Raw genomic sequence first — 44,920 nt, 5'->3', positions numbered from 1 at the left:
TGATCCACAACCGCCAACTTAAAGGCCATCGTGTAATCGCGCTGCGTCCTCTTAACCCTTGATTCCATTTGACTCTCCTTCTCGACTTCGAAAAGGTGTCAACCCTGGGCAGGACGGGTCAGATCCGTGAAAAAGGCCGCCCTGGGGCGGCCTTTTTTTGTGATGCCAGGGCTCTAGAGTCCCAGCGACATCGGGTCGATGCGGCGGATCGGCTGGATGCCGCAGGCGCGCTCGGCTCGCTCGCAGAGCGCAACCAGTTCGCCCAGTGCCGCCTGGTAAATCTCCTGGAACGCATCCACCATGCCGCCCGCATCCTGCAGGTAGCGCGCCGCGTCGGTCATGCGCTCCGGGCCGGCCAGCGGGCAGCGCAACAGCAGGTAGCCGCTGACAGTGCCACCTTCCAGCACGGTCTGCGCGGCGCTGTGTCCGCTGTTGAGCAGGCGCGTGGCGTGGCCGCGGAACAGCCGCAGAGCCTCGTTCAGGTCCTTCTGGGCATCCGGATGCTCGCCGTTGGCCGCGATGGCCTGCAGTGCCAGCACCGAGCGCTGCAGTTCCGCTAGCATGGCAGCATCGCTTTCCATCTCGTGCAGGCGTTGCAGCAGCGTGCGCAGGAACTCGGCCTGCAGGTGTTCCTGGTCCATCAGGGCGCGAATGGCGCAGTCGATGCGGAAGGCATGCAGTTTCAGGTCTTCCGTCAGCCGATGGTGCGCGTCGGTGTCGCGGCGGCGCACCTGTTCCAGCAGGCGCCAGAGATCGGCCTGGGACAGGTGGTCGTAACCGCTGACCCCGAAATGCGAAGGCTTCATCGCCAGGCCCGCGGCCAGCAGCAGCGGTGCCCGGCGCCGCTCCCATTCCGCAGCCGCCACCCAGTCCTGCGTCATTTCGGGTGAGCGCCGGCGCAGGGTGTCGATGGTGCCCTGCCAGCCCAGGCCGCTGATGTTGGCATCCGCAGGCGGCATGGGCTGCAGCAGCGGCCAAGGGCGGAACTGGCCGTTGAAGTAGCGCTCCAGCGTCTCCCGCTGCATCTCGCGTGCGGCGCGCATGGCCGGCGTCAGCCCGGTCTGCGCGGAGGCCGTGATGGCGGGCGCCGCAAGGCCCTCGCGTTCGTACCAGTCGCGGCTCAGTTTCAGGCCGTACAGCTCGCACTGTTCCAGCAGCAGGCGTGCCGGCAGGGACGAGGCGTAGACCGGAGGTAACTGTAGTTGCTGCACGCGGGCGATCCGCTCGCTCCAGGAGGGGCGGCCGGGCGAGAGTTCGTGATGCTCGCCGTCCAGTTCGGCATCGATGGCGGCCAGGTTCGCGGTATCCATGGAGCGGAACTGTGCGGCGATGGCTTCGAACAGGTCTTCCGGCATTTGCTGCCCGGGATTGGCCGACCGCGAGGCGGCCAGCGCGCGGACCTCGTCGGCCGCCTGCTCGACGGCGCGCTGGTTGCGCAGCATCAGCGGGAACAGACGGCTGCCCACCAGCATGGCGGTGCGCCGGTCGGCCTCATGGCTGGCGACGCGCAGCGCCCTGGCGCCCAGCAGCAGGCTCAGGCGGTACAGCCCGGCCATCAAGAGGCGGCCGACACCCAGGCTCAGCAGGAGCATCCGGCCGAGGGTGCGCCCCGCGCCCGAGTCCGTGCGCTCCTGGCGGCGTGCCAGGGCTTCATCCCAGAGATCCGCATCATAGGCGCGCTGCTGCAGCCAGCGCTGCACCTCGATGACGCGCAGCAGCCCCGGGCCGCCGGCCTGCAGGGCGAGTTGCTGTGCGATCAGGCCAACCATCTCGCGCGCATTGAGGCTGGCCAGCAACGACAGGCCGATGCGCAACCGGATCCGGCCTCCCGGCATGGGCTTGATGCCGACGCTGGCCTCGCCGTCGACGATGACCTCGCCGGGCGCCTGTACGCCCAGAGCGGTGCAGAGGCCGGCAAGGGCGCGAAAGAATTCTGGCTCCTGCGCGGGACTCAGCGTCAGCCGGCCGGGCAACGGCTTGCGGGGAGCTAACAGCGGCCAGAGCAGCAGGCCTATCAACGTCAGGCCGCCCAGGCCCGGCACCAGCAGAGAGTAGAGGGAGTCGAAGATAGCGCGGTCGTCCAGCGACAGCACACTGCGCAGCAGGGCCAGGGCCTAGACCGCCACCGCCAGGGTGACGACAAGCACGTAGGCGCTGCGGACGCCGGACACCAGCAGGCCGCCACGCTGGATCTGGCGCTCGCGGTCCAGGTCCAGGCGGTTGGGGGGAGCCTGGGAGGCCAGGGCTTCCAGTGCGGCCAGTGGCGTGGCCGACGAGGCGGAGTACGCAGGCGCGGCAGCCGGAGAACGGGGGGGCTCGGGCGCGGCAGGGGCTTCGGCGTGCTCGACCAGTCCCACGGGAGGCACTCCGGTCATGGGCTCGACCAGCGCCTCCATGCCGCAGGCGCGGAAGGCGCTGGCCACCTTGGCGGCAAACTTCACTTCCAGCGATTGCCTGACGATCAGGGGGCCCACCAGCAGTTGCACGGCCTGCTCGTCGTTCAGGCCGAACTGTTCACGCAGGCGCAGCAGCAGGTCGGCGTCGGTGACGGGACTCAGGCGACGGCCGGTGAGGGCGACCTGGAAGCTGCCTGCGGGGACCGCCTGAGTCATGAACCCTCCCTGGTTCGATGTGAACACTTCTTCAATGGAATCAACCGCCGCAACAGCTTGCCAGTGTAGAGCCGAAGGTGACGCAGCGCGACCAAAATCGACATTTTCTGTAGGTTTTTCTCATTCCGAGCAATCTTCGCGCCGGAGTGCGGGAAGTGGTCTCCGAACGCTTGTGCACCGCCATGTTTCGCATCTGCGTGGATGTTTCTGTTGCATTGCAATAAAGAGGGGCGTTCTGTATCCTTCCGCGGCTTTTTTCAACCCTACAAAAGACGAGGCTCGAATGAGTGCAGTGAAAGGCGTGGAGGTCCTCGGCCAGATGTCCCCGGCCGCCAGGAAAATCCTCACGCCGGACGCGCTCAAGTTCGTTGCCAAACTGGTCCGCAAGCACGCGGCCCGCCGCGAAGTGCTGATGGCCTATCGCGACGTGCGCCAGGCCGCGATCGACGTGGGCAAGCTCAAGCTTGGGTTCCTCAAGGAAACCAAGAAGATTCGCGACGGCAAGTGGAAGATTGCCGGCATCCCGGCCGATCTGCAGGACCGCCGTGTCGAGATCACCGGTCCGGTGGACCGGAAGATGATCATCAATGCCCTGAATTCGGGCGCCAAGTGCTTCATGGCGGATTTCGAGGACTCGGCCAGCCCGACCTGGGATCTGATGATCGAGGGCCAGGTGAACCTGTACGACGCCGTGCGTCGCAAGATCGCCTTCACTTCGCCCGAGGGCAAGCAATACAAGCTCAACAAGGATATCGCCACGCTGATCGTGCGTCCGCGCGGCTGGCATCTGCTGGAAAAGCACATCCTGATCGACGGCGAGCCGGCCCCGGGCGGCATCGTCGACTTCGCGCTTTATTTCTTCCATAACGCCAAGGAACTGCTGAAGCGCGGCTCCGGCCCGTACTTCTATCTGCCGAAGATGCAGTCGCATCTGGAAGCCCGCTTGTGGAACAGCATCTTCAAGGATGCCCAGGCCGAGTTGAAGATTCCGCTGAAGACCATCAAGGCCACCGTCCTGGTCGAGACCATCTGGGCCTCGTTCGAGATGGAAGAGATCCTGTATGAACTGCGCGACCACATCGTTGCCCTGAACTGCGGCCGCTGGGACTACATCTTCAGCTTCATCAAGACCTACCGCGCCCACGCTGATCGCATCATCCCGGATCGCCTGGGCGTGACGATGGACAAGCACTTCCTGGACAGCTACTCCAAGCTGCTGTGCCAGATCACGCACAAGCGCGGCGCCCAGGCCATGGGTGGCATGGCGGCTTTCATCCCGACCAAGGATGCGGCCAAGAACGAGGAAGTGTTCGCCAAGGTCCGCGCCGACAAGCTGCGTGAAGTGAACAACGGCCACGACGGCACCTGGGTGGCGCACCCGGGCCTGGTGCAGGTCGCGATGGACGTGTTCAACGAGCACATGCCGCAGCCGAACCAGATCGACAAGAAGTTCGCCGAGCGCAAGATCAAGGCCGACGATCTGCTGAAGCTGCCGGAGGGCCAGATCACCGAGGCCGGCCTGCGCAACAACATCAACGTCGGCATCCAGTACACCGAGGCCTGGATCAGGGGCAACGGCTGCGTGCCGCTGCACAACCTGATGGAAGACGCTGCCACTGCGGAGATTTCCCGCGTGCAGGTCTGGCAGTGGCTGAAGTACAACGCCAAGATGGCCGACGGCCGCAACGTGACCCGTGAGCTGGTGCTGGGCATGATCGACGAGGAACTGGCCGGCCTGCGCCAGTCCTTCGGCGACGAGCGTTACTACAAGGGCCGTTTCGCCGAGGCCGCTGGCATGTTCGCGCGTATGAGCACCGCCAGCCAGTGCGGCGACTTTCTGACGCTGCCGGCCTATGAGTACCTGAACTGAGGCGGCCGCGAGGCCACCCCGTGGATTTTTTCTTCATCATTGGTTTTTCACCGAGAGGACAGTTGCAATGACGACGCGTGACGAGCAGATCAAGGCCCTTGAGCAGGACTGGGCGACCAACCCCCGCTGGAAGCTGGTGAAGCGTGGTTACTCCGCCGCCGACGTCGTCCGCCTGCGCGGCAGCGTTGCCATTGACCACACCCTGGCCAAGCGCGGCGCCGAGAAGCTGTGGAAGCTGATCAACGGCGAAGCCAAGAAGGGCTACGTCAATGCCTTCGGCGCGATCACCGCCGGCCAGGCGATGCAGCAGGCCAAGGCCGGCCTGGAAGCCGTGTACCTGTCCGGCTGGCAGGTTGCCGCCGACGGCAACACCTCCGAAACCATGTACCCGGACCAGTCGCTGTACGCGTACGACTCCGTGCCGACCATGGTTCGCCGCATCAACAACACCTTCACCCGCGCCGACGAAATCCAGTGGAGCCGCGGCATCGGCCCCGGCGACAAGGGCTTCATCGACTACTTCCTGCCGATCGTTGCTGACGCGGAAGCCGGTTTCGGCGGCGTGCTGAACGCCTTCGAGCTGATGAAGAACATGATCGTCTCCGGCGCCGCCGGCGTGCACTTCGAAGACCAGCTGGCCGCTGCCAAGAAGTGCGGCCATATGGGTGGCAAGGTGCTCGTCCCGACGCAGGAAGCCGTCGAGAAGCTGATCGCTGCCCGCTTCGCCGCCGACGTGCTGGGCGTGCCGACCATCGTGCTGGCCCGTACGGACGCCGAGGCTGCCAATCTGATCACCTCCGACTACCACCCGAACGACAAGCCGTTCCTCACCGGCGAGCGCACGCAGGAAGGCTTCTTCCGCGTGAAGAACGGCCTGGAGCAGGCCATCAGCCGTGGCGTCGCCTACGCGCCGTACGCGGACCTGGTCTGGTGCGAGACCGGCGTGCCGGATATCGGCTTCGCCCGCGAGTTCGCGCAGGCCGTGCACAAGGAGTGCCCGGGCAAGCTGCTGAGCTACAACTGCTCGCCGTCGTTCAACTGGAAGAAGAACCTTAACGACAGCCAGATCGCCAAGTTCCAGCAGGACCTGTCGGACCTGGGCTACAAGTACCAGTTCATCACGCTGGCCGGCATCCACATCAACTGGTACAACACGTTCCAGTTCGCCCAGGCCTACGCCAAGGGCGAGGGCATGAAGCACTACGTGAACATGGTGCAGGAGCCGGAATTCGCCGCTCGCGAGCAGGGCTACACCTTCGTGTCGCACCAGCAGGAAGTCGGCACCGGCTACTTCGATGACGTCACCACCGTGATCCAGGGCGGCTCGTCCTCCGTGAAGGCCCTCACCGGCTCGACGGAAGAAGAGCAGTTCCACTAAGTAGCACCGCTGCAAACGAAAAGGGCCGCGAAAGCGGCCCTTTTTTTGTTCTTCCGGTCTTCCTTGTCATGCCGGCTTTCGCCGCCATGACGGAATTGGGGCTTCGCTGATTAGCTTGCCGTCTGCTCCAGCCACCAGGTCTCTTCGACGAACGACAAACCGTTGGTCTCCATGCGTTGCCCGGGTTGAAGGCTCTCCGCACTCAGTGCAAGACGCAATCCCGCCGCCGCATCGAAGTAGCCCAGACCATTCACCGGCTCACCCGCCGCCGCGTCGCGTACCCGCAGTCCTCGCATCAGCGAGAAATCGATGCCCAGGCCGCGCTGCTTGAGCCAGGCCTCCTTCTGCGTCCACATGCGGTAGAACGCCGCCAGTTGCTGCTCGGGCGGCAGCGTCGCCAACAAGGCCTGTTCCTCCGCGCTGCAGGACTGCCGCGCCAGCGGCGCGACCCTGCGCGGCCGGGTGACGGTTTCCAGGTCGATGCCCACGGGCAGGGTGGAGATGACGCAGGCCATCCAGTCGCCGCTGTGCGAGAGGCCGACGTGCAGAGCCGGATCGGGCCCGCGCACGAGGCGCGGCGGCGTGTGTGCAATGGCGCCCAATTCCCAGTCGGCGGGAATGCCCCCGCGCTGCTCGATCAGCAGGCGGCGCGCCATCCAGCGCGCGGCGATGAACTGCTCGCGCCGCGCCGTGGCCTTGAACGTACCGACCCGCTCGCGCTCCTCGGCGCCGAGGAAATCCAGCCCCGCGGCCTCTGCCACGGCCCAGGTGGGCGCGTAGCGGGCCAGTCGCAGGGCAAGGATCATCGCGGGCGCCGCCTCAGGCGGATCTGAGCGAGTCGAACAGCGCCAGGTATTCCTGGGTGATGCGATGGCCGCGGTCGAAGTGGATCAGCGGCTTGTGCTGCTCGTGCGATTCCTTGACCTTGATCGAGGTGCCGATGGCGCAGTCCAGCACCGGCTTGCCTTCGGCCTTCAGTTCCTCGACCAGGCGCGCCGGCAGGCGGGAGCGCGACTGGAACTGGTTGACGATGATGCCTTCGATCTCCAGGTCCTCGTTGTGGTCGGCGCGGATTTCCTGGATGTTGTCCAGCAGCGTGTAGAGCGCCTGACGCGCGAACTCGTCGCAGTCAAACGGGATCAGCACGCGGTCGGCGGCGATTAGCGCGGAGCGGGAGTAGAAGTTGAGCGCCGGCGGCGTGTCGATGAAGACCGCGTCATAGCCCTTGAGCTTCTTCAGCGCGTCGCGCAGCTTGTAGATCTTCTGCTTGGACTCGAGCTTGATCGCCAGTTCGTCCAGGCGCGGAGAGGCGGCGATGACGTCGAGGTTGTCGAAGGCGGTGCCGCTGGCATAGCTGACGAAGGCCGGCGGCGTCAGCGAGAACGACAGCGAGGCCTCGAAGAAATCCGCGATCGTGCGGTCCGGCTGCAGCGGCGCACTGCCGGTGAGGTACTGCGTGGCGTTGCCCTGGGTGTCGAGATCGATCACCAGGGTGCGCAGGCCGCGGCTGGCGGCGATGGCGGCGAGGTTGCAGACGATCGTGGTCTTGCCCACGCCGCCTTTCTGGTTGAAGACAACACGCTTGATCATGGCTCTGTTCGGCTCTGGAGAGGGAGTGTCGCGGCGTTCAGTTTAAGGGATCGCGAGGAGCAAAAGCCGCGCCACAGGGCTTTTCATGCACCGTCTGGAGGCAGGAATGGCCGCTTTCTCCCGGCACCCTTCTTGCTGAACCCATAACGTCAAGGCCGGCGCACGATCGGGCTTGCAGCGGCGTGCGCCGGCTCCTCCACTTGATTCCAACAGGGGCCTGGGCAATGAGCGAGCAGAAGGGTGGCGTCACCTACCAGTCGGTAGATAGCAGTTACTTCGAGAAACGCGGCCTGCGGCGCTATGCCGGCGTGGCATCGCTGTGGGCGTTGGGCGTTGGCGCGGTGATCTCCGGCCACTTCTCCGGCTGGAACTTCGGCCTCGGGGCGGCAGGCTGGGGCGGCATGCTGATCGCGACGATCCTGATCGCGATCATGTACCTGGGCCTGACCTTCTCGATAGCGGAGATGAGTCCGGCGCTGCCGCATACCGGTGCAGCCTACTCCTTCTCGCGCGCCACGATGGGACCCTGGGGCGGGTTCATCACCGGGCTCTGCGAGAACGTGGAGTACGTCATCACGCCGGCCGTGGTGGTGTTCTTTATCAGTTCCTATCTCGGCTCGATCTTCGGCACACCGGAAGCCTTCCAGCCGGTGTACTGGATCGCCTGCTACATCTTCTTCGTGGGGCTCAACGTGATCGGCGTGGAGCTGTCCTTCAAGGTGACGCTGGCGGTGACGGTGGCAGCCCTGGCCTGCCTGGTAGCTTTCTGGATCAGTGCCATCCCCAACATGGACTTCTCGCGCTGGGCGCTGAACATCGGCGTGGGGCTCGACGGCAAGCCGGTGGAGCTGCCGGAAGGTGGCGGTAGCTGGCTGCCGTTCGGGTTCATGGGAGCCCTGGCGGCGATGCCTTTCGCGGTCTGGCTGTTCCTGGCGATCGAGCAGTTGCCGCTGGCGGCGGAAGAGTCGGTGGACCCGAAGCGCGACATGCCCAAGGGCATCATCCTTGGCATGTGCACGCTAATCGTGTCGGCCTTCATGATCCTGCTGCTTAACTCATCGGTGGCCAACGGTGCCTTTGCGCTGTCCACTTCCGGTGAGCCGCTGCTGGATGGTTTCAAGGCGATCTACGGCGACGGCATCGCCAAGCTGCTGGCGCTGGTGGCGGTGATCGGCCTGATCGCGAGCTTCCACACCATCATCTATGCCCAGGGCCGGCAGATCTATTCGCTGTCGCGCGCCGGCTACTTCCCCAGGCCGCTGTCGATCACCCATGGCACCCGCAAGACGCCGTATGCTGCGATGATCGCCGGTGCCACGGTTGCGCTGCTGGTGATGCTGTCGATCTGGTATGGCGCGGACAACAGCGCCACGCTGATCGGTGGCACCTTGCTGAACATGGCGGTGTTCGGCGCCATGATCTCCTACATCATGCAGGCCAGTTCCTTCATCCTGCTGCGCCGCAAGTTCCCGGATATCGTGCGGCCCTACAAGAGCCCCTTCGGCATTCCCGGTGCGGCGCTGACCATCGGCCTGGCGCTGGTGACGATCTGGTTCCAGCTGGCCGACCCGGTCTACCGTGCCGGCGTGATCGGCGTGGCGATCTGGTTCGCGGTGGGCATCGCCTACTTCGCGGTGATCGGCCGGCACAAGCTGGTGCTGTCGCCGGAAGAGGAGTTCGCGATGTCAGGCGGCACTACGGAATACAAATCGTTGTGACCGGCACCGGCGAACCGGGGAAGTCCGGTTCGCCGAACCCCCTAGGGGAAGCATTTTGCAAGGCACAGGGCTAGAGTAGGCACCGTAAGAATAGCGGGTAGCGGCCGTCGAATGCCGCCCCGGACTGTGGGAGCCTAGGGGCCATGGGGGAAAGTATCGATCAACGCGGAGGCGAGGCGTCTGCATGGGCGCCTCGTTGGCGATTTGCCGGGGTAGATTTCGACACGCACAGCGGCGAGCTTCGCGTCAAGGGCGAACTGGTGACGCTGGAGCGCAAGCCGCGGGAGATGCTGCGCGTTTTCCTCAAGCGTCCGGGTGAATTGCTGACGAAGTCGGATTTGCTGGATGCCGTGTGGTCCGGCCGGATCGTGACGGACGGAGCCCTTACCAATTGTATTGCTAAGCTGCGCAGCGCCATCGATGATCCCGAAGGCGAACTACTGCAGACGGTACACGGCTACGGCTACCGGCTGGCCTGCGCCGTGCAGATGCTGCCTCAGGAAAAGAGCACCCCGCTGCCCGACGACGAACCATCGGCGCAGCGGCCGCCCGGTTGGCAACTGGAACGCCTGCTATCGCGCGGTCCGGATATCGAGATATGGGAGGCTTGGGAACCGCAGGTCGAGGAAGCGGGAAAGCTGAGGAGGCTCAAGCTCGCGCGTAGCGGGCGGGGCGTGGATCTGCTGCGAAGGGAGGTGACGGTCAGCCGTTATCTGTACGAACGCCTCGGAACGGCAACTCCCCTCCCCGTGGTTATTGAGGAACATCTCGAAGCCGCACCCTTCCACATTGTCCTGCAGGGTCATGCTGACGTCGGGTTGCGGGAAGCCTTCGCACAGTTCGCGTGCGGGGATATCGCGCCCATGGACGGAGTCCTGCGGCTGGTCGAGGCAGTGGCTTGCCTCCATTCATACGGAGTCGTTCACGGCGCACTCAGTCCCGACAGCTTCATGCTGGCACGCGACCCGGTGTCGGGGCTGCGGATTGGTTTCGCCGAACTGGGGGCCGCGGAAGCGCGCAGCGGCGAGCCGGCTGCAGAGACGGCTCACGTGCTGGAGCCGTCTCCCTATCGGGCGCCGGAATTGCTGGCCGGTGCCGCGCCCAGCCTGCAATCCGACACCTATGCTCTAGGCGTACTGGCTTACCAGGTCCTGGCCGGCGATATGGCGCACCCGATGGGGCCGGGCTGGGAAGCCAGGGTCGGCGACGTGCTGCTCTGCCAAGATATCGCCGCCGCTTCGCAGTTGGATCCGGCGCAGCGGCTCAGCGATGCAGGTGAGCTGCTGCGACGCTTGCGCAACCTCGAGATTCGGCGTGCCCGGCAGCAAGAGGAAGACCAGCGACGGCAGCGACTTGCACTGGCCGAACGTGCACTGCAACTGGCGCGGGCGCGCCGCGGCCCTCTGCTCGCCCTGGCCGCCGTCTTGGTGATGGGCCTGGTAGTCACGAGCTGGCTGGCCTGGAGCTTGCGGCAAGCCGTGGCACAGGAGCGGCGCAGTGCGACCGTCGCCGCGGCGGTCACCGAATTCTTGACGAAGGATTTGCTGGCGCCCGCCAACGGATCTCCCGGCCATGCCGCCGACGTGACCATCGGCACGCTGCTGGATCGGGCCGCCGAGTCCCTCGATGCCCGCTTCGCCGGTCAACCCCTGATGCATGCTTCGCTGCAGCGGGTGTTGGGTACCTCCTATGCTGCGCTGATCCAGCAAGAGAAGGCCGTGCCCCTCTTGTTGTCGGCCGAAGCCGCGCTGGCCGAGCAGTTGGGCCCCGCGGCCGTGGAAACAGAAGCGACCCGGCTGGCCCTGCAAGAGCTGCTGGTGAACCTGCCGCTGACCCCTTCACGTATGGAGGGCATGGAGGCGGTGGCGCAGCGCCAGTACGATGCAGAGGCAGCGGCGGGGCATCCACACCCGGAGGTGGGTTTCATCGCCCGCGTCGCTCTGGATAGCATCAGGTGCTGGCGGAGGACGGGCATCATCCGTGGGGGCAACTGCGGCGGCGCCATCGATTCGGTCCTAGAGGACGCGAGGAAGAGGCTTGGGCCAGGTCATCCCCTGGTCCTGCGGATCAGCCATTCCAGGGCCTCGTTGGTGGGCGTCGCCGGAAATCCCGACGAGGCACTGACGGAGTTCGAGCGGGTGCTCGATGGCCTGGAACGCATCCATGGGCATGGCAGTCCGAAACTGACGCTGCTGTTCCTGCAGATGAGCAAGGGCCTGGAATACGGTGGCGAACCCGCCAGGGTGATTCCCCTGCTGCAGCGGGCGATCCTCAACTTCTCGTCGAGTTTCGGCGATAGCCATCCGTACCTGTGGAATGCGCGACGCGCTTTGGGTGTGGCCTATACCAATGCCGGGCGACACACCGATGCCATCGCCCTGCAACGGCAGCAGTTGGACACGGTCACCGCCCGTTATGGCCACCACAGCCGCGAGCGCCTGACCGCACTGCGTTTCCTGGCTCAGGCTGAGGTCGCGGGTGGGGACGCCGAAGCCGCACTGCTGCGAATCCAGGAGGGGCTTGCGCTTGAACGCCAGGTGGAGGCGGATCCCTACGATCGCTACGAACTGCAGAACCTGCAGGCCCTCATCCTGGCGGGGCGTCACCAATGGAGCCAGGCGGAGGAGGTGCTTCGCCAACTGGTGCGCGCCGTCAGCGTGGAGGCTCCGGGTGCGGATGTCCCGTTAGGGCGCTACGAGCTGCATCGGGCCCGGATGCTGCTTGCCCTGCAGCGGCCGGGGGAGGCGCGGATAGCCTCCCGACAGGCATTGGAGCATCTACGGCGTGTACTTCCACCCGGCGCGCCACTCGTGATCGAGGCGCAGCGCGTTTCGCGCGCTGCTGGTGGCGGCATCTGATTTCATTGGATTTTCCGCTTGGTCGATGGACGCCGTTGGAAAACCGTTGGAATTTCATGAACCGGACGTGAAGACTGTCTGAGGTTCCCCTCGCTAGGTTCTGGCCACTACTGGCAAAGACCAAAAAGGGGACGTCATGAAGGGGCCAAACAAGAGTCTGCAATGCTTGTTGGGGGTGGTGGCGCTAGGGTTGGGGCTCGCCAGCGGGGCCGCCGCGCTTCCCGCAACGGCAGCAGAAGCAGGAGCGATCAAGAACCTGCTGGGTGCTCCGAAAATGCTGCTGAAGGATCTTCTGCCCCGGGCGATGAACGGCGAGGCTGGGTTCCTGGCACTCAACCAAGCCGACCGCGAGGTCGTTGCGAAGCGTGCGGGCATGCCGGCCGACAAGCTGCTGGAACTGCTCCGCAAGGACCGGACGCTGTGGCTTGATCGTCGTGGACATCTGTTCTACGTCGAGCCGCAGATGTCCGAAAGTGCCGGAACTACGGCGGCAGAATCGGCGGGGGAGCTGCTGGCGCCGCTGGCGGATACCTTCAAGCTGCACAGCAAGCGGCAAAGCACCAGCGGCCGCAGCCGCGTGATCTACCTCGACTTCAACGGCTACAACCTTCCGGCTGGCACGGCCTGGAACGACGGTAACGCGGCTACCGCGGTGCCTTACGACACCGACGGAAACCCGGCTACCTTCAGTGACACCGAGCGCGCCTGGATTCAGCGTGTCTGGCAGGGCGTGGCAGAGACCTACTCCGCTTTCGACGTCGATGTCACCACCGAGGAGCCGCCGCAGGCGGATATCACGCGCGACAACGCCGCCGACGATCGCTACGGTACTCGGGCTGTTTTCACGAGCCCCATCAACAATCCCGTTGCACAGAAAACGCAGGGCCGCAGCATTGCCTCCGTCGGGGCCTTCGACGCCTACGATGCCAATACCGCGATTGACCCCGAACCACACGGCTATTACCAGCCCGCCTGGGTCTTCGTTTCGCCGCCGCGCCCCAGCGACGGCTGGCCCGGACCGAGCAGCGCCTCCATCGCTGGTACGGCGAGCCACGAGGTAGGCCACAACCTGGGCCTGCGGCATGACGGCGATACCAACAATGCCTATTACGCCGGTCACGGCAGCGGCGCGACGTCCTGGTCGCCGATCATGGGAAGTGGCTTCGCCAGCGTGGTTCAATGGAGCATGGGCGGCTACCCCGGTTTCAGCAATCCCGGCCAGGCCAACCCGGACGACTACGCGACGATGGCCGCCAACGGCGTGACAGTGCGCGCGGACGACTTCGGCAACAGCCGAGGTACTGCTGCGCCCTTGGTGGCAACGCTCGGGGCCGGCGGGCTCTTCCAGATCAAGCAGCGCGGCATTATCGAAACCCCGGGCGATGTCGATTTCTTCGAGTTCGCTGCCGGAGCTGGAAGGCTGACGCTGAGGGTCGATCCTGCCGAGGTAACGCCGATGATGGACATCGTCGCCAGCCTCTATAACAGCAGCGGAGCCCTGGTGGCGGAGCACAACGATCCCGTTGGCACCAGTGCCAGCCTCTCGGTCGAACTGCAGCGTGGAACCTACTACCTTGCGATCGATGGGGTAGGTGACCTGGATCCGGCGCCCGGCTATTCGGACTACGGCAGCATTGGGCAATACCGCATTTCCGGCAGCTACTCCGATGCCGACAACTCGCCACCGATCGCCATCATTCGCGCCAGCAAGACCGAGGGCAACGCCGCCTTGTCGGTGCAATTCTCGGCAGAAGGTTCGCGCGACCCCGAAGGCACGGCGCTGACCTATCTCTGGGATTTCGGCGACGGCACAGCCAAGGATAGCCGTTATGCGCCCCTGCACAGCTTTGCCGCCCGCGGGCTCTACAACGTCACGCTGACGGTCAAGGACGGCAGCGGCTTGCCGGCCTCGACGACCTTGCCGATCCGTGTCTATGCCGCCAGCGGGCCGGACAGCGTGCCAGATCCGCTGTCCTTCAACTCGATCATCAACAGCGACTTTGGCATCCTGTTCTCCTCGAATGTCGTGACCCCCGTTGGTTACGATGCGCCGGCCAGCGTGGCCGTGTCGGGGCCAGAGGCGGAGTTCTCCATCAATGGCGGAGCCTTCCAGAGTGCGCCCGGAACCATCCTTCCGGGTCAGACGCTGCAGGTTCGCCATCGCACATCCTGGGATGGCGAGACCTGGACCGAGACAACGGTGACAGTGGGGGGAGTTGCATCCCGTTATCGGAACCGTACTGCGGTGGCGGACATCACGCCGGATGCATTCAACTTCACGGACGTCACCAACGTGCGCTGGAACGACCAGATCACGGCGGGGCCGGTAACCATCAAGGGCATGAACAACCGTGCGCCCATTTCGGTGTCCGGTGGGGAATATCGTGTCGACGATGGTCCCTGGAGCAGTGCAGCAGGCTTCATCGACCGCAGCACGCACCAGGTCTGGGTCCGGCACAAGTCCGCCAATGCCGCCAGCAGGGTCACCACCACCACGCTGAGGATCGGTACCGTAAGCGACGACTTTTCCTCCACCACGGCCATGGCGCTGGGCACGCTGACGGACGGCCAGCCCAACCAGTTCAGCTTCGTCGACAAGACCAACGTCGCCAAATCGACCTTGATCGAGTCCGCAGGAGTCACGCCGGAAGGTTACGTCAGCGCTGCGACCATCTCGATCGTAGGAGGCGAGTATCGCATCGTCACGCTGGGTGGATTGACGAACAATCTGGTGGCCGGGCAATGGAAGAGCACGCCCGGGACACTGTTGGCGGGCCAGCAGGTCTTCGTCCGCCACACCTCATCGTCCAAGCCGGGCACGGCTACGCACACCGTGCTAACCATCGGCGGTGTTACCGACACCTTCACGACGACGACTGCGCCGTAGCGATTCCTGCCTGCCAGCAGTTCATTGCCCGGGTTCGCCCGGGCTTTTCTTCTCCCGCAACGAAGAAGGGGTGCCTCGGCACCCCTTCTTCGTTGCGGCTGCGCCATCAGCTCCTTGCCATCTGGCGCAGCATGTAGTTGAGTACGCCGCCGTGCTCGTAGTACTCCCACTCCTTGGGCGTGTTGATGCGCACGCGGGCCTTGAAGCTCACGGTCTTGCCGTCGGCCTTGCGGGCGGTCACGTCGACGCTGGTGGCGCCGTGCTTGAGTCCGTCGATATCGAAGACTTCGGTGCCGTCCAGTCCCAGGGCGGCGGTGCTCTGGCCGTCGACGAAGTTCAGCGGCAGCACGCCCATGCCGACGAGGTTGGCACGGTGGATGCGCTCGAAGGATTCGGAGATCACCGCCTTGACGCCCAGCAGGATGGTGCCTTTGGCGGCCCAGTCGCGCGAGGAGCCGGTGCCGTACTCCTTGCCGGCCAGCACGACCTGGGCCGTGCCGTCGGCGATGTGCTTCATGGCCACGTCGTAGATCGGCTCGACGGGACCGATGACGCCGTCCTTGCCGATGTACTTCGACACGCCGCCTTCCACGCCCGGCGTCATCTGGTTCTTGATGCGGGTATTGGCGAAGGTGCCGCGCATCATGATCTCGTGGTTGCCTCGGCGCGAACCGAAGCTGTTGAAGTCGGCCTTCTTCACGCCGTGGGCTTCCAGGTACTTGCCCGCGGGGCCGTCCTTCTTGATGTCACCGGCCGGTGAGATGTGGTCGGTGGTGATGGAGTCGCCGAGCACGGCCAGCGCACGCGCGCCACGGATCGACGGGATGCCCGGCGGGGTCATGGTCATGCCGGTGAAGTACGGCGGATTCTGAACGTAGGTGCTCTTCGAGTCCCAGGGGTAGGTCTCCGAGCGTGCAACCTTGATGCCCTGCCAGCGGGCATCGCCCTTGAGCACGTCGGCATAGCTGGCCTTGAACAGCTCGCTGGTCACGGCCTGGGCGACGGTGGCCTGGATCTCGGCGTTGGAGGGCCAGATGTCCTTGAGGAAGACGTCCTTGCCGTCCTTGCCCTTGCCCAGCGGCTCGGTGGTGAGATCGACGTCGGTGTTGCCGACGATGGCATAGGCCACCACCAGCGGCGGCGAGGCCAGGTAGTTCATGCGCACGTCCTGGTGGACGCGGCCTTCGAAGTTGCGGTTGCCCGAAAGCACCGCCGATACGCTCAGCGTGTTCTCCTGGATCGCCTTGCCGAGCGGCTCGTTGAGCGGGCCGGAGTTGCCGATGCAGGTGGTGCAGCCGTAGGCGGAGACGTAGAAACCCAGGTGCTCCAGGTCCTCGATCAGTCCGGCCTTCTCCAAGTACTTGGTGACGGCCAGCGAGCCGGGCGCCAGCGAGGTCTTGACCCAGGGTTTGGACGTGAGCCCCAGTGCGCGGGCCTTGCGGGCCAGCAGACCCGCCCCGATCAGCACGTTGGGATTGGAGGTGTTGGTGCAGGAGGTGATGGCGGCGATCATCACCGCGCCGTCCTGCAGCTCGAAGGTCTTGCCCTGGTCGGTGACCGTGGCAGGCCCCTTGGAGGGACGCAGCTTCTGCTCGGCCTCGAAGGCCTTGCGGTAGTTGGCCTTGACGTCGGACAGCAGCACGCGGTCCTGCGGGCGCTTGGGGCCGGCGAGGCTGGGCTTGATGCTGCCCAGGTCCAGGTGCAGCACCTCGGTGTACTCGGCTTCGGGCGCGTCCGGCGTCCACCACATGCCCTGCGCCTGGGCATAGGCCTTCACCACGGCGATGCGCTCCTCGCTACGGCCCGTGAGGCGCAGGTAGCTGAGGGTCTCTTCGTCGATCGGGAAGATGCCGCAGGTGGCGCCGTACTCCGGCGCCATGTTGCCGATGGTGTTGCGGTCCGAGGCCGACAGGTTGGCCAGGCCCGGGCCGAAGAACTCGACGAACTTCTCGACCACGCCGCGCTTGCGCAGCATCTCGGTGACGGTGAGCACCAGGTCCGTGGCGGTGGAGCCCTCGGCCAGCTTGCCGGTGACGCGCACGCCGATGACGTCGGGGATCAGCATGGAGGACGGCTGGCCAAGCATGGCGGCCTCGGCCTCGATGCCGCCGACGCCCCAGCCCAGCACGCCGATGCCGTTCACCATGGTGGTGTGGCTGTCGGTGCCGAAGCAGCTGTCGGGGTAGAGCAGGCCGGCGTCGTTCTCGAACACCACTCGTGCCAGGTATTCGATGTTGACCTGGTGGACGATACCTGTGTCGGGCGGCACCGCCTTGAAGTTCTTCAACGCCTCCTGGCCCCAGCGCAGGAAGGTGTAGCGTTCCTCGTTGCGCTGGAATTCCACCTTGGCGTTGAGGTCCAGGGCGTCGCGGGAGCCGTAGTGGTCGATCATGACGGAGTGGTCGATGACCAGCTCCACCGGACACAGCGGGTTGACCTTGGTGGCGTCGCCGCCGAGCTTCTTGATGGCGTCGCGCATGGCGGCGAGATCGACCACGCAGGGCACGCCGGTGAAGTCCTGCAGGACCACGCGAGCCGGGGTGAAGTTGATGTCCTTGGCGGGCAGGTTCTTGAAGTCGGCGCCGGCCAGGGCCTCGACGTCGGCCTTGGTGGTGTTAAGGCCGTCCTCGTGGCGCAGCAGATTTTCCAGCAGCACCTTGATGGAGTAGGGTAGCCGGGCCAGGTTGAACCGCGGTTCCAGCGCCTTGAGGTTGTAGTACGAGTAGGTCCTGGAACCTACCTGCAGGCTGGCCTTGCTGTTGAAGCTGTCCGTCATGGTGCGTTTCCCGGTTTGGCTGCCCGCCAATTCGAGGCAGCGGTGGCTGAGGGGGAGGCTGGTAGGACCTCGCCAGCCCCGGCCGGTTCCCGCCAGGGCAAGCTGCACGAGGGTAGCAAAAAGCCGGCCGTCCTACTGCCCACCCGCAGGCAGGCCGGGTTGGGAGACAGGCAACAAAAAAGCCCGCCGGGGTGTCGGCGGGCTTTTGGTGACAACAGCAGTCCCGGGCTTTACGCCGTGACCGCCTTCGCGGTCTCCGCATACTCCTCGATCTGGTCGAAGTTCATGTACTTGTAGATCTTGTCCGCGTTCTTGGCGATGACGCCGGTCTCCGCCAGGTACTCCTCGCGCGTCGGCAGGCGGCCGAGCTTGGAGGCGATGGCCGCCAGTTCCGCCGAGCCGAGGAACACGTTGGTGTTCTTGCCCAGGCGGTTGGGGAAGTTGCGGGTGGAGGTGGAGATCGCCGTGGCGCCTTCCTTCATCTGCGCCTGGTTGCCCATGCACAGCGAGCAGCCCGGCATCTCGGTGCGCGCACCGGCGGTGCCGAAGGTGTTGTAGATGCCTTCCTTGGTCAGCTCGGCGGCGTCCATCTTGGTCGGCGGGGCGACCCACAGGCGGACCGGGATGTCCTTCTTGCCTTCCAGCAGCTTGCCGGCGGCGCGGAAGTGGCCGATGTTGGTCATGCACGAGCCGATGAAGGCCTCGTCGATCTTGGTGCCAGCCACCTCGGACAGGAACTTGGCGTCATCCGGGTCGTTCGGGCAGCAGACGATCGGCTCCTTGATGTCGGCGAGATCGATCTCGATCACAGCGGCGTACTCGGCGTCCTTGTCGGCTTCCAGCAGCTGCGGGTTGGCCAGCCAGGCTTCCATCGACTTGATGCGGCGCTCCAGCGTGCGCGCGTCCTTGTAGCCGTCGGCGATCATGTTTTTCATGAGCACGATGTTCGAGGTCATGTACTCGATCATCGGTTCCTTGTTGAGCTTGATCGTGCAGCCAGCGGCGGAGCGCTCGGCCGAGGCGTCGGACAGCTCGAAGGCCTGTTCGACCTTGAGGTTCGGCAGGCCCTCGATCTCCAGCACGCGGCCCGAGAAGATGTTCTTCTTGCCGGCCTTGGCCACAGTCAGCAGACCGGCCTTGATGGCGTACAGCGGGATGGCGTGCACCAAGTCGCGCAGCGTCACGCCCGGCTGCATCTCACCCTTGAAGCGCACCAGCACGGATTCCGGCATGTCCAGCGGCATCACGCCGGTGGCGGCCGCGAAGGCCACCAGGCCGGAGCCGGCCGGGAAGGAGACGCCGATCGGGAAGCGGGTGTGCGAGTCGCCGCCGGTGCCGACGGTGTCCGGCAGCAGCAGGCGGTTGAGCCAGGAGTGGATCACGCCGTCGCCCGGACGCAGGGCGACGCCGCCACGGTTGGAGATGAACGCGGGCAGCTCGCGGTGCGTCTTGACGTCGACCGGCTTCGGGTAGGCGGCGGTGTGGCAGAAGGACTGCATCACCAGGTCGGCGGAGAAGCCGAGGCAGGCGAGATCCTTGAGCTCGTCGCGGGTCATCGGGCCGGTGGTGTCCTGCGAGCCGACCGTGGTCATCTTCGGTTCGCAGTAGGTGCCGGGGCGCATGCCCTGGCCTTCCGGAAGACCGCAGGCGCGGCCGACCATCTTCTGCACCAGGGTGTAGCCCTTGCCGGTGTCCTTCGGGGTCTGCGGCAGTCGGAACAGCGTCGACGCGGGCAGGCCGAGCAACTCACGGGCCTTGCCGGTCAGCGAGCGGCCGATGATCAGGTTGATGCGGCCGCCGGCGCGCACTTCGTCGAGCAGCACCTGGCTCTTGAGCTCGAAGTTGGCAGCAACGGCGCCGTTCTTCTCGATCTTGCCCTCGTAGGGGAAGATGTCGATGACGTCACCCATCTCGAACTTGGAGACGTCGACTTCGATCGGCAGCGAGCCGGAGTCTTCCTGGGTGTTGAAGAAGATCGGGGCGATCTTGCCGCCGAGCGTGACGCCGCCGAAGCGCTTGTTCGGGACGAAGGGGATGTCCTCGCCCGTGGCCCAGATCACGCTGTTGGTGGCGGACTTGCGCGAGGAGCCGGTGCCGACGACGTCGCCGACGTAGGCAACGATGTGGCCCTTCTTCTTCAGGTCTTCGATGAACTGGATGGGGCCGCGCTTGCCGTCTTCTTCCGGCTTGAAGGCCGCGTCGGAGCGGGTCATCTTCAGCATGGCGAGGTAGTGCAGCGGGATGTCCGGACGGCTCCAGGCATCCGGAGCGGGGGACAGGTCATCGGTGTTGGTTTCGCCGGGCACCTTGAACACGGTGACGGTGATCTTCTTGGCGACTTCAGGGCGGTTGGTGAACCACTCGGCGTCGGCCCAGGACTGGATCACGGCCTTGGCGTTGGCGTTGCCGTTCTTGGCCAGCTCGGCCACGTCGTGGAAGAAGTCGAACATCAGCAGCGTTTTCTTCAGCGCCTCGGCGGCCACGGCGCCGACTTCGGCATCCGGCAGCAGGTCGATCAGCGGCTTGACGTTGTAGCCGCCGACCATGGTGCCGAGCAGCTCGGTGGCCTTGGCGCGCGAGATCAAGCCGCATTTCACCTCACCATCGGCGACCGCGGTCAGGAACGAGGCCTTGACCTTGGCGGCGTCGTCAACGCCCGGCGGGACGCGATGGGTCAGCAGGTCGAGCAGGAAGGCCTCTTCGCCCGCCGGCGGGTTCTTGATCAGTTCGATCACTTCGGCGGTCTGCTGGGCAGACAGCGACAGCGGCGGAATGCCGAGGGCGGCGCGCTCGGCAGCGTGTTGGCGATAGGCTTGCAGCATGGTGTTTGGCAGTCCGATGTTGAGAAGGCGGAGGGCTACGAGCGCCGCGCGGGCCGCGATCCTGGGAGCAGAAGCTATCGGTCTGGCGCAGTGCGCCGAGCATTATATCAGCGGAGGCTGCTCCGCGGACCGCCCTGACAGGGTCAAAACATCCTGTCCGCGAGGATTTTCAGCCAACTCCGGGGTCGCCGCCCCCGGAACCCGGGATCAGGGGCTCCGCAGACTGGATTTCCCCTCCGCCCAGACATTCCGCACCATCGTAGAGCACCAGGAACTGGCCGCTGACGGCGGCGCGCTGCGGCTGCTCGAAAACGACGCGGAGCCCGCCATCCGGCAACGCTTCGACGCCGCAGGCCTGCAGCTCCTGGCGATGCCGGATGCGCGCCTGCAGGTGCTGCGGCAGCGGGTCGGGGCGCCGAATCCAATGGAAGGGTCCGGTGTCGACCCGGCGTGACATCAGCAGCGGGTGCCGCGAGTCCTGGGCCACGATCAGGGCGTTGCGACCCGGGTCCTTGGCGACCACGTACCAGGGCGCGTCGCGGGCGCCCTTGCGACCGCCGATCATCAGGCCCTTGCGCTGGCCCGGCGTATAGAACATCAGGCCCTGGTGCCGGCCGACGATGGCCCCGGCCTCGTCCAGCATGGGGCCGGGATTGGGTTTCAGGTAATTGGACAGGAACTCCTGGAATTCGCGCTCGCCGATGAAGCAGATGCCGGTGGAGTCCTTCTTGCGGTGCACCGGCAGCCCGGCCCGGCGCGCGATCTCGCGCACCTCAGGCTTAGTCAGCCCGCCGACCGGGAACAGCACGCGCTCCAGGTGCTCGCGGGCTACCGCAGCCAGGAAGTAGGTCTGGTCCTTGTCCTCGGTAACCGAGCGCAGCAGCCGTGGGCCGCCGTCGCCGTGTTCGATGCGCGCGTAATGGCCGGTGGCGATCCAGTCGGCACCCAGGCGCAGGGCGTACTCGCGGAAGGGCTGGAACTTGACCTCGCGGTTGCACAGTACGTCGGGGTTCGGGGTCTTGCCAGCCTCGTAGTCGGCCAGGAAGCGGGCAAAAACACGATCGCGGTATTCCTTCGAGAAATCCACGCGGTGCAGGGGGATGTCCAGCTCCTCGCAGACCGCGCGAGCGTCCTGATAGTCCTGCGCGCTGGTGCAGTAGCCCTCTTCGTCCTCGGTCCAGTTGACCATGAACAGACCGCTGACGCGGTAACCCTGTTCCTTCAGCAGGTATGCGGAGACGGAGGAATCGACGCCTCCGGAGAGGCCGACGACGACATGCTGCTGGCCGGCCACCGCAGGCTCAGTCGAGATGCGCGAGCATCGACAGGGGGAAGCGCTGTCCGGCCAGGTAGTCGTCGACACAGCGCAGGACCATCGGGCTGCGGTGCAGGGCGACGGAGGCCGCGATCTCGTCGCGGGTCAGCCACACGGCACGCTCGATGCCCTCGTCCAGCTGGTGATTCGGGCGCTCGCGCAGGGCCTTGGCGATGAAGGCGATGCGCAGGAAGCCGTAGCCGAGGTCGACCGGGTCATGGTGATAGAGACCCAGTACGTGGGTCGGCTCGACGTCCCAGGCGCTTTCTTCCAGCGTCTCGCGGATGGCGCCCTGGACCAGGGTTTCACCCTGCTCCCAATGACCGGCCGGTTGGTTCATGCGCATCTCGCCGGCGATGCGTTCCTCCACCAGCAGGAAGCGACCGTCCCGCTCGACCACGCAGGCGACGACGACGTGCGGCGTCCAGCTCATTACGGCGCGGCCTCGGGCGGCGGCGCGCCAGGCAGCAGGCCCTGGCGCTTGAGCGTATGGAAGCCCTGAGCATCCGGCGGGCCCATCTGCATCAGCAGGTTGGGCAGCATCGGCGGTGCGCCGGGCTTGGCGCGGGCACGCAGGTTCAGCTCGTAGTTCTGGTCCGGTGCCAGGCGGGCCTCGCCGCTGAGCTCCAGCGGGCCGGAAACGGAGGAGAGCTGGGCGACGATGCTGCCGTCCTCGGTGGTGATCTCGGCGCGGAAGTCGCCCAGCGGTGTCGGCTGACCCAGCGCCCAGGCCAGGCCCTGCAGGTCCACGGTGGCCTCGGCCTGCTGCAGGCGGCCTTTGGCCATGCGCAACTCGCGGATATCAAGGCCGAGCTGGCCATCCAGCGGAATGAAGGGGAAGCCGGCGGCAGCGGCCAGGGGGCGCAGGCCGCCATTGGCACGCAGGCCGGCCAGCCGCAGGGTACCCAGGGGAGAGACCGAGACCTTGCCATCCAGCAGCACCGGGTCGCGGGTGGACTGCAGGGCCAGGCCGAGGCGGCCCAGCAGGAGCTGGGACGGCTGCAGCTGCCAGCGCAGGTCGGACACCAGGGTATTGCCGTTGCGCACGACGCCGGCCACCCGGCCGTCGATCAGGCGGCCCTCCAGGCCGAACAGCTCCACCGGCAGCGGCCGATCCTTGGGCTTGAGCCAGGCATAGACGCTGGCGGCGGGCGCCTGTACCACCAGGGCGACGACCAGGAAGCCCAGGCCGAGCAACAGGAGGCTGCGGATCTTCATCAACGTACCAAGGAGAGTTGCGCGCTGACCACGCCGGGAGCCGACTGCTTCTCGATCTCCGCCGTCTGGGCGTGGATGCCGTAGCGCAGTTCCAGTTCCTGCAGCCAGCGCAGCAGGTTGTCGAAGGACACGTCCTCGACCCAGACCTTGACCTCGCGGTCACCCTCGGGCTGGATGCGGGTGGGCTGCTTGCCCAGCGTGTTGCGGGCACCCTGATCGACCACGCCCAGGATCGAGGACGTGCGGTCCACCGGCCTGCTGCGACCGGCGCTGGCCTGCGACAGTGCAGCCAGTTCCTCGATGCGTCCGGCCACCTGGCGAGCGGAAACCAGCGCTTCCTCGCGCTGTTTCTGCGCCTTGACCAGCGGCTGCCAGATGCCGCCGTACAGCACGGCGAACCCGACGACGACGGCGCACAGCAGGACCATCCAGCGCTCGCGCGGGGCGAGCTGGGCGAGCCACTCCTTGAGGCGTGCGATGTTGGCGTTCATGGGCCAGGGCTCAGCTTGATGCGGATCTGCGCGCCTTCGGAGCCGGAGTTCGCGGATTGCACGTCCAGGCTGGCGCCTCGCGGCTGGGCGAACCAGGCGCGCAGGACTTCCAGCGGCTGCAAGCTGCTGCCGCTGAGTGCGGCATAGACCGCGCCGTCGCGGTACTGCACGCCCTGCAGCGTCAGGCCGGGGGCGGCCGCCAGGGCGTCCGCCAGCACCTGCATCAGCGGCAGCAGGCCGCCGCCACCCTTGCCACCCTTGAGCGCGGCGAACTGCTGTTCGACCTGCGCGGGCAGGTCGACGATGCGGGTCTCCGCCGGGAACAGCTGCTGGTAGCGCTGCACGTTGGCGTCTTCCTGCTGCTGCAACTGCTTGCGCAGCTGCCAGCCGGACAGGCCGTGCAGGACGGCGGCTGCGATGATCCATAGCGCCAGCAGGGCCGCGGTGATCTTCCAGGGTTGCCACAGGCGCAGCAGGTCCTCACGCTGCGAGTAGCGGCCCTGCAGCAGGTCGATGCCGTTCTCGGGGCGCTGGCTCTGGAGCAGGGCCTCCAGGGGGGAGATGAAGCCGGGCAGCAGTTCCACCGGCCAGGCCAGGCGGGTGAAGTCTGGCGAGGCATCGCGCGGCACGATGATGCGCAGCGTGGCCTTCTTGTCCGGATCGGCGAGCTGGAGCATCAGTTCCAGGTCATCGGGGCTGCAGGCGAAGGCGGAGAAGGCGGCATTGCGCACCAGCACCTGGTCGTTCTCGGCCAGGGCGCTCCAGCGCTCCTGGTCGGCCGGCGCCAGGCACAGGGCGTCGGGCAGCATCAGGTCCGGGATCAGGCCGCGCTCGGTGAAGGGGCGCAGCCATTCGTCCATCTTGGCGCGGGCCACCACGGCCACCGGCCAGCGGCCGTCCTTCTGGCGCGGGCCGAGGGCGAAGTGCAGGGTGTCGACGTCCTCGGCGAGCTGGTCTTCCAGCGCGTAGGGGGCGGCCTGCAACACCTTGGTGGCCTGGCGGGCCGGCACGTCGACTGCGGCCAGGCGTACATCCGCGGCGGGCACCAGGACCACAACGCGGTGGCCGGCGGCCTTCAGCAGGATCGTTTCCAGCGGCGCATGCTGCACCGGGAACGAGGCCACGGCCTGCGGCGACGCGATGCAATAGGCCGTGTCGGTGCCAGGATCGGTGGCACGCAGGCGGATGTAGAGCGTATTGCGCAAGTTGGCCTGGAGTGAGTGCTTTATTCGGTATCGATGCTGCGCGCGTACACGTACGGCGCGGCGCCCTGCGAGGGCCGATAGTAGAAACTATACAGGGCCAGCCGGCCGCTGCCTACGAAGATCTCGGCCCGCAGCATGAAGTAGCTGCTGTTGACCGCCAGCATCGCCGTGGGCGCGTCGCCGGCCCCGAAAATCGCATTGGCGCCGGAGGTCAGGTCGCCGATGTTCTCGATCGGATCCTTGATCCGGTCCTCCAGGAATTTCTTGTGCAGCGGCCCTGGCTCCTTGGCCAGGGCGAACAGCACGGCTTCCGGCGCCGTGTTGACGTTGATCGGGGTGCCGACCTGGGGCAGGGCGGTGACGTAAGGGCGCAGCCGGGCGTAGAGCTCGCGTGTCATCCCCTTGACCGCCAGCAGCTCGGTGGGACTCTCCATCAGGCGGTTGGGGACGCGGTAGGGCGGGTTGTAGCCCAGATATTCCGTGTCCTCGCCGCCGTCGAAGCCGGTGGGGTTGCTGTCGGCGTCGATCCAGTCGCGGATCGCGGAGGCCAGGCCCTGGGCCTGGAAGCTGTCGACCTCCAGCAGGCGCAGCAGGCGCAGGAACACCTGCTGCTGCTGCTCGAAGGCCAGCTTGTCCGGTACCGCGAGATTATTGAGGTTGAAGCGCCCCTGCAGGTCCGTCATCTGGCCGCGGGCGGCGCCCTCGTCGATCGGCAAGTAGTCCACCGGCTTGGCCCAGATATCGCCGAGACCGTCGTACTGGTTGTCCTGGATGTCGCGCTCAAGGATCGTCAGCAGCCAGGATTCGATGCCGTCGGCGTACCACCAGGCGCGCTCGGAGTCCTGCAGGTTGGCGGCGCGGTGCACCGCGATGTTGGCGGACGTCAGGATAGCGGTCGCCGCCACCGTGGCCAGCGCCACGACCAGGATCGCGGTGATCAGGGCGACGCCACGCTGCCGCTTCACTGGGTCAGCTCCCTGTCGCCGGGTGAAGGCGCGTTATTGGTGTCGGTCCCGGGAGAGGTGTCCGGATTGGTGTTGGGGTTCGGGTTGCCGCCGGGACCTGGCACCTGGGTGACCGCGACCTTCTTCACGCCCAGGCGGAACAGGAACCGCAGCTTGCCCCAGCCCTCGCTGTCGAGCTCGATCTCCACGGCCAGCGGGATCGGCGCGTTGGCGGCGGTGACGGTGCTGCTGCTGGTCGGCGGCCAGTCCTCGTGCCACTCGCGCTTGTCGTCCAGGAAGCGCCAGCGCAGTTCGCGCACATCGTCGAACAGCACCAGCTCCACCGGCTTGGAGTCCTGCGCCAGGTCGAGCACGCGCCAGCTTTCGCGCTTGAACTTCTTGCCGTCCAGGCGATAGCTGACCCGTTCAAGGCCCGGGCGCGGCAGCAGCAGGGGATTGCGCCAGCCACCGCGGGTGAATTCGACCCGGGCGTCGCGGCTCACGTAGATGGCCGGCTGCAGATCGCCGTAGGCGTCACGGGCCGGGCGGTTGCGCACCTGTTGGAAGTCGTCGCGCAAGCGGATGTAGGCTTTCTGCACCGCGGCGGTCTTCTCCATCGCCGCCTCGACGCCGGCGCGGGTCTGCAGCACCGTGTCCAGGCCGCCATAAGCCATCAGCGCGAATACCGCGAAGATCGCGATGACGACCAGCAGTTCCAGCAGCGTGAATCCGCGCGCCGTTCTCACTGGCGCCCCGTATCGGCGAGGAAGGCGGCGAGGCTGGCGGCGGCGTCCTTGTTGCGGGCCTTGGCCGGACGCACGCTGATGTCGGCGCGGCGTAGGCGAGCGTCGGGCGTGGCCTTGATCTCCACTTCCCATTTCCATTTCGCACCGGCCATCTCGACCTCGCCGTCGGACTTGCCGATGTCCGGCCAGGCGAGTTGTACCGACAGCTCGGTAAGACGGTTATGTGCCACCCACAGGGCCACGGTCTTCTCGCGCAGCCGCCCGGCGTTGTCGGCGTAGCGCGCCATGCCGGAGAGGATGGCGCCCATGGCGATCGCCAGCACGGCGACCGCGACCAGCATTTCCAGTAGCGTGAAGCCGGACGAGCGCTTCATTTGCGCTTTCCTTCGCCGGCTTCGAAGGTGAACTTGCCCAGGGCGTCGGACTCGATGGTGTAGCGCGTGGCGCTGCCGTCGGCGCCCACCACCAGGTGGAAGGCGGTGACCTCGCCGCTGGGCAGCAGCAGGATTTGCGGCTTGGGCTCGGACTCCTCGTCGTCGCCTTCCTTGTCCTGGGCCGGCGGCACCACCCGATCCTCCACACGCAACTGCAGGCCCAGCGGCGCGGCGAAGGGCTGGACGCGGAACGGGCCTCCGCCCTGGTAGGGCTCCCACTTGCCGTCCTGTCCCATTCCCAGGAATTCGTAGCGATCCGGCAGGTAGCGGAAGCCAATCAGCACGCCCTTGATCTCGGCTTCTTCCAGCGCAAAGCGCAGGGTGCGATCCAGGCGCCGTGCCTCGAACTCGATGCGGTCATCCACCGAGCGCCCGCCGAATGGCAGCGTGATGAAGCTGAGCATCACGCCGATGATGACGATCACCACCAGCAGTTCGAGCAGCGTGAAGCCCCGCAGCGCGGCAGGGGCGGCCGGACGGAATGCGGGGCTGCGGCGCAAGGCGGCGCCGTCGCTTACTTGGACGCGTCCCAGTTGCCGATGTCGGCGGCCGAGCCTTCGCCACCCGGGCGGTTGTCCGCGCCCAGCGAGAAGATGTCGAACTCCGCGTTCTTGGTACCCGGGGAGAGGTACTGGTAGGTGTTGCCCCAGGGGTCCTTCGGCAGCGACTTGATGTAGCCGCCGGTCTTGTAGTTGCGCGGCTCCGGCTCGCCCGAGGGCTTGGCTACCAGGGCTTCCAGGCCCTGCTGCGTGCTGGGGTAGTAGAAGTTGTCGAGCTTGTACATGCTCAGCGCCGACTCGAGCGCGCGGATGTCCTGCTTCGCCTTGACGATGCGAGCCTCGTCGGGCTTGTCCATGATGTTGGGCACGACGAAGGCGGCGAGAATGCCGAGAATGACGACCACCACCATGATTTCGATCAGGGTGAAGCCGCCCTGGCGGCGCGCGGCGGAAGCTTTGTACATGGGGATCGGAAGATGTCTGGAACAGGCCTGGATCGGCCGCAAAAAATGATAGCAGACTCGCTCATGCGTTCCCGTGACCGATGGGGTGTGCCGGCGGCGGTGGCGCTGCTGTGCCTGGCCCTGGCCCTGGCAGGTGAGCCGGCCGGGCAGGCCCTGTCCTATCAGCGCGATGCCGTGTCGGCGGGCCAGTGGTGGCGGCTGCTGAGCGCCAATTTCCTGCACCTGGGCTGGTATCACCTGGCCCTGAACCTGGCGGGCCTGTGGACCCTGATGCTGCTGTGCCCGGAGCCGGTCCCGGCCTGGGACTGGCTGTTGCGCATGCTGGTGCTGGGCCTTGGGGTCACGGTCGGAATCTACCTCTGGGCGCCGCATTGGCACAGCTATGTCGGCTTCTCCGGCGTGCTCCATGGCCTGTTCCTGCTGGGCTTGCTGCCGCAGGCGCTGCGGCACGACCGCATCGCGCTGGCGGCCCTGGCCTGCCTGGCCGGCAAGCTGGCCTGGGAGGCGTTTTCCGGCGTGCCGATTTCCGATGAACAGGCACTCGGTGGTAGGGTGGCGCAGGAGGCGCACTGGTTCGGCATCATCGCCGCCCTGTGTTACGCCGCCGTCGCCGGCCTGCTCCGGCAAGGACAGAAGGCCGCGGGCTGAAGCGCCGCGGTGGTTTTCAACTCCAGAAGAGCAACTCCCCCAATCATGCAATACGCAATTGTTTTCCCGGGCCAGGGTTCCCAGGCCGTGGGCATGCTGTCGGGTCATGCCGACCCGGTCGTCGCTGAAACCTATGCCGAGGCCTCCGCCGTGCTCGGCTGGGACCTGGCCGCGCTGGTGGCCAATGGACCGGTCGAAGAGCTGAATCGTACCGAGCGCGCCCAGCCAGCCTTGCTGGCGGCCGGCATCGCCGCCTGGCGCCTGTGGCAGAAGCAGGGCCTCCCGGCCCCGACCGCGCTGGCGGGCCACAGCCTGGGCGAATACAGCGCCCTGGTGGCCGCCGGCAGCCTGGACTTTGCCGATGCGTTGAGGCTGGTGGAACTGCGTGGCCAGTTGATGCAGGCAGCCGTGCCGGCCGGCACCGGCGGCATGATGGCGATCCTGGGCCTGGAAGATGAGCAGGTGGAGGCGGTGTGCAAGGCCTATCCGGGTTCCGAGGTGCTGGAGCCGGTCAACTACAACTCGCCGGGGCAGGTGGTGGTGGCGGGAGAGAAGGCGGCCCTGGACTGGCTGGCAGCCAATGCCAAGACCCATGGTATCAAGCGCGCGCTAGCCCTGCCGGTGTCGGTGCCCTCGCACTGCTCGCTGATGCGCGATGCGGCGGAAAGGCTGGCGGAAACGCTGGCCACCGTCACGGTCCGCGCGCCCTCGATTCCCGTGTTTCACAATGTTGACGCGCAGACCCGTCAAGATGCTGCGGCGATCCGTGAAGCACTTAAAGTACAGTTGTACTGTCCGGTGCGATGGACCCAGACCATTCGGGGCCTTTCGGGCCTGGGAATCGGGGTCTTTGTCGAATGCGGTCCGGGCGAGGTCCTGGCCGGTTTGAGCAAGCGCATTGGCAAGGAGCTTGCGGCCGCTTCCTTGTCGGAGCCGGCGGGGCTGGAGAAGGCTCGTGGGCTGGTGGCCGGCGAAGCGGTGGTTTGCAGCCCGTCCGCCGCTTGATATATCATGCAAGTCATTGATCGTATTAGTAAAATAAACAGTCGTTCACGGATGAGCGGGATTTGGGAGTCAGGATCATGAAGTTGCAGGGCGAAACCGTCCTGGTCACCGGTGCCAGTCGCGGCATCGGCAAGGCCATTGCCGAACGGCTGGCGATCGAGGGTGCCAAGGTCACCGGAACCGCTACCAGTGCCGCCGGTGCCGAGGCCATCCAGGCTTGGCTGGGCCCGCTGGGCGGGCAGGGCAAGGTCCTGGACGTGCGCGATGCCGCCGCCTGCGACGCGCTGATCGCAGAGCTGGGCCCGGTGTCGGTGCTGGTCAACAATGCCGGCGTGACTCGAGACACCCTGCTGCTGCGCATGAAGAATGAAGACTGGGCGGACGTCCTCGAGACCGACCTGAGCTCGGTCTTCCGCCTGTCCCGCGCAGTGCTGCGCGGCATGATGAAGGCCCGCCATGGCCGCATCATCAGCGTCGGTTCCGTGGTGGGTACCATGGGCAATGCCGGCCAGGCCAACTATGCCGCCGCCAAGGCCGGCCTGATCGGCTTCTCCAAGTCGCTGGCCCGCGAGATTGGTTCTCGCGGCATCACGGTCAACGTGGTGGCGCCCGGATTCATCGACACCGACATGACACAGAAGCTGGGGGAAGATGCGCGCACCGCGCTGCAGAACCAGATTCCGCTCGATCGGCTCGGCAAACCGGAAGATATCGCTGCGGCGGTCGCCTTCCTTGCCTCTAAGGATGCCGGTTACATCACCGGCGAAACCCTGCACGTGAATGGTGGAATGCTGATGGCCTGATACGGGCTTTTCTGCAAAGTCAACTGCCTTTGCAGGCTTGTGTTTTTGCCGCAACGCACCACTACAATACGCCGTCTCTCAAACAAACAGATTTACCCAGGAGTGATGCATGAGCACGTTGGATGAGAAAGTAAAGAAGATCATCGCTGAGCAGCTTTCGGTCAGCGAAGATCAGATCACCCCCACCGCTTCCTTCGTCGAGGACCTGGGCGCCGACTCGCTGGACACGGTCGAGCTGGTGATGGCGCTGGAAGAAGAGTTCGAAATCGACATCCCGGACGAAGAAGCCGAGAAGATCGTCACCTTCCAGGACGTCCTGAACTACATCAAGGCCCACACCCAGCAGGGTTGATGGCGCCGGGTACACCCCAGCTTTAAAAAACCCCCAAGCAGGAATCCTCTATGAGCCGCAGACGCGTCGTCGTCACCGGCCTGGGCATTGTCTCGCCCGTCGGCAATACGATTGATAGCGCATGGGAGTCGATCCTGGCCGGAAGGTCGGGCATCGGTCCCATCGAGTACTACGACGCGTCGGCTTACACGACCCGCTTCGGGGGCATGATCAAGGACTTCCGGGCCGAGGATTTCCTCGGCCCGAAAGAAGTCCGGCGCACCGATCCCTTCATCCACTACGGCGTCGCTGCCGCCAAGCAGGCGGTGAAGGATTCCGGGCTGGAGATCACGGACGCCAACCGCGAACGCATCGGGATCTGCATCGGCTCGGGCATCGGCGGTATCGGTGCCATCGAAAGCGAATGCGGCGTACTGCACAAGTCCGGCCCCAAGCGCGTCTCGCCCTTCTTCGTTCCCTCGTCGATCATCAACATGATCTCGGGGCATGTTTCCATCGACCTTGGCATCACCGGGCCGAATCTCGCCACGGTCACCGCCTGCACTACGGCGACCCATGCGATCGGCGTCGGCGCCCGCCTGATCCAGGCCGGCGATGCCGATGTCTTCATCGTCGGTGCCGGCGAAGCCGGTTCCGCACCCGCAGGCCTGGCTGGTTTCTGCCAGGCCCGCGCACTGTCCACCCGCAACGACGATCCGACCCGTGCCAGCCGGCCCTGGGACAAGGATCGCGACGGCTTCGTGCTCGGCGACGGCGCCGGCGTGCTGGTCCTGGAGGACCTGGAACACGCCAAGGCCCGCGGCGCGAAGATTTATGCCGAGTTCATCGGCTTCGGCATGTCGGGCGACGCCTTCCACATCACCCTGCCGCCGGAAGACGGCAACGGTGCACGCCGCTGCATGCAGGCCTGCCTGCGCAATGCCGGCCTGAACCCGGAAGACGTCCAGTACGTCAACGCCCACGGCACCTCGACCCCGGCCGGCGACATCGCCGAAACGCTGGCGGTGAAGGGCGCCTTCGGCGACTACGCCTACAAGTTGGCCGTATCCTCGACCAAGTCGATGACCGGGCACCTGCTGGGCGCCGCCGGTGGCGTCGAGGCGATCTTCAGTGTGCTGGCCCTGCGTGACCAGGTCATCCCGCCGACGATCAACCTCGAGAACCCCAGCGAAGGCTGCGACCTGGACTACGTGCCGCACACTGCACGCCAGGCCAGGCTGGAGGTGGTGATGTCCAACTCCTTCGGCTTCGGCGGCACCAACGGCACGGTGGCCTTCAAGCGCTTTTCCTGAAAAGCGCCAGGGCGGGTCCTGAGGGGGTCACTCGCGATACACTGCGCGCATGAGTTTGCGCGCTGAAATTGCTGGTTCCATTGACCTTTTCGAAGTGCATCGGCAGGCGCCGGAGCGCTATCCCTTCCTGCTGCAAAGCGTTGCCGGGCATCCCCAGTCCGGCCGCTACGACATCCTCTTCGCGTTCCCTGGCCGCAGCGTTTCGGCGCAGGCCGCCGCGGGCGGGGATTTCTTCGGCGAATGGTCACGCGCCATCCGCGAGGAAGCCCTGGCGCCGGTCGCGCCGGACCTGCCATTCTGTGGGGGCTGGTTCCTGATGCTGGGCTACGAGGCGGCCTGCTTCGTCGAGCCCGTCCTGCGCCTGCCGGCTTCCCCGCACGGACTGCCGGATGCGCTGGCGGTGCGCTGCAGCGCGGCCGTCATCCATGATCGCGAGCGCGGGGTCACCACCTTGCTGGCGGAGAGCGATCCCGGGCAACTCAAGCAGTTGCGACAGGATGTGGATAACTACTTTAACAATGGTCATCAAGCCATTGATTCAAATCTAATATCGTCTGTGGAAGAAGATCCGGACGAGCGCTACCTTGCCGGTGTCCGGCAGGTCCTGGAGTACCTCAAGGCAGGGGATATCTTCCAGGCCAACCTGTCCCGCGCCTGGCGGGCACGCCTGGCATCTGGACGGAGCTACCTGGACGTCTACCAGGGCCTGCGGCGGCGCAATCCTGCTCCCTTCGCCGGCCTGGCCTGCTGGGGTGGTTGCGCGGTACTGAGCTCCTCGCCGGAGCGCCTGGTGCAGATCGACGAGGGTTGGGTGCAGACCCGCCCGATCGCCGGTACGCGGCCACGCAGTGCCTCGGCGGCGGAGGACGAGCAGCTCAAGCAGGGGTTGATCGGCAACCTCAAGGAGCGCGCTGAGCACGTCATGCTGATCGACCTAGAGCGCAACGACCTGGGCCGCGTCTGCAAGCCCGGCAGCGTCGAGGTCAGCGAGCTGATGACCATCGAAAGCTACGCCCACGTGCATCACATCGTCTCCAACGTGCGGGGCCGCCTGCGTGCGGGCATGGGCCCGGCAGAGGTGCTGCGCGCGGTGTTCCCGGGCGGCACCATCACCGGCTGCCCCAAGGTGCGGGCCATCGAGATCATCGCGGAACTGGAGGGCGTGGGCCGAGGCCCCTACACCGGCGCCATGGGCTACCTGTCGCATGGCGGGCGGCTGGATACCAATATCCTGATCCGCAGCCTGGTCTGCGAGGGCGACCGCGTCAGCTTCCGCACCGGCGCCGGCATCGTCGCCGACTCGAAGCCGGAGGCGGAGCTGGCCGAGACGCGTGCCAAGGCCCGGGGCTTGCTGCTGGCCTTGGGGGCTGAGCCATGAGCTCCCGGGTGGCAGGTCTGCATCGACTCGCGACGCTACGATCCCCGTGCGGGGCACGGGGCCCCTCCACGCTGCTCACGATGCGCCTACTGCTGGCATTCGGAGCCGAGGCGTGAGCAGCGGCCTGTATAACGGCGTCGCCTGCAGCCAGGAGCTGGCATCCTCGCGCGGCCTGCATTATGGCGACGGGGTGTTCCGTACCATGCTGCTGCACCAGGGCGCGGTGCCGGACCTGCGTCGCCAGCTCGACGTGCTGGAGCGCGATGCGGTCCGCCTGGCGCTGCTGCCGCCGCCACGCGCCGTGCTGGAGGAGGAAATCGCCTCGCTCTGCGCCGGCGAGGAATCCGGCGTGATCAAGCTGATTCTCAGCCGCCGTACCGGCGGGCGCGGCTACCGCGCCGGGAGCGACGACTGTGATCGCCTGCTGCTGCGGCTGCCGGCGCCACGATATCCCGCGGCGCATTGGGAGCAGGGCATCCGTTGTGCCCTGAGCCAGGTGCAGCTGGGTGACCAGCCGCTGCTGGCGGGGATCAAGCACCTGAACCGCCTGGAGCAGGTGCTGGCCAGCCGCCACTGGCCGCAAGATGCCGAGGAGTTATTCGTGTGCGATGCTCGGGGGCTGGTGGTCTGTGGCACCCGCAGCAACCTGTTCCGGGTGGCGGAAGGAGGCCTCTGGACCTCGGCGCTGGAGCGCTGCGGTATCCGCGGCATGATGCGCGACAAGATCCTGGAACTGGCCGAGCAACTGCAGATTCCCGTGCACTTCGACGACCCGACTCCGGACCTGCTGCGGCAGGCCGATGAAATCTTCGTCAGCAACAGCCTGGTCGGCCTGTGGCCGGTGCGGGAGTTCGATGGCGTCGCATTGGCCGCGCCTGGACCGCTGACGAGGCGGTTGGCACTAGCGCTGAATCACCCGAGAACACTCTGATGCGTACCTTCTTCACGTTGCTGCTGCTGGCGGTGCTCGGTTCCGGCCTTGTGGGCTGGGATGCCAGCCGCCTGCTTCAGGCACCACTGCCGCTGTCGCAGACCGAATCGCTGGAAGTGCCCAGCGGCAGTTCGCTGACCACGGTACTGGCCGGCCTGCGGGAGCGCGGCATCATGCAGCCGCCGCGGCTGGCGCAATACCTGCGGCTCTATGCTCGCTTCACCGGCGTCTCGGGCCGCATCAAGGCCGGTGAATACGCGCTGCAACCGGGCCTGAATCCGCTGGACCTGCTGGCGCTGATGGTGGAGGGCAAGACGCGCCTGCACGACCTGCGCCTCACCGAGGGCTGGACCTTCGCCCAGGCGGTGAAGCTGATGCGCGCGCATCCGGCGATCCGACAGACATTGCCGGAGGCCACGTCCGAGGAACTGATGGCGGCGATCGGCCGCGCCGGTGTGCACCCCGAGGGCCGCCTGTTCCCGGACACCTACCATTTTCCCAGGGGCACCACCGACATCGATTTCCTGCGGCGCGCCGCCGACGCCCTGGACAAGGCGCTGGCGCAAGAGTGGGAGGCCCGCGAGACGGACCTGCCTTACGCCACGCCGGAAGAGGCGCTGATCATGGCCTCCATCATCGAGAAGGAAACCGGAGCGGCCTTCGAGCGTCCGCAGATCGGCGGGGTATTCGTGCGCCGCATGCGCATGGGCATGCGCCTGCAGACGGATCCGACGATCATCTACGGCCTGGGCGAGGCCTTCGACGGCAACCTCCGCCGCGCGGACCTGGTCACTGACAACCCCTACAACAGCTACACCCGTGACGGGCTGCCGCCGTCGCCGATCTGCCTGCCGAGCCGGGCCGCGATCAATGCCGCGCTGCACCCGGCGCCGGGCACGTCGATCTACTTCGTGTCCAAGGGCGACGGCACGCATCAGTTCTCGGATTCGTTGCAGGATCACTCCGCTGCCGTGCGCCGCTACCAGTTGGGCCGTCCATGAGTGCAGGGCGCTTCATCACGCTGGAGGGAGGCGAGGGAGCCGGCAAGTCCACGCATGGCGTCTTCATCCGCGACTGGCTGCAGGCTCGCGGGCGCGAAGTGGTCCTGACGCGTGAGCCGGGCGGCTCGCCGCTGGCGGAGGAGATCCGCCGCGTGGTGCTGCAGCCCTGGGACGAGGGCGTGGGCGCCGAGAGCGAGGTGCTGCTGATGTTCGCGGCGCGCGCGGCCCACCTGAAGGCAACCGTGCTGCCGGCGCTGGCCGCGGGCAAGGACGTGGTCTGCGACCGCTTCATCGATTCCTCCTATGCCTACCAGGGTGCCGGCAAGGGCCTGGACGAGCGGCATCTGGCGGCGCTGGAGGCCCTGGTGCTCGGCAGCTTCCGCCCCGACCTGACCCTGGTCTTCGACCTGCCGCCGGAGCAGGGGCTGGCCCGCGCGCGCGGTCGTGGTGACGCCAACCGTTTCGAGGACGAATCCCTGGCCTACATGCGGCGCGTGCGCGAATGCTTCCTACGCCGCGCGGCGGCCGAGCCCGGGCGTTGCCGGGTGATCGACGCGGCACCGCCGCTGGAACAGGTGCGCCAGTCGCTGCGCGTTGCACTGGAGGCCCGCCTGTGAACCTGCAGACCCAACCGCTGCCCTGGCAGAAGGAACTGTGGCTGGACGTCAGCGCGCTGGTGCTGCAGAAGCGCCTGGGCCATGCGCTGCTGCTGACCGGCCCGCAGGGCGTGGGGCGCCGCACGTTCGCGCGCGCGCTGACCGCCTTCCTGCTGTGCGAGCAGCGTTCGGGATACGCCTGCGGCCAGTGCCGCAGCTGCCAGCAGTTGATGGTGGGCAACCATCCCAACGCGCTGCTGCTGAGCCGCGAGGGCCTGCACGGCCTGGCGCTGACTCCGAGCGGCCGCCATGACCAGGGCCTGGCGCACTGGGTGCCGGACAAGGACAGCAAGAAGCGCGACATTGCCGCCGATGCGGTGCGCAAGATGAGCGAGATGCTGATGCTGTCCACCCACTACGACGGTTCGCGCGTAGTGGTATTCGACCCGGCCGAGGCACTCAACGAGGCCAGCCTCAACTCGCTGCTGAAGACCATCGAGGAGCCGCCGCCGGGCACGCACCTGCTGCTGGTGTCGGAGCGTCCACAGGCACTCAAGGCGACCCTGCGCAGCCGCTGCCAGCGCCTGCGCTTCGCCATTCCGCCCGAGGCCGAGGCACTGGAATGGCTGCGCGCTCGCCAGCCCAAGGCCGACGCGGCGCTGCTTCGCGAGGCCCGCGGGGCACCGCTGCGGGCGCTGGAGCTGGACGGCTCCGACGAGCGCGCGCGGGCCCGCGACTGGTCCGAGCTGCTCGCCGGCGTGCTGCAGCTCAAGCAGGAGCCGATCGCGGCGGCCCAGCGCATCGGCAAGGATGATGCGGCGGACTTCCTGGCCTGGCTGCTGGGCTGGCTGACCGGCGCCCTGAAACAGGCCCTGGGTGGCGGCGGACTGCTGCCGCCACCGGAGCTGCACCGGCTGATCCAGGAGGCCACCGACGCCCGCCGGCGCCTGGAAGGCAATGCCAATCCGCAGATGCTGCTGGAGGCCCTGCTGGTGCTGGCTTCGCGCCAGGCCCGCGCGCAACGGCGCACCTGACGGTCAAATCAGGTAGATTGTGGGCATACGAGAATATTGAGGGGGAGTAGTGAGCACACCGGCACCACGCCCGGGCGGCGCCCAGCCCGGCATCCTGACCTTGAATATCAAGGACAAGTCGGCGCTGTACGTGGCCTACATGCCGTTCGTGAAAAACGGCGGCTTGTTCATCCCGACCAACAAGGAATACCGGCTCGGCGACGAGGTGTTCATCCTGCTGACCCTAATGGACGGTGCCGAGCGCCTGCCGGTGGCCGGCAAGGTGGTCTGGGTGACGCCGCGCGGCGCGCAGAACAAGCGCCTGCAGGGTATCGGCGTGCAGTTCAGCACGCAGGATGGCGGCACCACTCAGAAGAAAATCGAGGCGCTGCTTGCGGGTGCCCTGGGCGCGGACCGTCCGACGCACACGATGTAGCGTGGCATTGATGTGCAACGTAAAAGCCCTCCTTAACGGAGGGCTTTTACGTTGGATCCTGACTCAGGCGCTCGCAGGCGGGATGCCCTTGTCCAGCACGTAGGCGTCGTAGCCCTTCTGGGTCAGGATGAAGACCGCCACCGAACTGCGGCGGCCGGTGTCGCAGCAGACGATCCAGGTGGTCTTGGGTTCCACCAGGGTCAGCTTCATGCGCAGCATGTACAGCGGCAGGTTGAGGCTGCCGGGCAGGCTGTGGGCCTGGAACTCGCTGGGCAGACGCACGTCGAGGTACTTGGCCTGGCCGCTGGCCACCAGCTTCTGGGCTTCCAACAGGCTGATCTTGCGCGCCAGCGGCTCGTTCAGCAGCTTGCGGAAGTCATCCTTGGCCAGGCGCATCAGGCTGCCGCGGGTCAGGGCAGTGACGGTGGCATTGCGCTTGGCATCGGAGATCAGGGCTTCCTCGCCGAAGCAGGAGCCGCTTTCCAGCTCGGCCAGGCGAACGGCCTTCTGGTTGGGCTGCTCGCGGGTCACCATGCAGCGGCCGGACATGATGACGTAGAAGAAGTCGCCGTCCTCGTCCTGCTTGACCACCACTTGGCCAGGCTCGACCTTGACCTCCTGCATGCGCATGAACATGGCCTGCAGGTTGGAGGGCGGAATCATCTGGAAGGTGCGCATCTGCAGCAGCTTGGACATCCAGTCGTCGGAGTTGTCGCCGCCGGACTGGAGCTCGCCGACCTCGAAACTGCCGGTCTGGTCCCAGGTCAGCATCACGTCGAGCAGGCCGGCGTCCACGGTGAAGTACTGCACCGGGCCGTGGGCGCGCGCCGACACCTTGCGGGGAGACTGGTGGGCCACGCGGTGATGGGCGGTGGGGTCGCCGGCACGCAGGCGGGCGATGGGCTTGCCGCTGGCGTCCTCCAGGTGCAGCTCGCCGCTGACCAGGAAGATGGCGTTGGTGGCCGAGTCACCAATCTTGAACAGGTAATCCCCGGAGCGGGCCGCGGTGACGACGGCCTTCTTGGCCAGGTCCGCGCGGCTTTCTGGCCGCAGGGCATTCAGCGGCACGTAGTTCGCGAAAACGGAGGGATCGATGGCCGTGCCCGTGCTCATGGAGGTGTCAGGGTCGTCGCTTTATGGCTCGTTATGCCGCAATGCTAGCACGCGAGCCTTGCCCGACCACCTTCCCACCGGACCCCCGTCACATTGCCAGCAATGCTACGGGGGCGTGGGCGAACAGGCGCCCCGGCGTCAGCCATTCGTCCAGCGGCCGGAGGGAATCCTCCCCAAGCAGGTTCCGGGCCGGGCGCCGAAGCTCCGGCGGGATGCGGATGACGGTATCGGCCCAGTCCGCCCACCGCAGGTCGGGCTCGCGCGGGTCCGGCAGCAGCGGCAGGCTGCGAAGCGGTACGGCAACCACCACAGCCTGCTCGCTGTAGCGGCGGGCGAAGGCCAGCAGGCGTTCCGAGTGTCGCCCCTTGACTGCCAGGGGCAGGTAGTCACCCGCGGCAAACAGTTCGGGCTGCCGGCGCCTCAGGCCCATAGCGGTCTGCAGCAGGTGCTGCTTGATATGCCCGTCACGCCAGCCATGCAGCAGTGCCGGCAGCGGACGGTGCCGGGCCAGGGCGCTGGCACGTGCCTCGAAATCCACCGGGCGGCGATTGTCGGGATCGACCAGGCTGAAGTCCCACCACTCGGTGCCCTGGTACAGGTCCGGCATGCCAGGCGAGGTCACGCGCAGCAGGGTCTGGGCCAGGCCGTTGATCGCCCCCGCGGCGGCGATGTCCTGAACGAGTGAATGGAGGCTGGCGACGAAGCTGGCATCGCCGAGCAGGCGCTGCAGGAAGCCGCGGCCATTGCCCTCGTAGGCCAGGTTGGGCTCCAGCCAGCTGCTGTGCCGCTTGGCCTCGCGCAGGGCCTTGAGCTGCCAGCCGGCGACACGCTCCTCGAGCGAGGCAAGGCCCTCGCGGTCATCCGGCCGCAGGTCCAGGGGCCAGGCGCCCACGAGTGTCTGGTAGAGCATCAGTTCGTCGGCGGCATCGGGGCCGGCGCTGCCATGACGCCGTGCGTTGCCTGCGCGCCACTCCCTCAGTGTGGTCGCCCAGCGCGTCGGCAGCTCGCTGAGTACCGCCAGTCGTGCGCGCAGGTCCTCTCCTCGCTTGTGGTCGTGCGTGGCCGTGGCCAGCATGGTCATTGGGTAGCGCCGGCGGCGCTCCCGCGACAGGCGGTGAAAGGCGGCGGCGCTCAGCGCGAAGCGCGCGGGATCGGCGCCTACCTCGTTGCGCGACAGCAGGCGCCCGTGCCGATAGAACACGGTGTCTTCCACCGCCTTGGCGGCCACGGGCGCGGTGAGCTGCTGGAAGCGCGCCATGGCCCGCAGGCGCAGGCGCCGTGCCGCCGAGGCGCGCAGCTGCCGTGGTGACTCGCCGCCCAGCCAGCGGTCGATCAGGATCAGCAAAGGCTGGTCCGAGTCCTGCAGCTTTGCCGCTGCACCAGCGACCACCTCGCGCATGATCGCGGCATCGGCGGCACTGCGCCCGCGGCCGTCGGCGTAGGTGCGGTACACCGGAAAGTGCACCAGCAGCTCCGACAGCACGCGCCGGATCGCAGGCAGGGTCCAGTCGCGCGTGCCCGGCTCGCTGCGGGCGATGCGATGCAGTGCATGGGCGCAGGCATTGAAGTCGGCGGAGAACAGCTCCTGAGGGATGCTGCGACGCGCGCGCGCTTCTTCCGCCTCATGGCCCGCGCGCCCAGAGAGCTCGCGCCATAGGTCGCTCAATGGAACCTCGCCGGCCGGATCGTGCAGCAGGGCGCCGACGTCATTCATGAAGGCGTAGCCGCTGCTGCCGTCCACTTGCCAGTCGCGCGCCAGTTTCTCGCCGGGTCCCAGGATTTTCTCGACCACGACGTAGGCGGGTTGCTCGGGCAAGCCGGGCGGGCGCCGGCCGGCCAGTTCCGCCAGGCGGGCGCGCAGGCGCCGGCAGTATGCGCGAGGATCAGCCAAGCCATCGACATGGTCGATGCGCAATCCGTCGAGCAGCCCCTCGGCGTAGAGCCGGAAGATGGTTTCATGAACGGCCTCGAAGACCGTCGGCTCCTGGATGCGCAGGCCGGCGAGCTGGGTGATGTCGAAGAAGCGGCGCCAGTTGATCTCGTCGCCGGCACAGCGCCACCAGCTCAGGCGGTAGTGCTGGCGCTCCAGCAGGCGATGCAGGTGGCGCGGATCGGCGTGGGCGTCGAGGATCGCCTGCAGGGCTGCGGGGCGTGCCTCGAATACGGTAGCCAGTTCGCGTCGGGCCATGGCGAAGTCACGACCGGCGCGGAACAGGTTGGCCTCCTCCAGCATCCCGGCCTGACGGAGCAGGGGAGCATAGTCGCGAGGCGCCAGCGGAAAGCGGTGGCCGTGGTAGGCGAACTGGAAGCGCTCCTCGAAGCGCAGCGCGATCTCGCCCTGAGCCAGGGTTTCGCCATAGGGCTTGCCGAGGAAGGGGGCCAGCATCCGGCCATTCAGCAGCGGGTCGCTGGAGTCCCAGTCGATGTCGAAGAATCCTGCATACGGGCTGCTGGGACCGTTCTCCAGCACGTCCTGCCACCAGGGATTGTCGGCTTCGCCGACCGCCATGTGATTGGGCACGATATCCACGATCAGCCCCATGCCGCGGGCACGCAGGCCGGCCACCAGTTCGCGCAGGCCGGCTTCGCCGCCGAGTTCCGGGTTGACCTGCGTGGGGTCCACTACGTCGTAGCCGTGCATGGAGCCGGCACGCGCACGCAGGATCGGCGAGGCATAGAGATGACTGATCCCCAGTGACTCGAAGTAGGGCAGTCGCCTCAGCGCATCGGCAAAACCGAAACCGGCATGGAGCTGCAGGCGGAGCGTGGCGCGAAGGATGGTCATTCTGGGCCGCGCTCCTCGCGCAGGATCGAAAGACGCTGCTGGGCCTCGGGCCGGCGCAACAACTGATCGGCCGGCTCCGGCAAACGCCGCCGCCAGTTGGGATGTTCGTCGAGCGTGCCCGGCAGGTTGGGCTGCTCCTCCAGGCCGGCGATGTCTTCCAGCGGCACCAGGGCCAGCTCGCAGGGGGTGCGGGCGACGAAGCGCAGTGCCGGTGCAATGGCCGCACTGCCGTCCTCGGCGGATGGCCTCGGCGCGCTGGCGACCCCTGCATATTCGAAAGCTCCCCAGAGCATGCCGCGGTCCTGCTCCCGCGCTTCGCGGTCGCGGGCGGCATCCGCGGCGCTGCCCTGGCCAGCGGCTTCGCGCGCGTCGATGTCGCGGCCCTGCCACCAGCCGCGCGTGGTCGGCAGGTCGTGCGTGCTGGTGGTGGCCATCGTCGCCGTACTCCAGCGCGCGGTCTCGATGAAGTAGCCATGATCGCGCTCGAACCAGAGCACGCGCATGCCCAGCAGGCCGGCCTGCTGCATGCGTTCGCGCAGGCCCTCCGGCACGGTCCCGAGATCCTCGCCGACGATCAGCGCCCGGCTGCGCCAGGACTCCAGCGCGATCAGCCGCATCAGGTCTTCCTGCGGAAATCGCAGGTAGGCGCCGTCGGCCGCGGTGCCACCATCCGGGATCAGCCAGAGCCGTTGGAGGCCCAGCACATGATCGATGCGCAGGCCGCCGACGTGGCGCAGCGCGGCGCGCAGCATCTCCAGGAAGGCACTGTAGCCGCGCGCCTGCAATGCGCGCGGCGACAGCGCCGCCAGGCCCCAGCCCTGGCCCAGCGCACTGATCGCATCTGGCGGTGCACCGATGCTGAGCCCCTGCAGCAGGTCCTGCTGGCGCATCCAGGCCTGGCTGCCGCCGCCGTCGCTACCCACCGCGAGGTCCCCGATGAGCCCGATCGACATGCCAGCCTGCTTGGCGGCGCGCTGCGCGCTGGCCAGGCCACGTTCCGCCAGCCATTGCAGGAAAACATGGAAGGCTACCTCGTCCTCGTGCCGGCGGGCGAACTCGGTGACGGCCGCGCTCGCGGGATCGCGCAACTCGGCTGGCCAGTCGCGCCAGTGCCAGCGTTGCTGCGCGAACTGCGCCGCATGCAGCGCCTCGAAGCGGGCATGCGCTTCCAGCGCCGCGCCGCCGGCCGCGCGGTAGCGCCGCCACTCGTCCATCAGCGGATCGGGGGAGCCGCCATCCCGCTGGAGCAGCTGCGACCACGCGGCGCGCAGCAGTTGCATCCGCAGGCGTTGCGCACGAGGCCAGTCGATCAGGGCCGCGGTCTCCAGCTCCGACAGACTGTCCGCGATGCCGCATTGCCGGGCCAGGCTGGCCGTCAACTCCGCACCGAGCAGGGAGGCGGGGTCGCCATGCATGACGTTGTAGAACAGGCGGCTGGATGGCGCGTAGGGCCCGTAGCGATGGATGTCGGCGCTGAACTGCGCATGCACCGGGCTGATCGCCACGGCGTCCGCGCCGGCGCCGGCCGCCTGCCGCAGGAAATCCTCCAGGGCGGTGAAGTCACCGATGCCGCCGTCGCCAGGACGGCGAAGGCCGTAAAGCTGCGCCGCCAGGCCCCAGACCCGAGGCCGTGTAGCAAGGTCGGCGATGCCGCAGCCGCGGCGCGGCGCCACGGCCAGCGTGATCTCGCGATCGGCCAGTTCGAGCCGGTGATAGCCGGGCAGGGTCACCGGCCGCAACCGGGCGCGGCCACCGCCGATGTCCTCCGGCTGCAGTTCCAAGATGTCGCCGCGCTCCAGTGTCAGCTTCAGCCGGCGTCCGGGCGTCAGCTCGGCAGCGGGGCCCTCGAAGCCGGCTTCGAGCGAGGCGGTCACCAGCGGCGGCAGGCGCGCGCGGGCTTGCTCGCCGCGCAGTTCCGCCAGCGTTTCCGACAGGCGCGAGGGGCTGTCGCAGGGCAGCCCCAGCGCGCCGAGGATGCGTTGCAGGTTCTCGCGCGAGACCTCGCGCTGCTCGCCGCGCCAGTCCTGCCAGCGCGGCGCGACGCCGGCCAGTTCAGCCAGTTCATGGAGCTTCATGGCGACTCCTGGAGATAGACGGCACAGCGCCGACCCGGCAGTTGGCCTGCCGCCAGTGCGGTGGCCAGGTCGGGTGCGGTGCCGTAGAGCAGCCTTCCGGCCTGCGGCGGCACCGGCACCGGCGTTTCGTGGAGATTGACCCAGACCTGCAGCACCGAGCCGTCTCCCAGTCGCCAGGCCGCATGCACCGCGCCGTCCGACAGCACTTCAGCCCCCAGGCTGCGGCTGCCGGGCAGCCGCGGTACCAGCCGATCCTGGCGCAGCGCCAGCAGGCGGCCCATCTCGAGCCGGCGTGCGCGTTGCGCCGGATCGGTGGCCTCGGCGGGATCGGCGGTGGAGCGCCGGAACGTGGCTTCGTCGTTGGGATCGGGAATGGCGGCGCGCGCCTTGTCGCTGCTGAATGCACTGAAGGAGGCGAATTCGCGCCGGCGGCCTTCGCGCACCGCCTCGGCCAGCTCGCCCTGGAAGTCGGTGAAGAACAGGAAGGGGCGGCGGCTGCCCCATTCCTCGCCCATGAACAGCAGCGGAATCTGCGGACTGAGCAGTTGCAGCGCGATGGCGGCGCGCAGCGATTCGGGATGCGCCAGCACTGTCAGCCGCTCCCCCAGCGCGCGGTTGCCGATCTGATCGTGGTTCTGCAGAAAGAAGACGAAGGAGTAGGGCGCCAGTGCGCGGCTGTCGCTGCCGCGCGGGGCCCCGCCATGACTGGGCGAGGGCTCTCCCTGGTAGGCGAAGCCCTCGCCGAGACAGCGGGCCAGATGTGCGGCGGGCGCTTCGGAATAGTTGGCGTAGTAGCCTTCGCGCTCGCCGGTCAGCAGCACATGGATGGCGTTGTGGATGTCGTCGTTCCATTGCGCGGAGTAGCTGCCCTGCAGGTGATGGGCCTCGTTGCGCTCGTTCTCCAGCACGAGGTGGATGTGGCGGGCCGGACCGACGCGCTGGCGTAGCAGGGCACCGAGCTCGGCGATGAAGCTGTGGTCGTGAATTGCATGCACGGCATCCAGGCGCAGGCCGTCGAAGCGGTACTCCTCCAGCCAGTACAGCGCGTTCTCGATAAAGTAGCTGCGCACCTCCGGCCGGCGAAAGTCGATGGCGGCGCCCCACGGCGTCTGCCGGTCCTCGCGGAAGAACGGCGGCGCATAGGACGACAGGTGATTGCCCTCGGGGCCGAAGTGGTTGTAGACCACGTCGAGCAGCACCATGATGCCGAGGCCATGCGCGGCATCGATCAATTGCTTGAGTTGCTCCGGGCGGCCGTAAGCCGAATCGGGCGCAAACGGCAGCACGCCGTCATAACCCCAGTTGCGACTGCCGGCGAAATCCGCGACCGGCATCAACTCGATCGCGGTGATGCCCAGCTCGGCCAACTCGGGCAGCCGCTCGCGCACGCCGTCGTAGCCGCCGCAGGCGCCGACGTGCAGTTCGTAGATCACGGCCTCGGTCCAGGGGCGGCCGATCCAGTCGTCCTGCTGCCATTCGTAGGCCAGAGGGTCGATCACTTCGCTGGGGCCTGCGACATCGCGCGGCTGGAAGCGCGAGGCGGGGTCCGGCACCTCGCGTCCATCCGGCAGGCGGAACAGGTATTGCGCACCGGCGCCGCAGGGCGCCTCCAGCGCGACCCAGCCATCAGGCTCCCGACGCATCGGGTGCGGCGCCTGACCGTC

The 44,920-nt window shown here is 66.9% G+C and carries 36 protein-coding genes (1 of these 36 running past the window's edge); 16 read left to right on the top strand and 20 right to left on the bottom strand.

Annotation, left to right across the window (positions count from 1 at the left end; all coding sequences use genetic code 11):
* Positions 1–173: 173 nt before the first annotated feature.
* Both QT386_RS18830 and QT386_RS18825 read right to left on the bottom strand, forming a co-directional pair.
* Positions 174–2,093, bottom strand: coding sequence for a hypothetical protein (locus QT386_RS18830; protein ID WP_289275292.1), 1,920 nt, complete (start codon positions 2,091–2,093; stop codon positions 174–176).
* Between the two features lie 21 nt (positions 2,094–2,114).
* Positions 2,115–2,612: a hypothetical protein gene (locus QT386_RS18825; protein ID WP_289275291.1), complete on the bottom strand. Its 498-nt coding sequence runs from the start codon at positions 2,610–2,612 to the stop codon at positions 2,115–2,117.
* 283 nt (positions 2,613–2,895) lie between these two features.
* Between QT386_RS18825 and aceB the strand changes: the two genes are divergently transcribed.
* Both aceB and aceA read left to right on the top strand, forming a co-directional pair.
* Positions 2,896–4,482, top strand: coding sequence for a malate synthase A (aceB, locus tag QT386_RS18820; protein WP_289275290.1), 1,587 nt, complete (start codon positions 2,896–2,898; stop codon positions 4,480–4,482).
* A 67-nt stretch (positions 4,483–4,549) separates the two neighbouring features.
* Complete coding sequence (aceA, locus tag QT386_RS18815; RefSeq protein ID WP_289275289.1) at positions 4,550–5,860, top strand: isocitrate lyase; 1,311 nt, start codon at positions 4,550–4,552, stop codon at positions 5,858–5,860.
* Positions 5,861–5,970: 110 nt separating this feature from the next.
* On the opposite strand, the gene QT386_RS18810 is transcribed toward aceA, so the two are convergent.
* Positions 5,971–6,666, bottom strand: coding sequence for a 4'-phosphopantetheinyl transferase superfamily protein (locus tag QT386_RS18810; protein ID WP_289275288.1), 696 nt, complete (start codon positions 6,664–6,666; stop codon positions 5,971–5,973).
* A gap of 13 nt (positions 6,667–6,679) precedes the next feature.
* A complete protein-coding gene (locus QT386_RS18805; RefSeq protein WP_367401464.1) occupies positions 6,680–7,447 on the bottom strand; it encodes a ParA family protein in 768 nt (255 codons plus the stop codon).
* A gap of 227 nt (positions 7,448–7,674) precedes the next feature.
* Here QT386_RS18805 and QT386_RS18800 point away from each other — a divergent pair, with 227 nt between their 5' ends.
* The 3 genes from QT386_RS18800 to QT386_RS18790 all read left to right on the top strand — a co-directional run bounded on the left by QT386_RS18800 (position 7,675) and on the right by QT386_RS18790 (position 14,913).
* Entirely contained in the window at positions 7,675–9,168 is a 1,494-nt protein-coding gene (locus tag QT386_RS18800; RefSeq protein WP_289275286.1) for an amino acid permease, read from the top strand.
* Between the two features lie 143 nt (positions 9,169–9,311).
* Positions 9,312–12,026, top strand: coding sequence for a winged helix-turn-helix domain-containing protein (locus QT386_RS18795; RefSeq protein WP_289275285.1), 2,715 nt, complete (start codon positions 9,312–9,314; stop codon positions 12,024–12,026).
* Between the two features lie 136 nt (positions 12,027–12,162).
* Complete coding sequence (locus QT386_RS18790; protein WP_289275284.1) at positions 12,163–14,913, top strand: PKD domain-containing protein; 2,751 nt, start codon at positions 12,163–12,165, stop codon at positions 14,911–14,913.
* Positions 14,914–15,019: 106 nt separating this feature from the next.
* Here the strand turns inward: QT386_RS18790 and acnA are convergent, their stop codons facing one another.
* From acnA to gspG, 12 genes are all read right to left on the bottom strand, one after another.
* On the bottom strand, positions 15,020–17,689 hold the full coding sequence (gene acnA / locus QT386_RS18785) for an aconitate hydratase AcnA (RefSeq protein ID WP_289275283.1): 2,670 nt from the start codon (positions 17,687–17,689) through the stop codon (positions 15,020–15,022).
* Positions 17,690–17,919: 230 nt separating this feature from the next.
* Positions 17,920–20,511 (bottom strand): bifunctional aconitate hydratase 2/2-methylisocitrate dehydratase, encoded by a 2,592-nt coding sequence (gene acnB / locus QT386_RS18780; RefSeq protein ID WP_289275282.1) that lies wholly within the window; start codon positions 20,509–20,511, stop codon positions 17,920–17,922.
* A 169-nt stretch (positions 20,512–20,680) separates the two neighbouring features.
* The gene (gene mnmA / locus QT386_RS18775; protein WP_289275281.1) at positions 20,681–21,805 is read right to left on the bottom strand and encodes a tRNA 2-thiouridine(34) synthase MnmA; all 1,125 of its coding nucleotides are present in this window, start codon (positions 21,803–21,805) and stop codon (positions 20,681–20,683) included.
* A 7-nt stretch (positions 21,806–21,812) separates the two neighbouring features.
* Positions 21,813–22,259: an NUDIX hydrolase gene (locus tag QT386_RS18770; protein ID WP_289275280.1), complete on the bottom strand. Its 447-nt coding sequence runs from the start codon at positions 22,257–22,259 to the stop codon at positions 21,813–21,815.
* A complete protein-coding gene (locus QT386_RS18765) occupies positions 22,259–23,044 on the bottom strand; it encodes a type II secretion system protein N (protein WP_289275279.1) in 786 nt (261 codons plus the stop codon). The genes QT386_RS18770 and QT386_RS18765 overlap by 1 nt, the downstream gene beginning before the upstream one ends.
* A complete protein-coding gene (gspM, locus tag QT386_RS18760; RefSeq protein WP_289275278.1) occupies positions 23,044–23,535 on the bottom strand; it encodes a type II secretion system protein M in 492 nt (163 codons plus the stop codon). Before gspM ends, QT386_RS18765 begins: the two co-directional genes overlap by 1 nt.
* Entirely contained in the window at positions 23,532–24,740 is a 1,209-nt protein-coding gene (gene gspL / locus QT386_RS18755) for a type II secretion system protein GspL (protein ID WP_289275277.1), read from the bottom strand. Before gspL ends, gspM begins: the two co-directional genes overlap by 4 nt.
* A 20-nt stretch (positions 24,741–24,760) precedes the next feature.
* Positions 24,761–25,705: a type II secretion system minor pseudopilin GspK gene (gspK, locus tag QT386_RS18750; RefSeq protein ID WP_289275276.1), complete on the bottom strand. Its 945-nt coding sequence runs from the start codon at positions 25,703–25,705 to the stop codon at positions 24,761–24,763.
* Positions 25,702–26,430 carry a type II secretion system minor pseudopilin GspJ gene (gene gspJ, locus QT386_RS18745; protein ID WP_289275275.1) on the bottom strand — a complete coding sequence of 243 codons (729 nt, stop codon included), beginning with the start codon at positions 26,428–26,430 and terminating at the stop codon, positions 25,702–25,704. Before gspJ ends, gspK begins: the two co-directional genes overlap by 4 nt.
* Positions 26,427–26,804 (bottom strand): type II secretion system minor pseudopilin GspI, encoded by a 378-nt coding sequence (gspI, locus tag QT386_RS18740; protein ID WP_289275274.1) that lies wholly within the window; start codon positions 26,802–26,804, stop codon positions 26,427–26,429. The genes gspJ and gspI overlap by 4 nt, the downstream gene beginning before the upstream one ends.
* Entirely contained in the window at positions 26,801–27,364 is a 564-nt protein-coding gene (gspH, locus tag QT386_RS18735) for a type II secretion system minor pseudopilin GspH (protein WP_289275273.1), read from the bottom strand. The genes gspI and gspH overlap by 4 nt, the downstream gene beginning before the upstream one ends.
* 14 nt (positions 27,365–27,378) lie before the next feature.
* Positions 27,379–27,828: a type II secretion system major pseudopilin GspG gene (gspG, locus tag QT386_RS18730; RefSeq protein ID WP_289275272.1), complete on the bottom strand. Its 450-nt coding sequence runs from the start codon at positions 27,826–27,828 to the stop codon at positions 27,379–27,381.
* A 63-nt stretch (positions 27,829–27,891) separates the two neighbouring features.
* Here gspG and rrtA point away from each other — a divergent pair, with 63 nt between their 5' ends.
* The 11 genes from rrtA to QT386_RS18675 all read left to right on the top strand — a co-directional run bounded on the left by rrtA (position 27,892) and on the right by QT386_RS18675 (position 37,283).
* Positions 27,892–28,476, top strand: coding sequence for a rhombosortase (gene rrtA, locus QT386_RS18725; RefSeq protein ID WP_289275271.1), 585 nt, complete (start codon positions 27,892–27,894; stop codon positions 28,474–28,476).
* Positions 28,477–28,518: 42 nt separating this feature from the next.
* Positions 28,519–29,481, top strand: a complete 963-nt coding sequence (gene fabD, locus QT386_RS18720) for an ACP S-malonyltransferase (RefSeq protein WP_367401463.1) — start codon at positions 28,519–28,521, stop codon at positions 29,479–29,481.
* 77 nt (positions 29,482–29,558) lie between these two features.
* A complete protein-coding gene (gene fabG / locus QT386_RS18715; RefSeq protein WP_289275269.1) occupies positions 29,559–30,284 on the top strand; it encodes a 3-oxoacyl-ACP reductase FabG in 726 nt (241 codons plus the stop codon).
* 109 nt (positions 30,285–30,393) lie between these two features.
* Positions 30,394–30,636, top strand: a complete 243-nt coding sequence (acpP, locus tag QT386_RS18710; RefSeq protein WP_289275268.1) for an acyl carrier protein — start codon at positions 30,394–30,396, stop codon at positions 30,634–30,636.
* A gap of 50 nt (positions 30,637–30,686) precedes the next feature.
* Complete coding sequence (fabF, locus tag QT386_RS18705) at positions 30,687–31,928, top strand: beta-ketoacyl-ACP synthase II (protein WP_289275267.1); 1,242 nt, start codon at positions 30,687–30,689, stop codon at positions 31,926–31,928.
* A 49-nt stretch (positions 31,929–31,977) separates the two neighbouring features.
* Positions 31,978–33,306 carry an aminodeoxychorismate synthase component I gene (locus QT386_RS18700; RefSeq protein ID WP_289275266.1) on the top strand — a complete coding sequence of 443 codons (1,329 nt, stop codon included), beginning with the start codon at positions 31,978–31,980 and terminating at the stop codon, positions 33,304–33,306.
* Between the two features lie 112 nt (positions 33,307–33,418).
* Positions 33,419–34,237 (top strand): aminodeoxychorismate lyase, encoded by an 819-nt coding sequence (pabC, locus tag QT386_RS18695; RefSeq protein ID WP_289275265.1) that lies wholly within the window; start codon positions 33,419–33,421, stop codon positions 34,235–34,237.
* Complete coding sequence (mltG, locus tag QT386_RS18690) at positions 34,237–35,238, top strand: endolytic transglycosylase MltG (RefSeq protein ID WP_289275264.1); 1,002 nt, start codon at positions 34,237–34,239, stop codon at positions 35,236–35,238. The genes pabC and mltG overlap by 1 nt, the downstream gene beginning before the upstream one ends.
* Positions 35,235–35,855: a dTMP kinase gene (gene tmk, locus QT386_RS18685; RefSeq protein ID WP_289275263.1), complete on the top strand. Its 621-nt coding sequence runs from the start codon at positions 35,235–35,237 to the stop codon at positions 35,853–35,855. The genes mltG and tmk overlap by 4 nt, the downstream gene beginning before the upstream one ends.
* The gene (gene holB, locus QT386_RS18680; protein WP_289275262.1) at positions 35,852–36,868 is read left to right on the top strand and encodes a DNA polymerase III subunit delta'; all 1,017 of its coding nucleotides are present in this window, start codon (positions 35,852–35,854) and stop codon (positions 36,866–36,868) included. The genes tmk and holB overlap by 4 nt, the downstream gene beginning before the upstream one ends.
* A gap of 49 nt (positions 36,869–36,917) precedes the next feature.
* Positions 36,918–37,283: a PilZ domain-containing protein gene (locus QT386_RS18675; RefSeq protein ID WP_289275261.1), complete on the top strand. Its 366-nt coding sequence runs from the start codon at positions 36,918–36,920 to the stop codon at positions 37,281–37,283.
* Between the two features lie 63 nt (positions 37,284–37,346).
* On the opposite strand, the gene QT386_RS18670 is transcribed toward QT386_RS18675, so the two are convergent.
* The 4 genes from QT386_RS18670 to treZ all read right to left on the bottom strand — a co-directional run.
* Entirely contained in the window at positions 37,347–38,396 is a 1,050-nt protein-coding gene (locus tag QT386_RS18670) for a cyclic nucleotide-binding domain-containing protein (RefSeq protein WP_289275260.1), read from the bottom strand.
* 88 nt (positions 38,397–38,484) lie between these two features.
* On the bottom strand, positions 38,485–41,181 hold the full coding sequence (gene treY, locus QT386_RS18665) for a malto-oligosyltrehalose synthase (RefSeq protein WP_289275259.1): 2,697 nt from the start codon (positions 41,179–41,181) through the stop codon (positions 38,485–38,487).
* Positions 41,178–43,256, bottom strand: a complete 2,079-nt coding sequence (malQ, locus tag QT386_RS18660) for a 4-alpha-glucanotransferase (protein ID WP_289275258.1) — start codon at positions 43,254–43,256, stop codon at positions 41,178–41,180. Before malQ ends, treY begins: the two co-directional genes overlap by 4 nt.
* A protein-coding gene (gene treZ, locus QT386_RS18655; protein ID WP_289275257.1) for a malto-oligosyltrehalose trehalohydrolase crosses the window boundary here: on the bottom strand, positions 43,253–44,920 show its 3' portion. The gene runs 111 nt beyond the window's last position; 1,668 of the gene's 1,779 nt are visible here — the last part of the coding sequence; its start codon lies beyond the right edge, outside the window; the stop codon is at positions 43,253–43,255. Before treZ ends, malQ begins: the two co-directional genes overlap by 4 nt.

Source organism: Solimonas sp. SE-A11, from assembly GCF_030345715.1.
Lineage (GTDB): Bacteria > Pseudomonadota > Gammaproteobacteria > Nevskiales > Nevskiaceae > Solimonas_A.
Note: the sequence above shows the minus strand (reverse complement) of the source record. Positions and strands in the feature narration are given on the sequence as shown.

Excerpts from the sequence above, each read along its gene's own strand:
- QT386_RS18825 (WP_289275291.1), bottom strand. The coding sequence starts at position 2,612 with ATGACTCAGGCGGTCCCCGCAGGCAGCTTCCAGGTCGCCCTCACCGGC.
- aceB (WP_289275290.1), top strand. The coding sequence starts at position 2,896 with ATGAGTGCAGTGAAAGGCGTGGAGGTCCTCGGCCAGATGTCCCCGGCC.
- aceA (WP_289275289.1), top strand. The coding sequence starts at position 4,550 with ATGACGACGCGTGACGAGCAGATCAAGGCCCTTGAGCAGGACTGGGCG.
- QT386_RS18810 (WP_289275288.1), bottom strand. The coding sequence starts at position 6,666 with ATGATCCTTGCCCTGCGACTGGCCCGCTACGCGCCCACCTGGGCCGTG.
- QT386_RS18800 (WP_289275286.1), top strand. The coding sequence starts at position 7,675 with ATGAGCGAGCAGAAGGGTGGCGTCACCTACCAGTCGGTAGATAGCAGT.
- QT386_RS18795 (WP_289275285.1), top strand. The coding sequence starts at position 9,312 with ATGGGGGAAAGTATCGATCAACGCGGAGGCGAGGCGTCTGCATGGGCG.
- QT386_RS18790 (WP_289275284.1), top strand. The coding sequence starts at position 12,163 with ATGAAGGGGCCAAACAAGAGTCTGCAATGCTTGTTGGGGGTGGTGGCG.
- acnA (WP_289275283.1), bottom strand. The coding sequence starts at position 17,689 with ATGACGGACAGCTTCAACAGCAAGGCCAGCCTGCAGGTAGGTTCCAGG.
- acnB (WP_289275282.1), bottom strand. The coding sequence starts at position 20,511 with ATGCTGCAAGCCTATCGCCAACACGCTGCCGAGCGCGCCGCCCTCGGC.
- QT386_RS18770 (WP_289275280.1), bottom strand. The coding sequence starts at position 22,259 with ATGAGCTGGACGCCGCACGTCGTCGTCGCCTGCGTGGTCGAGCGGGAC.
- QT386_RS18765 (WP_289275279.1), bottom strand. The coding sequence starts at position 23,044 with ATGAAGATCCGCAGCCTCCTGTTGCTCGGCCTGGGCTTCCTGGTCGTC.
- gspM (WP_289275278.1), bottom strand. The coding sequence starts at position 23,535 with ATGAACGCCAACATCGCACGCCTCAAGGAGTGGCTCGCCCAGCTCGCC.
- gspI (WP_289275274.1), bottom strand. The coding sequence starts at position 26,804 with ATGAAGCGCTCGTCCGGCTTCACGCTACTGGAAATGCTGGTCGCGGTC.
- gspG (WP_289275272.1), bottom strand. The coding sequence starts at position 27,828 with ATGTACAAAGCTTCCGCCGCGCGCCGCCAGGGCGGCTTCACCCTGATC.
- rrtA (WP_289275271.1), top strand. The coding sequence starts at position 27,892 with ATGCGTTCCCGTGACCGATGGGGTGTGCCGGCGGCGGTGGCGCTGCTG.
- fabG (WP_289275269.1), top strand. The coding sequence starts at position 29,559 with ATGAAGTTGCAGGGCGAAACCGTCCTGGTCACCGGTGCCAGTCGCGGC.
- acpP (WP_289275268.1), top strand. The coding sequence starts at position 30,394 with ATGAGCACGTTGGATGAGAAAGTAAAGAAGATCATCGCTGAGCAGCTT.
- fabF (WP_289275267.1), top strand. The coding sequence starts at position 30,687 with ATGAGCCGCAGACGCGTCGTCGTCACCGGCCTGGGCATTGTCTCGCCC.
- QT386_RS18700 (WP_289275266.1), top strand. The coding sequence starts at position 31,978 with ATGAGTTTGCGCGCTGAAATTGCTGGTTCCATTGACCTTTTCGAAGTG.
- mltG (WP_289275264.1), top strand. The coding sequence starts at position 34,237 with ATGCGTACCTTCTTCACGTTGCTGCTGCTGGCGGTGCTCGGTTCCGGC.
- tmk (WP_289275263.1), top strand. The coding sequence starts at position 35,235 with ATGAGTGCAGGGCGCTTCATCACGCTGGAGGGAGGCGAGGGAGCCGGC.
- QT386_RS18670 (WP_289275260.1), bottom strand. The coding sequence starts at position 38,396 with ATGAGCACGGGCACGGCCATCGATCCCTCCGTTTTCGCGAACTACGTG.
- treY (WP_289275259.1), bottom strand. The coding sequence starts at position 41,181 with ATGACCATCCTTCGCGCCACGCTCCGCCTGCAGCTCCATGCCGGTTTC.
- malQ (WP_289275258.1), bottom strand. The coding sequence starts at position 43,256 with ATGAAGCTCCATGAACTGGCTGAACTGGCCGGCGTCGCGCCGCGCTGG.